This window comes from Variovorax sp. UC122_21 (assembly GCF_044056785.1).
Taxonomy (GTDB): Bacteria; Pseudomonadota; Gammaproteobacteria; order Burkholderiales; family Burkholderiaceae_C; genus Variovorax.
The window spans coordinates 6,124,371-6,180,810 of record NZ_CP172004.1; the positions used below are offsets into that span (position 1 = coordinate 6,124,371).

Below are 56,440 nucleotides of genomic sequence, written 5' to 3' on the forward strand. Positions count from 1 at the left end.
ATGCCGATGCGCATCCAGGTCAAGCTGCTGCGCGCGCTGCAGGAGCGCGAGATCGAACCCATCGGCGGCAACACCGTGATCCCGCTCGACCTGCGCGTGATCGCGGCCACCAGCCGCGACCTGCGGCAGCTGGTCGAGACCGGCCAGTTCCGCGCCGACCTCTACTACCGCCTGAGCGTGGTGCCGATCCAGATCCCGCCGCTGCGCGAGCGGCTCGAGGACCTGCCCGAGCTGGTCGATCTGTTGCTGGCCGAGCTCTGCGCCACGCTCGGCATGCGCGAGAAGGACATCGCGCCCGACGCGCTGGCGCTGCTCGCGACGTTCGGCTGGCCCGGCAATGTGCGCGAGCTGCGCAACGTGCTCGAGCGCGCCTGCGTGGTGTCCGGCGATGCATCGGAGCTGCGCGCCGAGCACATGCTGCTCAACGACGGCGCGCGGCCGGCCGCGGTAGTTGCATCCACGGCATCGGTGGCCGCGGCGCGCCACGACCTGCATGCCGCCGTGAACGAGACCGAGCAGAAGGCCCTGCTCAACGCGCTGCAGGAGACCAAGGGCAACAAGCTGCTCGCGGCCCGCCTGCTCGGCATCAGCCGCTCGACGCTCTACAACAAGCTCAAGCAGATGGCCCTCGAGCGCTAGCGGCTTCGCGCGCGCTCAGCCGCCGCGGAACTGCCCGCGCAGGAAGTTGCGGTGCCGCGCGATGTGCCCAGCTGCGCGGGCGCGATGGTGCCGCCCAGGTCGTTCTCGTCCGCGCCGTTGAGCACCGCGTTCGCATGCGCGAGCGCGCGCGCCACGATCTCCTGTTCGCTCACGCCGAGCTGCGCGCCCAGGTCCAGCGCCACGCGCCGCATCGCGCGCTGCGACAGCATCCACATCGCGCCGAGGCGGTCCCACGCAAGCGCGGACTCGCCGGCCTTCTCGTGCTCGGCGAGGATGTCCTTGAGCGGCTTGGCGAGCAGTTCGTCCATCGCCTCGAGCCGCTCGCTCAGCGCGGCATTGCGCTCGGCCAGCTGCTCGGGCGTGGGCCCCGGCTCCGCCGCCTTGGGCGCGGGCGGCGGCGGTGGCACGAAGCCGGCCACGTCGGCATCGGCGGGAACGATCTGGAGTTGGTCTTGCAGGCTCATGATTTCTTTCCGTGGCCGTTGTCTGTGGTGGAGGTCTTGCGGCTCGTCATCGCCGTCGCGCGCAGCCCGGGCAGGTCGAGCACGCGCAGGCCGCCGTACTCGACGCGGATCAGGCCCTGCGCCGACAGCCCGTTGAGCGCCTCGTTCACGCGCTGGCGCGACAGTCCCACGAGGTAGGCGAGTTCCTGCTGCGTGATGCGCAGGACCTCGCCCACGCCCGGATACAGCACGGGGTTGAACAGCGAGACCAGGTTGCGCGCCACGCGCGCGTCGGGGTTGTTGAGGCGGTCGATCTCGAGCGCGGCGATGAACTGGCCCAGGCGCTCGTTGAGCTGGTTCATCACGAAGCGGTTGAAGCCGATCGAATGGTCGAGCAGCCAGTGGAAGCTCTCGATCGGCAGGCCCGCGACGAGGCTGCGCCGCAGTGCCTGGATGTTGTAGCGGTAGGGCTCGCGCTTCATCACCGTGCCCTCGCCGAACCAGCCGCCGGGCGGCACGCCGGTGTAGGTGACCGAGCCGCCGTCGGCGTTGTCGTTGCTCATCTTGAGCAGGCCCTCGACCACGCCGAACCAGTAGGTGGGCGAACGCCCACGCGGCACACGAGATCGCCGACCTCGGCCTCGCCGACCACCAGCGCGGCCTCGGCACGGCGGCGCTCGGGCGCGGTGAGCGTGAGCAGCCAGGGGATGCCGTCGAGCTCGGCGGCATTGGGCGGACGCACGCGGTCCTTGATCGAACTGCCCGCGGCGAGGGGGAGGTTGAGCGAGGGGCTGCCGGTCGGCATCGGGAAACTCCGGGGAGTAGTGTCCCTAGGATTGTCGTTGGAACGACAACTGGACGTCAAAGTGCGGCCCTACGATCCGCGCACCGTGCAAACAAACGCCCTCACCTTTCCCCGCCTGCTGCTTGCGCATGCGCAAGCGCAGCCCGAGTCGCCCGCGGTGCGGGAGAAGGACCTCGGCATCTGGCAGACCTGGACCTGGCGCGCCGTGGCGCAGGAAGTGCGCGAGATCGCGTGCGGCCTCGCGAGCCTGGGCTTCCAATCCTTCGACAACCTCGCGATCGTCGGCGCCAACCGGCCGCATCTCTACATGGCGGTGGTCGCGGCGCAGAGCCTGCGCGGCGTGCCGGTGCCGCTGTACCAGGACGCGGTGGCCAACGAGATGGTGTTCATGCTCGACGACGCGGCCATCGACTTCGTGGTGGTCGAGGACCAGGAGCAGGTCGACAAGCTGCTCGAGTGCCGCGACCTGCAGGCCGAGCGCGTGGCGCGCGGCGAGGGCCGCCAGGGCATCCGCCACATCGTCTACGACGATCCGAAGGGCCTGCGCCACTACGACCAGCCCGGCCTGATCAGCTACGACCGCCTGCGCGAACTCGGCCGCGCCTACGACCAGGCGCACCCCGGCGTGTTCGACGCCGCGGTGGCCAGCGGCGAGGCCACCGACGTGGGCGTGATCCTCTACACCTCGGGTACCACCGGCCGCCCCAAGGGCGTGTGCCAGACGCATGCGAGCTTCATCGCGGCGGGCCGCGGCGGCGTCGAGACCGACCGGCTCGGCCCCGGCGACAACATCATGAGCTACCTGCCGATGGCCTGGGTCGGCGACCACCTGTTCTCGGTGGCGCAGTGGCTGGTGGGCGGCTTCACGCTCAACTGCCCCGAGTCGGCCGCCACGGTGATGAACGACATGCGCGAGATCGGCCCGAGCTACTACTTCGGCCCGCCGCGCACCTTCGAGGGCCTGCTCACCGCGGTGTCGATCCGCATGGAGGACGCGGCGGCGCCGAAGCGCTGGCTCTATGCGAAGTTCATGGCGCTCGCGCAGCGCGTGGGTGCCGACATCCTCAATGGCCAGCCGGTGGGCGCCGGCGACCGGCTGCTGTACGGCCTGGGCAACCTGCTGGTGTACGGCCCGCTGCGCAACGTGCTGGGCATGAGCCGCATCCGCGTGGCCTACACCGCGGGCGCGGCGATCGGGCCCGACCTGTTCCGCTTCTACCGCTCGATCGGCGTCAACCTCAAACAGTTCTACGGCCAGACCGAGACCTGCGCCTACGTCTGCCTGCAGCAGGACGGCAAGGTCAAGCTGCAGACCGTGGGCACGGCCGCGCCGGGCATCGAACTCAAGATCGCCGACGACGGCGAGGTGCTGGTGCGCGGCGTCTCGGTGCTCAAGGAGTACTACAAGCGCCCCGACGCCACGGCCGAGGTGCTCGATGCCAACGGCTACTTCCACACCGGCGACGCCGGCGTGCTCGACAGCGAGGGCCACCTGCGCATCATCGATCGCGCGAAGGACGTGGGCCGGCTCGCGGGCGGCGCGATGTTCGCGCCCGACTACATCGAGAACAAGCTCAAGTTCTTCCGCAGATCAAGGAAGCCGTGTGCTTCGGCCATGCGCGCGAGGAAGTCTGCGCCTTCATCAACATCGACTTCGAGGCCGTGGGCAACTGGGCCGAGCGCCGCGGCCTGGCCTACGGCGGCTACGTCGACCTGGCCGGCAAGCCCGAGGTGCTGGCACTGATCGCCGAGTGCCTCGGCAAGGTCAATGCCGACCTGGCGGCCGAGGCCGGCATGGGCGAGACGCAGATCGCGCGCTTCCTGGTGCTGCACAAGGAGCTCGATCCCGACGACGACGAGCTGACCCGCACGCGCAAGGTGCGCCGCGGCTTCATCGCCGAGAAATACGCGGTGCTGGTCGAGGCGCTGTACGCCGGCAAGACCGAGCAGTTCATCGAGACCCAGGTGAAGTTCGAGGACGGCCGCACGGGCACCGTGAGCGCGACCCTGAAGATCGTCGAGGCGAAGCGCTTCGCCGGCATGGCAAAGGCGGCCTGACATGGCAAGAAAAACCGGCGACGTCATCCTGGACGTGCAGAACATCTCCCTGAGCTTCGGCGGCGTGAAGGCGCTGACGGACATCAGCTTCAACGTGCGCGAGCACGAGGTGCGGGCCATCATCGGCCCCAACGGCGCGGGCAAGAGCTCGATGCTCAACTGCATCAACGGCGTGTACTGGCCCCAGCAGGGCTCGATCACCTTCCGCGGCCAGACCTTCAAGCACATGAACTCGCGCCAGGTGGCCGAGATGGGCGTGGCGCGCACCTTCCAGAACCTCGCGCTGTTCAAGGGCATGAGCGTGCTCGACAACATCATGACGGGGCGCAACCTCAAGATGAAGAGCGGCCTGCTCGCGCAGGCGCTGCGCTGGGGCCCGGCCGAGCGCGAGGAACTCAAGCAGCGCGAGTTCGTCGAGCACATCGTCGACTTCCTCGAGATCCAGGCGCACCGCAAGACGCCGGTGGGCCGCCTGCCCTACGGCCTGCAGAAGCGCGTGGACCTGGGCCGCGCGCTCGCGATGGAGCCGCAGGTGCTGCTGCTCGACGAACCGATGGCCGGCATGAACGTGGAGGAGAAGCAGGACATGAGCCGCTTCATCCTCGACGTGAACGACGAGTTCGGCACCACCATCGTGCTGATCGAGCACGACATGGGCGTGGTGATGGACATCTCCGACCGCGTGGTGGTGCTCGACTACGGCAAGAAGATCGGCGACGGCACGCCCGACGAAGTGCGCAACAACGAAGACGTGATCCGGGCGTACCTGGGCGTGGAGCATTGATATGTGCCCCCACGCTCATCACTTTGTGTATTCACTGCCCCCCAAGGGGGCGCAAGCCTCCCTTGGGGCGGCCCTACGGGAGGCTTGAATGGGCTTTTTCCTAGAAACCCTCTTCGGCGGCCTGATGGTCGGCATGCTCTATTCGCTGATAGCGATCGGCTTCGTGCTGATCTACAAGGCCTCGGGCGTGTTCAATTTCGCGCAGGGCGCGATGGTGCTGTTCGCGGCGCTCGCGATGGCGCGCTTCGCCGAATGGATCCCGCGGTTGCTGGGCTTCCAGAGCCTGATCCTCGCGAACATCCTGGCCTTCGTCGCCGCGATGGCGGTCATGGTGGTGGTGGCCTGGCTGATCGAGCGCCTCGCGCTCAGCAAGCTGGTGAACCAGGAAGGCATCACGCTCTTGATGGCCACGCTGGGCATCGCCTACTTCCTCGACGGCCTGGGCCAGACGCTGTTCGGCAACGACATCTACAAGATCGACGTGGGCATGCCGAAGGAACCGCTGATGGTGCTCGAGAGCACCTTCCAGGGCGGCCTGCTGCTGAGCCAGGAGGACCTGATCGCGGCGCTGGTGGCGGCCGCGCTGGTGGTGGTGCTCGCGATCTTCTTCCAGAAGACCGCCACCGGCCGCGCGCTGCGCGCCGTGGCCGACGACCACCAGGCGGCGCAGTCGATCGGCATCCCGCTCAACCGCATCTGGGTGATCGTGTGGTCGGTGGCCGGCTTCTCGGCGCTGGTGGCCGGGATCATCTGGGGCTCCAAGCTCGGCGTGCAGTTCTCGCTCTCGCTGGTGGCGCTCAAGGCACTGCCGGTGGTGATCCTCGGCGGCCTGACCTCGATCCCCGGCGCGATCATCGGCGGCCTTTTGATCGGCGTGGGCGAGAAGCTCTCGGAGATCTACCTCGGGCCGATGCTCGGCGGCGGCATCGAGATCTGGTTCGCCTATGTGCTGGCGCTCGTGTTCCTGCTGGTGCGGCCGCAGGGGTTGTTCGGCGAAAAGATCATTGATCGCGTATGAAATACGCGATCAATGAGCTTTCGGTGGAGGCTAACTTGCGAAGCAAGTTAAGCGAAGCGGGCCATAACCAAAAGATCATTGATCGGGTCTGAGAGATGTTTTACAGAGAAAACGGCCAGTTCAAGTCGACCTACCGGGCCGACCAGCAGATCTTTCCGATCGTGCAGGACCGCGTGGCGATCCTGGCACTGCTCGCGGTGGCCTTCGTCGCGGTGCCGCTCGGCGTCTCCGACTACTGGATGCGCGCCATCCTCACGCCCTTCCTGATCCTGTCGCTCGCGGCCATCGGACTCAACGTGCTGGTGGGCTACTGCGGCCAGATCTCGCTGGGCACCGGCGCCTTCATGGCGGTGGGCGCCTACGCGGCCTACAACTTTCACGTGCGCATCGACGGCATGCCGCTGATCGCCTCGCTGCTGCTGGGCGGCCTGTGCGCCACGGTGATCGGCGTGCTGTTCGGCATCCCGAGCCTGCGCATCAAGGGGCTGTACCTCGCGGTCGCCACGCTGGCGGCGCAGTTCTTCACCGACTGGGCCTTCCTGCGCATCCAGTGGTTCACCAACAACTCGTCGTCGGGTTCGGTCAGCGTGGCGGGCCTCAACGTGTTCGGCATCCCGATCGAGTCGCCGGTGCAGAAGTACCTGTTCTGCCTCGCGCTGGTGGTGATCTTCGCGCTGCTCGCGAAGAACCTGGTGCGCAGCGCGATCGGCCGCGAGTGGATGGCGATGCGCGACATGGACGTGGCGGCCGCGGTGATCGGCATCCGCCCGGTCTACGCCAAGCTCACGGCCTTCGCGGTCAGCAGCTTCATCGTCGGCGTGGCCGGCGCGCTGTGGGGCTTCGTGCACCTCGGCGCCTGGGAGCCGGCGGCCTTCAGCATCGACCGCTCGTTCCAGCTGCTGTTCATGGTGATCATCGGCGGCCTCGGCTCGATCATGGGCAGCTTCTTCGGCGCCGCCTTCATCGTGCTGCTGCCGCTGCTGCTGAACCAGCTGCCGGGCTGGCTCGGCTTCTCGATCTCGACCGCGCTGGCCTCGCACCTCGAATACATGATCTTCGGCGCGCTCATCGTGTTCTTCCTGATCGTGGAGCCGCACGGCCTCGCGCGGCTGTGGTCCACGGCCAAGGAGAAGCTGCGCCTCTGGCCCTTCCCCCATTGAGCTTTCCAGGTTTTTTTCGGCGTTGACAACCCGGCACCGTGGTGCCCCCAAAAGGAGACAGGCATGAAACTGAAATCGCTCGCTCTGACCGCCGCCCTGGTGGCCGGCACCCTCGGCACCGCGCTGGCGCCCTCGCTCGCACAGGCACAGGCCAAGGAGCAGTTCTTCCCGCTGCTGGTCTATCGCACCGGCCCCTACGCGCCCAACGGCACGCCCTGGGCCAACGGCAAGCAGGACTACATCAAGCTGGTCAATGCGCAAGGCGGTATCAACGGCGTGAAGATCGCCTACGAGGAATGCGAGACCGGCTACGCCACCGACAAGGGCGTGGAATGCTACGAGCGCCTCAAGGGCCGCCCGGGCGTCGCGCTGTTCGACCCGCAGGCCACCGGCATCACCTTCGCGCTGACCGACAAGGTGCCGACCGACAAGATCCCGCTGATCACGCTGGGCTACGGCCTCGCGGCCTCGCAGGACGGCGGCGTGTTCAAGTGGAACTTCCCGCTGATGGGCAGCTACTGGACCGCGGCCGACATCCTGATCCAGCACATCGGCAAGAAGGAAGGCGGCCTCGACAAGCTCAAGGGCAAGAAGATCGCGCTGGTCTATCACGACTCGCCGTTCGGCAAGGAACCGATCCCGCTGCTGCAGGAACGCGCGAAGCAGAACGGCTTCGAGCTCTCGCTGATCCCCGTGACCGCGCCCGGCGTGGAACAGAAGTCGGCCTGGCTGCAGGTGCGCCAGCAGCGTCCCGACTTCGTGCTGCTGTGGGGCTGGGGCGTGATGAACTCCACCGCGCTCAAGGAGGCCGTGGCCACGGGCTACCCGCGCGAGAAGATGTACGGCGTGTGGTGGGCCGGCGCCGAGCCCGACGTGAAGGACGTGGGCGCGAACGCCAAGGGCTACAACGCGCTGGCGCTCAACACCTCGGGCACGCAGCCCAAGGTGATCCAGGACATCCTCAAGCAGGTGCACGAGAAGGGCCAGGGCACGGGTCCGAAGGACGAGGTGGGCTCCGTCCTCTACACGCGCGGCGTGATCATCCAGATGCTGTCGGTCGAAGCCGTGCGCCGCGCGCAGGAGCGCTTCGGCAAGGGCAAGGTCATGACGGGCGAGCAGGTGCGCTGGGGCTTCGAGAACCTGGCGCTCGACCAGAAGAAGCTCGACGCGCTGGGCTTCTCGGGCGTGATGCGTCCAGTGAGCACGTCGTGCCAGGACCACATCGGCTCGACCTGGGCCCGTGTCCACACCTGGAACGGCGCGCAGTGGGGCGGCATGTCGGACTGGTACCAGGCCGACGAGCAGATCATCAAGCCGATGGCGAAGGCCGCGGCCGACAAGTACGCGACCGAGAAGAAGCTCACGCGCCGCGACGCGGCCGACTGCCAGAGCTGACGCTCCGGCAGGGTGCCAGGGACTGACGGCACCCTCCCCCTACCCCCTCCCGCAAGGCGCAAGGGGGCCTGCCTCCCCTTCACGGGAGGCGATATCCGCAAAGGCATCGCTTCGTAGATGCATGTCTTTGCGGATGTCCGAAAGAACACCATGAGCCAACCCAACATCCTTCTCGACGTCAACGGCATCGAGGTCATCTACAACCACGTGATCCTGGTGCTCAAGGGCGTGTCGCTGAGCGTGCCCGAGGGCGGGATCGTGGCGCTGCTGGGCGGCAACGGCGCGGGCAAGACGACGACGCTGCGCGCGGTGAGCAACCTGCTCGCGGGCGAGCGCGGCGCGGTCACCAAGGGCACGATCGAATTGCGCGGCGAGCGCATCGAGGCGCTGTCGCCGGCCGAGCTGGTCAAGCGCGGGCTGATCCAGGTGATGGAAGGCCGCCACTGCTTCGCGCACCTGACCATCGAGGAGAACCTGATGACGGGCGCCTACACGCGCACCGACGGCAAGGCCGCGGTGCAGCAGACGCTCGAGAAGGTCTATGCCTACTTCCCGCGCCTGAAGACGCGGCGCACCTCGCAGGCGGCCTACACCTCGGGCGGCGAGCAGCAGATGTGCGCGATCGGCCGCGCACTGATGGCCAACCCGACGATGGTGCTGCTCGACGAGCCCTCGATGGGCCTGGCGCCGCAGATCGTGGAGGAGGTGTTCGAGATCGTGAAGGACCTCAACACCAAGGAACGCGTGACCTTCCTGCTGGCCGAGCAGAACACCAACATGGCGCTGCGCTACGCCGACTACGGCTACATCCTCGAGAACGGCCGCATCGTGATGGACGGCGCGGCGCAGAGTCTGCGCGAGAACGAGGACGTGAAGGAGTTCTACCTCGGCGTGGGTGGGGCGGATCGCAAGAGCTTCCGGGATGTGAAGAGCTACAAGCGGCGCAAGAGGTGGCTGGCTTGATGTGCTTGCACGCCTTGTATGGATGGGGGCGGACTCACGCCGATGGGGTACTCCCCTCCGCGAATGTCCCCCGCCCTTCGGGCTCCTCCTTTATTTCGCTGCGGGGAGTACCCCATCGACGTGAGCCGGGACGCGACGGTCGTTGTGCTGCCGGCACCACCGCAGCGCCTCCCGTGCACAGGGTATCGGGTGCTTCCCGCAGCGAAATCAAGGAGGAGGCCGAAGGCCGGGGGACATTCGCGGAGGGAAGTACCCGATGCCCTGTGCACGCGCCCCGAACGTCCCTCCCGAAACAAGCCAGCGGAAAAACGAACTGAACAGATGAAGGGTACGGACATGACCGACCACTACGACGCACTAGAGATCCGCGACCCTGCCGAACGCGAACGCGACCTGCTGGCCGCGCTGCCCCGACAGATCACCCAGGCCCAGACCGCCGCGCCCGCCCTCTCGAAGATCCTCGACGGCATCCAGGCCGCCGACGTCACCACGCGCGAGGCCCTCGCGAAGCTGCCGGTCACGCGCAAGTCGGAACTGCTCGAACTGCAGAAGCAAGGCCGCGAGAACGATCCCTTCGGCGGCTTCTCGGCCATTGCGCGCGGCACCCGCATGCCGCGCGTGTTCGCGAGCCCCGGCACCATCTACGAACCCGAGGGCGAGGCGCGCGACTACTGGCGCACCGCGCGCGCGCTGCATGCCGCGGGCTTTCGCAGCGGCGAGCTGATCCACAACAGCTTCAGCTATCACATGACACCGGCCGGCTCCATCATGGAGAGCGGCGCGCGCGCCGTCGGTTGTACCGTGTTCGCGGGCGGCACCGGCCAGACCGAACAGCAGCTCGAGGCCATGGTCGACCTCAAGCCCGAAGGCTATGCCGGCACCCCGAGCTTCCTCAAGATCCTGCTCGAGAAGGCCGAGGAGAAGGGCCAGAAGCTGCCCTGGCTCACCAAGGCCCTGGTCTCGGGCGAGGCCTTTCCGCCGAGCCTGCACGACTGGATCGCCGCGCGCGGCGTGAAGGGCACCCAGTGCTACGCCACCGCCGACCTCGGCCTCATCGCCTACGAGACCAGCGCGCGCGAAGGCCTGGTGCTCGACGAGGGCGTGCTGGTCGAGATCGTGCGGCCCGGCACCGGCGACCCCGTGCCCGACGGCGAGGTCGGCGAGATCGTCGTGACCACCTTCAACCCCGACTATCCGCTGGTGCGCTTCGGCACCGGCGACCTCTCGGCCGTGCTCGCGGGCACTTGCCCCACCGGCCGCACCAACAAGCGCATCAAGGGCTGGCTCGGCCGCGCCGACCAGACCACCAAGGTGCGCGGCATGTTCGTGCATCCCTCGCAGGTGGCCGACATCGTGCGGCGCTTTCCCGAGATCCAGCGCGCACGGCTCGTCGTGTCGGGCGAGATGGGCGACGACCAGATGAACTTCCGGCTCGAATGCGCGGGCGCCCCCGAAGGCCTGGTGGTGCGCATCGCCGAGGCCGTGCGCGAAGTGACCAAGCTGCGCGGCACCATCGAGCTGGTGGCGCCCGGCAGTCTGCCGAACGACGGCAAGGTGATCGAGGACGCGCGCAGCTACAAGTAGCGACGGTACAGCCGGCGCGTCATGGCACGCGCCAGCAGCACCGTGAGCGCCGCATAGAGCGCGATCAGCACCACCATGAAGCCGGCCATCGCGCCGACACCCTGCAGCGCCTTGATCGTGCCCACCGCGAGCGCGAACCACAGGAACGCGAAGACGATGCAGCCGAGCTGCACCAGCACGAAGCTCAGCACCGCGGCCGACACCGCGCGGAACGGGCGCACCGGCCACAGGCCCGGACGCGTGCCCAGCCAGCCGCCCCAGACCGCGAGCGCGCAGACCACGACCGGCGGCAGGGCCCAGGTCAGCAGCAGCGCCCAGGGCCCGCCATCCTGCGAAGCACCGGCCCAGCGCGCCACGGCGAGCGCGCTCCAGACCTGCAGCGACGCGAACAGCGCGCCCACCAGCAGCGCCACCGCCGCGCGCGGCGAGGCACCGGCCGGTACCGTCGAGACTTCATCGGGCGCGCGCGCATCGAGCGCCTCGGCGGCCGCCGAGCGGCTGCGGCGCAGCGCGAAGCGGGCCGCGAGCCACAGCCCCAGCACGAGCACCCCCCAGTTGCACCAGCGACTGCAGCAGCGCCGCCAGCCCCAGGCTCAGGCGCGGCATGGCCTCGGCATAGCGGCCGCCCGGCATGAACATCAGCTGCAGCTCGTAGAACAGCGGCGTGAGCGCGAGGTGGTTGAGCACCAGCACCAGCAGCCAGGCACCGCCGAAACGCAGCCGCGCACCGCCCGATAGCGCCACCCGCGGCACACCGAGCCGTTCGAGCGCCTGGCGGCCATGGCTCCAGGCCAGCCCGCCGATCAAGGCCCACGACATCGCCGTGCTCGCGACCAGCAGGATCCACACGCCGGCCTGCGCATAGGCGCGGCGGATCTGCGCCGCATCGTCGGTGCCCGGCAGCAGCAGCATCGCCAGGTTGATCGCGAGCAGCACGGCATCGAGGCCGACCGCGATCAGCGCGAAGTCGCGCGGCAGGCGCAGCGCGCGGGCATGGGCGGGGTCGGCGGTCGTCATCGGTCGGTACGTCGTGTCGCTGGAAATGGCAGTCGACACGAGCGTATCGGAGGACGGCGGGACCGCCGTGTAGGCTCAGTGCGCGAGTGCGGGCTCCCGCGCGGCGGGTTCGGGGCCCACGTAGACCGACTGCGGCCGGATCAGCCGCCCCTTCTGCACCTGCTCGCGCGCATGCGCGAGCCAGCCCGCGGTGCGACCGGCCGCGAACACGCAGGTGAAGCTCTCGCGGCCGAAGCCCAGCGCCTCGAGCAGCAGCGCCGTGTAGAACTCGACGTTGGTCTCGAGCGGCCGGTCGGGCTTCTTCTCGCGCAGGATCGCGAGCGCGGCCTGCTCCGCGGCCTCGGCCAGCGCGAAGCGCGCGGCATCGACCCCGCCCTCGGCGCTGAGCCGCTTCAGCGCGCCCTTGAGCGCATCGGCGCGCGGATCGCGCACGCGGTAGATGCGGTGGCCGAAGCCCATCAGGCGCTGGCCCTCGGCCACGGCAGCCTCGAGCCAGGCGCGCGCGCGATCCGCGCTGCCGATGGCGTCGAGCGCATCGAGCACCGGCCCGGGCGCGCCGCCATGCAGCGGCCCCTTGAGCGCGCTGATGCCCGCGAGCACCGCCGAGGCCAGGCCCGCGCCCGTGGAGGCCACCACGCGCGCCGCGAAGGTCGAGGCATTGAGGCCGTGGTCGCAGACGGTGACGAGGTAGGTGTCGAGCGCCGCCGCCTGCGCGGCCGTGGGCGCGCGGCCATGCAGCATGCGCAGCATGTCGGCCGCGTGGCCCAGGCCTTCGTCGGGCGCGAGTGCCGGCACGCCGAGCCGCCAGCGCATCACGGCGCCGGTGTAGACCGCCGGGCCCGCCAGCAGGCGCAGCGCGGTCGCGAGGTCATCGCCGTCGGGCAGCCGCGCGAGCAGCGCGCGCACCGCCTCGATCGCCGGCAGCCGGCGCAGCTGCGCCTCGTCGCCGGGCTGCAGCCGTTCGAAGGCCTCGCGCCGCGCGCGCCCCAGCGCGACGCGCAGGCTGGCGGCATCGGGCGCGCGTTCGAAGAAGCCCTCGAACAGCGCGGCCGCCACGTCCTCGAACTGCCAGCGCCGCGCAATCTCGTCGAGCGTGTGGCCCCGGATCACCAGCCGGCCCGCCGCGCCATCCACCTCCGACAGCACGGTGTGCGCCGCCACCACGCCTTCGAGTCCATCGTCGTTCATCGTTTCATGCTCCATCTGTGTTCACGATGCGGACGATTCTGGCGCCGCTAACATTGACGTCAATCTTGATCCATTCCATCAACATGACCCGCTCCTCGCCCTGGCTTCCCGCCGCCGAAGCGCTCGCCCTGATGCAGGTGCGGCCCCAGACCCTCTATGCCGGCGTGAGCCGCGGCCGCATCCGCGCCAAGCCCGATGCCGCCGACCCGCGGCGCAGCCTCTACCACCGCGACGACGTGCAGCGGCTCGCGGCGCGCGCGCAGGGGCGGCGCAGCAGCGAGGCGGTGGCGAGCGAGGCGATCCAGTGGGGCGAGCCGGTGCTGCCCTCGGCCGTGTCGACCGTGGCCGGCGGACGGCTCTGGTACCGCGGGCAGGACGCCTGCGCGCTGTCGATCGAGGCCACGCTCGAGGACGTGGCGGGCCTGCTGTGGGAGTGCGCGCCGCCGCGCCTTTCTTCCGATGAAGCCACCGCGCGCGACGGCATGCCGCCGCTGCAGGCGGGTCTGCGCGCGCTCGCCATGCGCGCGGCGGTCGACCCGCCCTCGCGCGGCCGCTCGCCGCAGGCCCTGCGCGCCGAGGCCGCCGAGGTGGTGGGCACGCTGGCCGATGCGCTGATCGGCAAGGTGCCCGCGAATGCCGCCACGCAGCCGCTGCATGCGCGCCTCGCCGCGGCCTGGCGCCGGCCGCGCGCCGCTGCGCAACTGCGCCGTGCGCTGGTGCTGCTGGCCGACCACGAGCTCAATGCCTCGACCTTCGCGGCGCGCGTGACGGCCTCCACCGGCGCCTCGATCGCGGCCTGCCTGCTGACCGGCCTTGCAACGCTGACCGGCCCGCTGCATGGCGGCGCGGCGCGCGCGGTGCAGGCGCTGGTGCGGCAGGCCGAGCAATCGGGCGCCGACGCGGCCGCGCGCGAGTGGCTCGCGCACGACCGGCCGCTTGCGGCCTTCGGCCATCCGCTCTATCCGGCCGGCGACGTGCGCTGTGCCGCGCTGCTCGAAGGCATCGAACTGCCGCCGGCTTTCGCGGACCTGCGCGAGGCCGGCGAACGCCTGGTGGGCGAGCCCGTCAACATCGACTTCGCGCTGGCCACGCTCGCGGCCGTGCACAGGTTGCCGGCCGATGCGCCGCTGGTGCTGTTCGCGCTCGCGCGCAGCGTGGGCTGGACCGCGCACGTGCTCGAGCAGGCGGCCACGGGGCACCTGATACGGCCAAGGGCGCGCTACACGGGGCCGGCGGTCTCAATCGACTGAAGCCCCTCGACCCGTTCACGCTGAGCCTGTCGAAGCGCCGCGCGAGGCTTCGACCCTTCGACATGCTCAGGACAGGCCGGGCTCAGGCCGAACGGTATTTGTCGGACTCAGTGATGCTGCAGCGCCGCCTCATTCGCCAGCTCGAACAACCGCACCATCTCGCGATTGAAGGCCGGCAGGTCGTCGGGCTTGCGGCTGGTCACGAGCTCGTGGTCGACCACGACCTCCCGGTCGCTCCACTTCGCGCCCGCGTTGCGCAGGTCGGCGCGCAGCGAGGGCCACGAGGTCATGCGCCGGTCCTTCACGCCGCCGGCATCGATCAGGGTCCAGGGTCCGTGGCAGATCGCCGCGATCGGCTTGCCCGCGTCGACGAAGGCGCGCACGAACGCGACCGCCTTCTCGTCGATGCGCAGCGCATCGGGATTGACGACGCCGCCGGGCAGCAGCAGCGCATCGAAGTCGTCGGGGTTCGCGGTCTTGAGCGGCACGTCGACCTCGAAGGTGTCGGCCGGGTCGTGATGGTTCCAGCCGCGCACGCTGCCGTCGAGCGGCGAGACGACCTGCGTCTTCGCGCCCGCGGTCTCCAGCGCCTTGCGCGGCTCGGTCATCTCGACCTGCTCGAAGCCGTCCGACACGAGGATCGCGACCGTCATTCCGTCCAGTGAAGAGGTGGTGATGGTGGGCATGGTGAATCACTCCTTGGTTGGGTTTCTCGAGGCAATGAAACTTCACCCTAGGCCCGTGCCACGCCTGCCGCATCGGCCGGCGCCGGCCACCGTTGTCGGACAGTTCGACGGCCGGCAACCTCCGCTTACTTGTCGAGACCGGCGAGACAAACGTACTTGACCTCGAGGAAGTCGTCGAGCCCGTACTTCGAGCCCTCGCGCCCCAGCCCCGACTGCTTGACGCCGCCGAACGGCGCCTCGGCGGTCGACACCAGGCCGGTGTTGACGCCGACGATGCCCGACTCCAGCGACTCGGCCACGCGCATGATGCGGCCGATGTCGCGGCTGTAGAAGTACGCGGCGAGGCCGAACTCGGTGTCGTTGGCCGCGGCGACGGCCTCCTCCTCGGTGTCGAAGGCGAAGATCGGCGCCAGCGGGCCGAAGGTCTCCTCGCGCGCGAACAGCATGTCGGCGGTGGCGCCGCCGATCACGGTGGGTTCGTAGAACAGGCCGCCGAGTGCATGGCGCTTGCCGCCGGCCAGCACCTGGCCGCCCTTGGCCACGGCGTCGGCCACGTGCTCCTCGATCTTCTCGACCGCCTTGGCGTCGATCAGCGGGCCCTGATTGACGCCGGCCTCGGTGCCGTCGCCGACCTTGAGCGCCTGGACCTTGGCCACCAGCTTCTGGGTGAAGGCCTCGAGCACGCCGCGCTGCACGTAGAGGCGGTTGGCGCAGACGCAGGTCTGGCCGGTGTTGCGGTACTTCGAGACCATCGCGCCCTCGACGGCCGCGTCGATGTCGGCATCGTCGAACACGATGAAGGGCGCGTTGCCGCCGAGCTCGAGCGAGAGCTTCTTGATGGTGTCGGCCGACTGCTTCATCAGCGTGCGGCCGACCTCGGTGGAGCCGGTGAAGGTGAGCTTGCGCACGATCGGGCTGCGCGTCATCTCGCCGCCGATCTTGCTGGCCGAACCGGTGAGCACCGACAGCAGGCCCTTGGGCACGCCCGCGCGCTCGGCCAGTTCGGCGAAGGCCAGCGCCGAGTACGGCGTCTGCGTGGCGGGCTTGACCACCATCGCGCAACCCGCGGCCAGCGCGGGGCCGGCCTTGCGCGTGAGCATGGCGGCCGGGAAGTTCCAGGGCGTGATCGCGGCCGTCACGCCCACGGGCTGCTTGAGCGCGAGGATGCGGCGATCGGCCTGCGGCGCGGGAATGGTGTCGCCGTAGACGCGGCGCGCCTCCTCGGCGAACCACTCGATGAACGAGGCGGCGTAGGCGATCTCGCCGCGGCTCTCGGCCAGCGGCTTGCCCTGCTCGGTGGTCATGATCAGCGCGAGGTCGTCGACGTTGGCCAGCATCAGGTCGTTGAGCTTGCGCAGGATCGCCGAGCGCTCCTTGGCGGGCAGCCGGGCCCAGCCCTTCTGGGCCTTCTCGGCGGCCGCGATGGCGCGCTCGGTCTCGGCCGTGCCGCACATCGGCACGGTGCCGATGGTCTCGCCGCTGGCGGGGTTGGTCACGGCGACGGTGGTGCCGTCGTCGGCATCGATCCAGGCGCCGGCAACATAGGCCTGCTGGCGCAGCAGGGTCGGGTCTTTGAGTCGAAGGGCGGGCATCGGGCAGGGTCTCCGGGTCGTCGTTGCTGAAAGGGGAAACGACGAGGGGACCACGCCCGGGCCCGGGCCGCAAGCCGCGCGCGCCAAATCCGCGCGTGCGGCTCGGGTTTGCAGGCCTACCTGCAGCTCGCGGGCAGGGCCTTCTCGGCCAGGCCCTCGCCGGCGCCGCAGGTCCAGCGCAGGCCGTCGCCCGAGGGCGCGGGCTCCATCAGCAGCGTGCCACGCGCGGTCTGCACCTCGACCACCATGGTGTCGCTGTCGAGCCGCAGCGCGGTGCCGTCGGGCAGGGTCTCGCGCACGCCCGCGGCCTCGAGGCTCTCGGGGATCTCCTCCTTCTCGCGGTAGTACTCGGCGAGCGCGAGCCGCACCGGCGCGCCGCTGGCCCAGGCCTGCGCGACCACCGCGCGCGACTGGTAGTCCTGGTAGGCGGGAATCGCCACCGCGGCCAGGATGCCGATCACGGCCACCGTCACCAGGATGCCGAGCGCGCCGCCACCGGCACGCCCCGCGTAGGGCACGAACAGGCCCAGCAAATAGGCCGCGGGGTTGCGCTCGGGCAGCCGCGCGGCCGGATCGATGGCGCGCGCCACGCGCTTGGTGAGCCAGGGATAGCCGCCGACCACTTCGTGGAACGAGCCCCAGAAGCCGGCGTTGGCGCGCGACTGCGCCGCGTAAGCGTTCATGTCGACGTTGCGCCACTGGTGCGCGCCGGCGGCCAGCGCGAGCAGCGCGCGCGGCGCGGAATCGAGCTGCTCGCAGCAGGCGGCGCCGTGCAGGTCGCAGGTGTATTCCTTGGCGCGCGCATAGGCCGCGCCCAGCAGCGGCAGCCACAGCACCGGCGCGCGCCAGAAATGGCCCGTGAGGTGCTTGCGCCGGATGTGGCCGAGCTCGTGGCCGATGTAGAAGTTGATGCCGTCGGGCTGCGGCTCCATGGCGTCGACCACGTCCGACAGCAGGATCACGAAGTCGCGGCCGAGGAAGCGGGTGGCGAAGGCGTTGAACATGCCGTCGCCGTGCAGCAGGTAGGCCTCGGGCGGCGTGGCGATGCCGAGCCGGGCGCAGCAGGCCTCGAAGCGCGCATGCAGCTCGGGCAACTGGGTCGGCGAGAGCTTCACGCCGGTGCCCTTGATCCAGGCGATCAGCGCCGAGTGCGCGAAGCAGTAGCCGATGAAACCCATCAGCAGGTAGAGCAGCAGGAAGCCGAACGTGCCCACCAGGAGGGCCAGCCAGACCAGCAGGCCGAGCACGAGCGTGATCGCGCCGAGCGTGCGCTCGCGCGGATAGACCAGAGGATCCATGTGTGTTTTCCCTTCTTTTGTCGCGGCCCGTCGGGCCGCACCGTCGTTGCGGCATGCGCGCCCCCCATGGCGCGTCTCCCAGGGAAACATCATGCCCGAGCCGCGCGGCGCGACGGTGGCGCTCCTCCTTCCGCAGGAGCCGCGGCCGGCCGCGCCGTGTGGACTAGGGCTTGTGGGGATTCGTCAGCGCATGGTCAGCCTTTAAGATCGCGCCCGCTTTCAATTTCCCTTCATTTCTTTTTCCTCTTCCGGGGGTCCTCTCCATGAAAAAACTGCTAGCCCTGACGGCGATCGCCGCTGTTGCCATCGGCGCCCACGCCCAGGACTACCCGAGCGGCAAGCCCATCAGCATCGTGGTGCCCTTCGCCGCCGGCGGCCCGACCGACCGCGTCGCGCGCGACCTGGCCGAGGCGCTGCGCAAGCCGCTCGGCGGCGCCAGCGTGGTGATCGACAACGTGCCCGGCGCGGGCAGCTCGATCGGCGCGGCCAAGGTGGCGCGCGCGGCACCGGACGGCTACACGCTGCTGCTCAACCACATCGCGATGTCGACCATCCCGACGCTGGTGCGCAACGTGCCGTTCAAGGTCGAGAGCGACTTCGAGTACCTGGGCATCATCAACGACGTGCCCATGACGCTGATCGCCAAGCCCAGCCTGCCGGCCAACAACTACAAGGAACTGACCGACTGGATCGGCGCCAACAAGGGCAAGATCAACCTCGGCAACGCGGGCGTGGGCTCGGCCTCGCACCTGTGCGGCCTGCTCTACCAGAGCGCGATGAAGACCGAGATGACGCCTGTGCCCTACAAGGGAACGGCCCCCGCCATCACCGACCTGATCGGCGGCCAGATCGACCTCTTGTGCGACCAGACCACCAACACCTCGCCGCAGATCGAGGGCAAGAAGGTCAAGGCCTATGCCGTGACCACGCCCAAGCGCCTGACGGTGCCGCTGCTCAAGGACCTGCCCACGCTGCAGGAGTCGGGCCTGAAGGACTTCCAGGTCACGATCTGGCACGGCCTGTACGCGCCCAAGGGCACGCCGGCGCCGGTGCTCAAGAAGATCAACGACGCGCTGAAGGTCGCGCTCAAGGACCCCGACTTCCTGAAGAAGGAAGAAGCGCTGGGTGCCGTGGTCGCGGTCGACGGCCGCATCGAGCCCGATGGCCACAAGAAGTTCGTGCAGGCCGAGATCGCCAAGTGGAGCCCGATCATCAAGGCCGCCGGCGTCTACGCCGACTGAGCACCGATCGCTTCGCATCGAAAGAAAAGCCGCCTGGCCCTTCGCGGGGCCAGGCGGCTTTTTCATGGGCGCTCGCGCGCGCTCAGGGCTGGGTCACGGTCCAGAGCTCGAAGCTGCGGCGCTGGTCGACCAGCCGCGGCGTGCGCGCGGTGAACACGAAGTTGCTGATCGAGGTGCCCTGCGCGTACTGGCGGTTGCTGCCGGTGCCCGGCGCGCAGTGGGTGTCCTGGGCGCCCGAGGGCTGGCAGTAGGCGATGACCTTGCGCAGGTTGGAGCGCAGCGTCACGCTCTCGCTGTAGCGCGCGGTGCCGCCTGGCGAGCGGCCGAAGATGCCCAGCGAGATCGGCGCGTAGGCACCGGAGGGCACGCTCCAGCCGTCGGTGTTGCCGGCGGCGCTGAAGTCCACGTTGTTCGACGAGGGGTCGTTGGGATCGATGGCCGGGAACACCAGGCCGCGGCCGGTGTTGCGGGTCTCCTCGAGCAGTTCGGCGCGCAGCGCCGGCGTGAGCTCGACCAGCGCGGCGGCGCGCGCCTCGGCGATCGTCGGCACGCGCGAGAAGGTGCGCGCGTACTGGACCACGTTGGGCCGCTCGCTGTTGGCATGGAAGAACTCGAGGCGCCACACGGCCTGGTCGGGCAGCGCGGCGAGCTGCGCGTCGGTGAAGGCCGGCGCGGCGAACAGGTTGCCGCTGTCGATGTCGGACGGGCTGCCGGCCTGCGCGGCATCGCGGTACTGCGCCGCCATGCGCCACACCGGCGAGGCCAGCGGTGCACCGCTGGCCGTGCCGTCGGCCGTGAGCACCAGCGAGGTCACGTTGCCGTTGGGCACCAGCACCAGCGCGCGGCCCGGCAGCGCGGTCGAGGTCGCCACCACCTTCGAGAACAGCGGGCTGCCTTCGGCGTCGCGCCGGTTGTCGACGCTGATGGTGTAGCCGACCGAATGGAACACCAGGTTCTGGTGCTTGAGGAAGTCCTTCATGTCCAGGTGCGGCCGCACGCTGGCACGGTAGGCGTTCTCGTTGCCGACCAGCTTGAGCGCGCCGTCGACGATGCGTGCGTTGAAGACGTCGTTGTCGGTGTTGCCGAGCACGTCGGTCCAGCGGTAGGTGAGCGCGATGTCGCCGTTGGCGTAGAAGTACTCGAAGTTGCCGCGGTCGTGCTTGAGGTTGGTCGGGCCGGCGCGGAACAGGCTCTCGAAGGAACGGCGCGCGCCGCTCTCGACGCGGCCGATGCGCGCGCCGAACGAGACGAAGTTGGCCGGGTCGTCGCCGACGAACAGCGTGCGGCAGGCCGGCGCGACCACGTTCGAGGCGTCGCCGTAGGCATTGCCGTCGCCGTTGAGGGTGCTGTTCACGCGCTGCGCGAGCGGCACCGCATAGCAGGCGTTGAGGCGCTCGAGCAGCGCCTGCACCATCTGCGGCGTGGGCGGCGGCTGCACGGCCTCGGCGGGGATCGCGGGCAGGGGCGCGATCTGCGCGTCGCCGCTGCGGAACACCAGCGACACCGGCGCGCTGTCGTCGCCGGCGGGCAGCGACTTGACGGTGATCTCGATGCTGGCGGCGCTGCCGTCGGGGCGCACCGAGACGCTCAGGGTATCGAGCACGCGGTCCTGGCCGGTGCCGTCGGCGCGGAAGGCGCCGCCGATCGGATCGATGGTGGTGCCCAGCGCGCTCAGCAGCGGCTGCAGCGCATCGAGCAGCTGCTTGACCTGCGCGCCGATGGTGCTTGCCGTGACCGTGCCGGCATTCGCCTGCACCGCCTCGAGCAGCTTCGCGGGATCGCCGCCGGGCGCGAGCCGCGACACCACCACGGTGGTCAGCGGCGTGACGTTGGCGGTGCCGGTGGCGCTGCTGGCGGTGGTGCTGTAGAGCACGAGGTCGTCGCGCACCGCCTGGATCACGAGCGGCGCCTTGGTGCCGGCCGGCAGCGTGCAGCTGTAGCTGCCGTCGTCTACCGTGCGAACCTCGCAGACCTTGGCGCCGGTCCGGTCGAACACGGTGAGCGTGGCGCCCGCGAAGGGCGCGCCGGTGGCGGCCGTGCCGCTGAGCGTGGTGCCGGCCGCGGGCGGCGGCGTGGTGTCGCCGCCGGAAGAGGCCGGCGGGATGAAGGGGAAGCCGCCTCCACCCCCGCCACCGCCGCCGCAGGCGGCGAGCAGCGCGAGGGTCATCGCGGACAGGGCCAGGGGAATTCTTCTTGCGCTACGGGGCATGGTCGAGCTCCTCACTCTTCGTTGTGTCGGGGGTTGGGACGGGTCGTCTCCGCGAATCGGAGGCTGCGGAAACGATATCTTTCGTTTGCGGAACTCCGAATGGTGCAAATGCACCATTCCCAGCGCGCGTCCCTCCCCCGAACGAGTGATGGCGCCATCGGCGGCGCTTTCGCAAGATCGGGACCGATGAGTACTCCCGGGTTACAGAACTTCAGCGACCTGTTGTTGCGGCTCTACCGCCACGCGCACGAACTCCCGATCGACGAGTTCCAGGACGCCGCGCTGCGTCTCATCAAGCCGGTGCTGCCCTTCGACTCCTGCATGTGGGGCACGGCCTCGCGCGGCACGGCCGGCATCGACATCCACACGCTGCACCTGCACAACCAGTCGATCGAGATGATCGAGAGCTACGAGCGCGTGAAGCACCTCGACACCGCGGCCGCCGAGGTGGCGCGCCGTCCGCGCACCACGCTGGCCTTCAACGCCGACATGTGGTTCTCGTCCAGGCACCAGGGCGCGCTGCGCGAGCACGGCCGGCGCCACGAACAGGCCAACTTCTTCATCACCTCGGACGTGAATGCCGCAACCGGGCTGGTGCACTGGATCACGCTGTTCCGCGCCGATGCCGAGGCCCATGGCACGCCCGAGGAGACGCAGCTGCTGTCGGCGCTGGCGCCGCATGCGATGCAGGCGCTGTCGCTCAACCGCATCGTGCACCTCGACCGCCTCGACGCCCCGCTGGGCAGCGCGCCCGGCGGCTCGGCCATCGGCGACCTGCACGGCGTGCTCTATCACGCCGACAGCGCCTTCGAGGAACTGCTGCGCCGCGAATGGCCGGGCTGGCACGGCCGCACGCTGCCCGGCGCGATGCTCGAGGCCTTCCTGCACGGCAGCCCGCGCTACCTGGGCCGCGCCATCGTCGCGAGCCACCACGTCGAGCAGCGGCTGCTGTTCCTCAAGGGCCGCGCGCGCTGCCGCGCCGACGACCTGACGCCGCGCGAGCACACCATCGCGCAGCTGCTGGCGCGCGGCAACACGCACAAGGAGATCGCGGCCATGCTGCACCGCGCGCCGGCCACGGTGCGCAACCACATCCAGTCGATCTACGAGAAGCTCGAGGTCGGGAACGTGGCGGGGTTGATCCAGGAGCTGGGACGCGCGGGAGGGTGAGTGTTCGGTACGAGGTGCATCCACGGCCCGTGACGGGCTCACGCCGACGGGGTACTCCCCTCCGCGAATGTCCCCCGCCTTCGGCTCCTCCTTGATTTCGCTGCGGGGAGTACCCCATCGACGTGAGCCGGGACGCAATCGTTGTTGAACCGTCCGCACCACCGCTGCGCCTCCGTGCACAGGGTATCGGGTGCTTCCCGCAGCGAAATCAAGGAGGAGGCCGAAGGCCGGGGGACATTCGCGGAGGGAAGTACCCGATGCCCTGTGCACGCGCCCCGAACAAAAGCCCCCGACAACCGAAGCCCCCTTACTTCGGACGAATCGCGTCCGCCGTCCCCTGGATGAAGGCCTTGATGCTCTCGATGTCGTCGGCCGAGAGCTTGCCCGTGAAGTCGGGCATGCCGCGCGCCATTGCCGGGCCCTTGAGCACGAACTTGTCGAGGTTCTCGATGTAGGCGGAATCGAGGTAGCCGAGGTTCGGGATGTTGCCGCCGCGGTCCACGCCCGGCACGCCGTGGCAGAAGACGCAGTTGCTGACGTAGAGCATGGTGCCGGCCTGGACCTTGGCGGGGTCGTACTTCACGCCCTGCACCAGCTTGCTCATGCGGTACTGCACGAAGTCCGGCATCTTGGCCGTGCCGCCGACCGCGAAGGTGTAGACGGTGCCCGGGCCCTGGCGCTCGGTGGCGCGCTGCGCGAGGCCGTAGACGCCGCCCCAGCCCACGGCCACCGACACGTACTGCTTGCCGTCGACCATGTAGGTGGCGGGCGCGGCGACCACGCCGGTGCCGGTGGGGGTCTCCCAGAGCTTGTCGCCGTTGCGCGCGTCGTAGGCCACGAGCCGGCCGTCGGCCGTGCCCTGGAACACCAGGTTGCCCGCGGTGGTAAGGGTGCCGCCGTTCCAGGGCGACGCATAGTCCACGCCCCAGGCCTCCTTCTGCTTGACCGGGTCCCAGGCCACGAGGCGGCCGAAGGGCTTGCTGGTGGGCGGCTCGACGTTGGCGAACTTGCCGGTGTTCCAGCCCAGCGCGGCATGCGGGCGGCCCGGTGCGTTCTGGTCGAACTTCCAGTCCTTGTCGTCCATCAGGTTCAGCGGCACGTGCTGCGCGGGCAGGTAGGCCAGGCCGGTCTGCGGATTGAAGGACATCGGGTGCCAGTTGTGCGCGCCGAAGGGGCCGGGGATGCTGTCGCCGGGCTTCTCGTTCTGGCGCGCCGCGGCGATCTCGATCGGGCGGCCGTTCTTGTCGTAGCCCGTGGCCCAGTTGACCTCGACGAAGTTCTTCGCCGAGATGAACTTGCCGTTGGTGCGGTCGATGACGAAGAAGAAGCCGTTCTTCGGCGCATGCAGCACCACCTTGCGCTGCTTGCCGTCGACCTTGATGTTGGCCAGGATCATCGGCTGCGTGGAGGTGTAGTCCCAGTTGTCGCCGGGCGTCTCCTGGTAGTGCCAGACGTACTTGCCGGTGTCGGGATTGAGCGCGACCACCGAGCCCAGGTAGAGGTTGTCGCCGCCCTTGGGGCTGCGCGCCTTGTGGGCCCAGGGCGAGCCGTTGCCGGTGCCGATGTACATCAGGTTGAGCTCGGGGTCGAAGGCCATCGAGTCCCACACGGTGCCACCGCCGCCGGCCTCCCAGTACTTGCCGTCGGGGTCCCAGGTCTTGGCGGCGCGCGCCATGGCCTCGTTCTCGAAGGGCTTGGCCGGGTCGCCGGGCACTGTGAACCAGCGCCACTTCTGCTCGCCGCTGGCCGCGTCGTAGGCCGTGATGTAGCCGCGCACGCCGTACTCGGCGCCGCCGTTGCCGATGATCACCTTGCCCTTGAACACGCGCGGCGCGCCGGTGATGGTGTAGCTGCCCTTCTGGCCCTCGATGGTGTTCTTCTCCCAGAGCTTGCGGCCGCTGGCAGCATCGAGCGCGATCAGGCGGCCGTCGTAGGCGCCCACGTAGACCTTGCCCTCGTACAACGCAACGCCTCGGTTCACCACGTCGCAGCAGCCCCTGAAGCCTTTGGACTTGTCGACCTCGGGATCGAAGGTCCACAGCTTCTGGCCGGTGCGCGTGTCGATCGCATGCACCACGCTCCACGAGGCCGTGACGTACATGATGCCGTCGACCACCAGCGGCGTGGCCTCGACCCCGCGCGTGGACTGCAGGTCGTAGGACCAGACCAGGCCCAGCTGCTTCACGTTGCCCGCGTTGACCTGGTCGAGCTTGCTGAAGCGCGTCTCGGCGTAGTCCAGGCCGATGCTGGGCCAGTCGGGCGTCTGCTTCTGCGCCGCGTTGGCGCGGATGAAGCTGCCGTCGACGCGCTTGGCGGCGGCGGCGGCACGGTCCTGCGGCGAGGGCCCGCTGCCCTGCGCCGAGGCGATCGATGCGGCCGCGAGCAGCCACGCGGCGGCCAGCGCCCCCAGTACCGCGAGCGCGGAGGAATTCCTTCTTCTCGTCATCGTGGGTCTCCTTGTGCCCAGAGAATCGTCCGGGCGGCGCGCGCGTTCACCTTCGGGATTTCCCCGATCCGGTGCTGTTCCATTGCGGAACACATTCGATGCTGGTCCCCGGTCCCCGATCCCCCCACGGAGGCGATGGCACATGACCCTCGACAGGCTGGGCACGGCGAACGCGCCGCGCCAACTCTTCGCCACCACGCCGGCACAGCGCGTGGCGCTCGCGCGGCAGCAGTTCTTCGAAGAAGGCGTGCGGCCCTCGGGTCTCGTCGGCGAGGCGGTGCTGCAGTCGTGGATGCGCTGCAGCCGCACCCACAGCGACCGCCAGCGCATCGTGCCCTTCGACCCCGTGACGCCGAGTCGGCTGCATGCCACGCTGGCGCGCAACCGCGAGCTGCTCGAGGTGGCGCGCCAGGAGCTCGCGACCATGGAGCATTCGCTCGCGGGCACCGACTGCCGCGTGATCCTCACCGACCGCGACGGCGTGGTGGTGCATGTCACGCAGGAGTCCGCGCCCGCGCACCAGCCGGTGCTGCGCAAGACCGCGCGCGTGGGCGTGAACATCTCCGAGCGCATGGTGGGCACCACCGCGCCCGGCATCGTCGCGAGCACCGGGCTGGCCTGCACGGTCGACGGCGCCGAGCACTACTTCGACGTGCTGCGCGAGATGCAGTGCGCCGCGGCGCCGATCCGCGGTGTCGACGGGCGGCTCGCGGGCGTGCTCGACCTCACGGTGGAGGCGCAGCGCTTCGGCTTCGATGCCGCCTCGATGGTGGCGCTCTATGCGACCACGATCGAGAACCGCCTGCTGCAGGCGCAGTCGCGCGAGCAGCTGATCCTGCGCTTCCAGGCCAGCCCCACGCTGCTGGGCACGCCGCTCGAGGGGCTGGCCGGCATCGCCGCCGACGGCACCATCGCCTGGCTCAACGGCGCGGGCGCGCGGCTGATCGGCCACCTGCCCGAGCATGCCGACGAGCGCGGCGTCGAATGCCTGCTGGGGCACGACCTCGCGAGCCTGCTGCGGCTGGGCCGGCGCGAGTCGGCGCAGCCGCTGCGGCTGGCCAGCGGGCTCGGCGTGTGGGTGCAGGCGCAATTGCAGGGTGCGAACGGCATCGACTTCCGGCATGCGGTGGCGCTGCCGCAGCGTGTCGAGGTGCCGGCGCCGGCGCAGGAGCCGGTGCAGCAGGAGGACGCAACAGTGTTGCAGTCCGCTGATGCGCCGGCCATGCCGCAGGCCGGCACGCTGCGCGAGCACAGCCGCAAGCTGATCGAGGAGACGCTGGCCGCGCACGGCGGCAACGTGTCGCAGGCGGCGCGGCAATTGCGCGTGTCGCGCGGCACGCTGTACCGGCGGCTGCGCGGCTGGGAGCAAGGGGCCGACGAGCCGGGAGAAAGCTAGCTCACTCGCCCTCGCGGCCCGAGCCCGCCTCCACCGGCTGCGATTCGAGCAGCACGCAGATCGCGCGCACCTGCTGCTCGATGATCTTCGCCACCTCGGCGCGCCGCGCCGGCCCCATGCGGCTGGAGATCGCGGCCACGCTCACGGCCGCGATCGGGTTGTCGGGCGGAAAGGCGACGCCGATGGCCGCCGCGCCCGGCGTGGCCGCGCTGTCGAGGAAGGAGTGGCCCTGCGCGCGCGTCTGCGCGATGGCCTCGCGCAGGAAGCCCGGCGCGAAGGCGGCGCCGAACTTCGCATAGCGCGCCTCGTTGGAGGCCACGATCAGCTCGGCTTCGGCCTCGGGCAGCGCGCTGAGGATCGCGAGGCCGCCCGCGCCCACGCCCATCGGCCGGCGGATGCCGACGTCGAGCGTCAGCGCCTTGATCGGATAGGCACCGAGCGCGCGGCTGGTGCAGATCGATTCGGGGCCGCGCCGCTCGCTGAGGTAGACCGTGTCCTGCGTCAGTTCGGCGATGGTGCGCAGCGCCGGCTCGCAGAGTTCGCTCAGGTGGTAGCGCGGCTGGGCCAGCATGCCGAGCTCGTGCAGCAGCGGACCCAGGTGGTACTTGCGCGTGAGCAGGTCGCGCACCAGCAGGCCCTCGACCTCGAGCCGCTGCAGCATGCGAAAGCAGGTCGACATCGGCAGGCCGCTGAGGCTCACGACGTCGGCGATGCGCATGCCGCGCCGCCCGCGCGAGGCCACCACGCGCAGCATGCCCACCACGCGCTCGATGCTCTGCGTGCCCGAGCGCGCGCCGCCGGCGGTCGGTGGCGAATCGGTCTTGGCGGCGGCGGTTCGGCGTTTAGTTTCCACGATGCGGCAGTAATTCGGGTTGCTCCCCAATGGGGAAGAAGTCGGCTCGACTGTAATCGGTTCATTGAAACCCAATGACTGCCACATCGTGGAAGTCGAAAGCCGAACAAGATGCCCCAGACGATGACCGAGAAGATCCTGGCCCGCGCCGCCGGCAGGCCGCGCGTGGCGCCCGGCGAGGAGATCACCGCGCGGCCCGATTTCGTGATCGCCTACGACTTCCCGGGCTACACCGACGTGTTCTTCAAGGAGACGCGCGAGGACTTCGGCATCGAGAAGGTCTCGAGCCCCGAGCGCTTCGTGCTGTTCATCGACCACATGGTGCCGGCCACCGCGCCGAAGGAAGAGGAGCTGCACAAGATCACCCGCGCCTGGGGCAAGGAACAGGGCGTGCCGGTGCACGAGCGCGAGGGCATCGGCCACCAGGTCGCGGCCGAGCTCGGCTACGCCACGCCGGGCGCCTTCGCCGTGCACTTCGACGGCCACGTGAGCCAGCTCGGCGCCTTCGGCACCTTCGCCTTCGGCGCGCGCAAGGGCGTGCTCGAGTCCTTCGTGACCGAGACGCTGACCCTGACCGTGCCCGCGACCGTGAAGGTCGAGCTCACGGGCACGCTGCAGCCCGGCGTGATGGCGCGCGACGTGTTCCACCACATGGTGCGCGTGATGGGCCCGGCCTCCTGCCGCTTCAAGGTGGTGGAACTCTGCGGCCCGGTGATCGACGCCATGAGCATCGAGGGCCGCCAGACGCTCTGCGGCCAGGCCATGTTCCTGGGCGCGACCACGATGCTGATCGCGCCCGATGCGAAGACCCTGGACTATGTGCGGGGCCGCTCGAAGATCGCGCTCGACCCGGTCTATCCCGATGCCGATGCGAGCTACGACAGCGTGGTGACGATCGACGTCTCGACGCTGGAGCCCATCGTCGTGATTCCGCCGAGCCCCGCCAACACGCGCGACCTCAAGGACTACACCGGCGTGGAGGTGCACACCGGCTACCTGGGCTCGTGCGCCAGCGGCCGGCTCGAGGACCTGCGCATCGCGGCCGAGGTGCTGCGCGGGCGCCGCATCCAGCCAGGCTTCCAGCTGCACGTGGTGCCGACCTCCAAGGCCATCATGGCGGCGGCCGCGCGCGAGGGGCTGATCGAGGTGCTGGTCGAGGCCGGCGCCTTCATCAGCTCGCCGAGCTGCGACTACTGCTTCGGCCGCATCGCCACCATGAGCGACGGCCAGCGCGCCGTGTCCACCGGCACGCTCAACACGCCCGGGCGCATGGGCAGCGTGGATTCGGAGATCTATATCTGCAACGCGGCCGTGGTCGCGGCCTCGGCGCTCGAGGGCCGCATCGCCGATCCGCGGCCCTACCTGGCGGCGGCGCGCGAAGGAGTCGCGGCATGAGCCTCGTGAACCTGCGCGGCCGCGCGGCCTGGGTCTTCGAGGAAGACGACTACGACATCGACCTGATCGTCGGCGTGCGCAACATCAAGATCACCGACGTGAAGGAACTGGCCGCGCTGGCCATGGCCGACTACCTGCCCGGCTTCGCGGCCGGCGTACAGAAGGGCGATCTGCTGATCGGCGGCCACAACTTCGGCTACGGCCATCCGCACTATCCGGCCATGCGCGCCATGCGGCACCTGGGCATCGCGGCGGTGATCGCCGAATCCTTCTCGCCGGGCTTCTTCCGCGGCGAAACCAGCATGGGCTTTCCGCTCGTGAGCTGCCCGGGCATCCGCGCGGCCACGGCGCGCGGCGACGAGCTGACGGTCGACTGGGACACGAACGAAGTGAGGAACCTGCGCTCGGGCCAGACCTTGATGCTGCAGCCCTTCTCCGAATCCGAGCGCGGCATGCTCGACGCGGGCGGACTCATTCCCTACCTGAAGCGCCGCGTGGTCGCCGCGAGCTGAACCCTTCTTCCTTTCCCTTGCAGTGAGTTCATGGCGCAGCGCCCATGTCGGGTCGCCACGCCCTTTTTCTGGAGACACACGATGACTTCATCCCGCCAGGCCCTGCGCCAGCGCATCACCCACGGCCCGACGCTCTGGTTCGGCGGCGCGCAGGACGCGCTGTCGGCCCTGCTGGTCGACCAGTCCGAGTTCGACGGCATCTTCAGCACCGGCTTCGGCGTTTCCGCGGCGCTGCTGGGCCAGCCCGACATGGAGCTCTACACGCTGAGCGAGAACGTCGCCACCGTGAACCGCATGGCGAACGTGGTGCGCAAGCCGATCTTCGTCGACGCCGACACCGGCTACGGCAGCGTGCTCAACGTGGGCCGGGCCGTGCGCGAGTTCGAGAAGGCCGGCGCCGCGGCGCTGCAGCTCGAGGATCAGGTCAGCCCCAAGCGCTGCCCGGCCGCCGCGGCGCCCTCCACGCTGGTGTCGATCGACGACGCGGTGGCGCGCATCAAGGCCGCGCTCGATGCGCGCCTCGACCCCGACCTGCTGATCGTCGCGCGCACCGATGCCCAGGACCCGGGCGAGGCGCTCGAGCGCGCCGCGCGCTATGCCGAGGCCGGCGCCGACCTGATCCAGCCGATCTCGCGCACCTTCGAGCGCTACGAGCAGCTGGCGCAGCTGCGCGAGGCCTGCGGCCGGCGGCTGTCGCTGATGCTGATGGCCGGCACCTGGATGACGGCGCTGACGCGCGAGCAGATCGAGAGCGTGGCGGCCTTCGCGAGCTATCCGATCGCGGGCCTGCTGACCACGGTGCACACGGTGCAGGCCAACCTGCGCGAGCTCGCGCGCCGCCGCTCGGGCGATTTCGCCGACCTGCCCTTCGCGCAGACCTCGATGGCCGACTTCAAGCACATCATCGGCTGGCATGCGCTCGAGGAACGGCAGGCGCACTACGAGGTCCGCTGAGCCGGCCCCATCCGTTTTCCCATCAGAAGAATCAGGAGCACACGTGCGTACCCTCACCCTCATCGGCCGTGTCGTCACGGCGGGATCCCTGGCCCTGGGCCTGGGCGGCGCCGCCCTGGCGCAGGACGCGGCCTATCCGACCAAGCCGATCCGGCTGGTCGTTCCCTACCCGCCGGGCGGCGCCACCGACGTGGCCGCGCGCATGCTGGGCCCGCGCCTGCAGGAGGAGCTGGGCCAGACCGTGCTGGTCGACAACCGGCCCGGCGCGGGCGGCAACATCGCCATGGTCAACGTGGTGCAGAGCCCGCCCGACGGCTACACGCTGGCGGTGACGCTCACGGGCATGCTGTCGATCAACCCGGTCATCTACAAGAAGGCGGGCTTCCAGGCGTCGGACTTCGTGCCGGTCGCGCGCGTGTCGCTGGCGCCGCTGCTGCTGGTGGTGCCCGAGAAGTCGCCGTACAAGAACGTGCAGGAGCTGCTGGCCGCGGGCAAGAAGGCCGGCAAGGGCGGCATGCCCTACGGCTCGGCCGGCGCGGGCGGGCTCTCGCACCTGGCGTCGGAAGCCTTCAACGCCAACGCCGACGGCAACTTCACGCACGTGCCCTACAAGGGCGGCGCGCCGCTGGTGCAGGCGCTGATGGCCAACGAGGTGAGCTGGGGCCTGCTGGGCACGGGCGACGTGCGCAGCTTCATCCAGTCGGGCAAGCTCAAGGCCATCGGCCAGCTGCGCAACGGCCGCTCCGAGCTGTGGCCCGAGGTGCCGACGCTGACCGAGCAGGGCGTGCCCGGCGGCGTGGACTTCGACGTCTGGTTCGGCGTGGTCGCGCCCGCGAAGACGCCGCCCGCGGTGGTCAAGCTGCTCGGCGAGAAGATCGCCAAGATCACGGCCGAGCCGGCCTTCCGCAAGCGGCTCAACGACCTCGGCGGCGTGGCGCCCGCGACCGGCAACACGCCCGAGGCCTTTGCCGAGGTGCTCAAGCGCGAACTCGCGATCCTGCCGAAGGCGGCGCAGGACGCGGGCCTGCAACTCGATTGAGTTCCTAGCGCTTGGGCAGCGCGTAAGCGATCACGTGGTCGCCCGTGCGCGTGCCCAGCGAGCCATGGCCGCCCGCGGCCACCACCACGTACTGGCGGCCGTCGCCGCCCTCGTAGGTCATCGGCGTGGCCTGCCCGCCCGCGGGCAGGCGGCTGCGCCAGAGCTCCTTGCCGCTGTTCACGTCGTAGGCGCGCAGGTAGTAGTCGAGCGTGCCCGAGAGGAAGGCCACGCCGCCGCCCGTGAGGATCGGGCCGCCGAGGCTGGGCACGCCCATCGCGAAGGGCAGCGGCAGCGGCGAGCTGTCGCGCACGGTGCCGTTCTTGTGCTTCCAGAGGATCTGGCCGCTGCGCAGGTCGGCGGCGGCCACGTGGCCCCAGGGCGGCGCCTGGCACGGCAGGCCGAGTGCCGAGGTGAAGGGATGGAGCTTCACCGCGAAGGGCGCGCCGAAGTTCTCGTTGAGCGCGGGCAGGCTGCCCTCGGGCGGCTTGCCGCCCTGCACGTAGAGCGTGCTGTCGTCGGCGCGCGGGACCAGCGTGGAGACGAAGGCCAGCGAGGCCGGCGTGGCGAACGCGATCTGGCGCTGCGGATCGACCGCCACGCCGCCCCAGTTGAAGACGCCGAAGTTGCCCGGGTAGATCAGCGAGCCCTGCGTCGACGGCGGCGTGAAGCGGCCCTCGTAGCGCAGCCGGTGGAAGGCGATGCGGCAGGCGAGCTGGTCGAACACGGTGGCGCCCCACATGTCGGCCGGCCGCAGCGCGGGCGGGTCGAAGGACAGGCCCGACACCGGCTGCGTCGGCGCGGTGCGGTCGCCCTGCGCGGCGCCCTGCGGCGCGGCCTGCTCGCGCACCGGCACCACGGGCTGGCCGGTGCGGCGGTCGAGCACGAACAGCTCGCCCTGCTTGGTCGGCTGCACCAGCGCCGGCACGCGCACGCTGCCCACGCGCAGGTCGACCAGGCTGGGCTGCGCGGGCACGTCGTAGTCCCAGAGGTCGTGGTGCACGGTCTGGAAATGCCAGCGCACGCGGCCGGTCGCGAGGTCGAGCGCGACCACTGAGGAGGCATAGCGCTCGGCGCCCTCGGTGCGCGCTGCCGCCCCACTGGTCGGGCGGCTGGTTGCCCATGGGCACGTAGACCATGCCGAGCTTCTCGTCCACGCTCGAGATCGACCAGCTGTTGGGGGAGTTGACGGAATAGGTCCGGCCCGGGCCGATCGGCGCGGTGTCCTCGGGCCGGCCCGAATCCCAGTTCCACACCAGCGCGCCGGTCTCGATGTCGAAGGCGCGGATCACGCCCGAGGTCTCCTGCGTCGAGACGTTGTCGAGCACGGTGCCGCCCACCACGATCAGCGAGCGCGTGACGACCACCGGCGAGGTCGCGTAGTACGAGCCCGGCTTCACGTTGGGCATGTTCTTCCACAGGTCGATCTGGCCGCTGCCGCCGCCGAAGCGCATGCAGGGCTTGCCGCTCTCGGGGTCGAGCGCGAGCACGCGGCCGTCGGCCGTGGGCATGAACAGCTTGGCGGCGCAGGCGCCATCGGCCGAGAGGTTGGGCGACGGCGCCGCGGCCGGCGGCGGCTGGTACGAGAGGCCGCGGCAGGTGAGATGCTGCAGCGCGAGCGAGGGCGCGATCTTCGGCGTGTGGCGCCAGAGCTCCTGGCCCGTGGTGGCATTCAGCGCCACCACCGACTGGTGCGGCGTGCAGAGGAACAGCCGCTCGCCGACCTTCAGCGGCGTGACCTCGAAGGTGGTCTCCTCGGGATCGCCGGGCTGGCCGCGCACGTCGCCGGTGCGGTAGTGCCAGGCCTCCTGGAGCTGCGACACGTTGACCGGCGTGATCTGGCCCAGCGTCGAATAGCGCTGGCCCATGGCGGTGCCGCCGTAGGCCGTCCAGTCGGCGCCGGCGGGCGGCAGCGCCTCGCTGGTGAAGGGCGGATCGGCCTGCGGCGCGATGCCCTCGAGGCGCTCGTCGCCGCGCACCCACGACAGCACGGCCGCCACCGCGAAGGCCGCGAGCACCAGGCTCAGCGCACGGCGCGAGGCCACGACACCGGCGCCATCGCGCCGCGCGAGCGCACGCGCGACCCAGGGCGTGAGCAGCAGCAGGCCGAGCAGGAAGAACAGATCGCCGCGCGCGGCCATCGGCCACCATGCGAGCCCCACCTCCCACAGCGCCCAGGCCAGCGTGAACGCGACCACCAGCGCATAGACCATCAGGCCGCGCCCGCCGCCGCGCGGCAGCAGCGCCGCGGTGGCAATGAGGCCCAGGCCCGCGAGCAGGTAGTACCAGGAGCCGCCGAGCGCGATCAGCCAGCCGCCCGCCACGACGAGGCCCAGGCCGGCCAGTCCGATCAGCAGCGCGAGGACGAGAAGCAGCGCGCTGGCGCGGGGACGGGTGGACGAGGGCATGGCGGGGACTCCGGAACGGCGGGCAAGCGCCCACCGTAGTCCCGCGCGCGCCCTGCCGGCGTAGGCGGTTCGCGCATGTGCCTCCCGGCGCGGCGCGGCAGATGGCGCGCACGGGCACCAAGGTATGAAGCACGCGGGCGCGGCGTGGACGAAGGTACTCGCGCGCTCAGGCCCGCGCGCTCAGACCCGCGCGCTCAGACCCGCGCGCTCAGACCCGCGCGCGCATGGGCCAGCGCCGCCCGCGCGCGCCGCGCCCGCGCATCGGGCTGCAGCGGCCGCAGGTACTCGTGCAGCGCGAGCGCGGCCGCGCCCACGGCGGGAGCCAGCGCGTCGTAGCGCGCGGTGCGCAGCTCGGGCGCGGGCATGCCGGCGCCGTCGGCATGGTGCTTGACGCTCGCGAACGCGGCCTGCGCGAAGCCGCGGTGCTCGGCGCAGGACTTGCCGCCGAGCACGATGGCGCGCGGATTGAAGGTGACCCAGAGGTTCTGCAGCAGCACGCCGAACAGCGCGGCGGCGCGCTGCATGTCCACGCCCTCGCGCGCCAGCACGCGGGCGCCGAAGAAGGCCTCGGCGCAGCCGCGCCGGCCGCACGAGCACGGCGGGCCGTCGAGCGCGAGGATGGTGTGGCCGATCTCGCCGGCCATGCCCTGGGCGCCGGTGAACAGGCGGTCGTTGAGCACCACGCCAGCGCCCACGCCGACGTCGCAGTTGACGAAGATCAGCGGGTCCTCGCCCTCGCCCGCGGCGAACTCGTACTCCCCGAGCGCGGCGGCATCGGCATCGTTCTGCAGCTGCACCGTCACGCCCGTGAGGCCGGCCGCGGCCAGCGCGTCCTCGAGCAGCGGCAGCAGGCGCACGTTGCGCCAGCCGAGGTTGGGGCGCGAAGCGGACCTCGCCGGTGCAGTCGTCGACCGCGCCCGGCACGCACACGCCGATGCTCGACAGCCGCAGCCCGCGCTCGGCCAGCCGGCGGTGCGCGGCCGCGGCCATGCGCGCGACCTGCGCGCAGGTGCCGGCCGGCGCACTGTCGGCCAGCGCCTGCTCGTCGGAATGCAGCACCTCGCCCTGCAGCGAGACGCAGGCCAGCCGCGCCGTGTCGACCGCGATCTCGATGCCCATGAGCGCGCGCACGCCGACATTGATCTGCAGCGGGGTCGAGGGCCGCCCGAGCCCGTCGGCCACCGCGGCGCCCGATTCGCTGAGCCAGCCCTCGTCGAGCAGCTCGCGCACCAAGAGGCTCACGGTCGACTTGGTGAGGCCGCTCTCGCTCGCGAGCCCGCGCGCGCGACAGCCCCGGCCGCGCGCGCAGGAGCCGCAGCAGCACGCTGCGGTTCATGCGCTTGAGCAGTTGCTGGTCGCCGATGGTCTTCATGCGCGGGAGCCGGGTGGAGAAGCCTCAGGCCGCGGCCACCGCCGTCGCCGCGTGCGGCGCCTGCTCGCGGCCCTCGGGCCGCTTGCCCGCGATGATCATGCCGAGCACCTCGTCCTCGGTGACGTCGGCGGTGCGGTAGGTGCCGACCAGCTTGCCGTTCTTCATCACCGCGAGCCGGTCGCTCAGCGAGAACACGTCGGGCATGTCGTGGGTGATCAGGAAGATGCCCACGCCGTCGTCCTTGAGCTGCTTCACGAGTCGGCCGACCATCGCCGCTTCTTCGGGGCCGAGCGCGGCGCAGGGCTCGTCCATGATCAGGATGCGCGCGTTGAAGTAGAGCGCGCGCGAGATCGCCACCACCTGGCGCTGGCCGCCCGAGAGGCGGCGCACCGGGATGCGGATGTTGGTGAAGTTCTTGTTCAGGCGCTGGAACACCTTGCGCGCCTGCACTTCCATGAAGTGGTCGTCGAGCGTGTTCCAGGCCGTCATCTTCTCGCGGCCCAGGAACAGGTTGGCCACCGCGTCGAGGTTGTCGGCCAGCGCCAGCGTCTGGTAGATGGTCTCGATGCCCTGCGCCTGCGCCTCGGCCGGGGTGCGGATGTTGACCCTGTCGCCCGCGATGCGCACCTCGCCCGAGTCGATCGGGTAGGCGCCCGCGAGCATCTTCATCAGCGTGGACTTGCCGGCGCCGTTGTGGCCCAGCAGCGCTACCACCTCGCCCGGATAGAGGTTGACGCTCACGCCGTCGACCGCCTTCACGCCGCCGAAGGCCTTGCGGATCTCCTGCAGTTCGACCAGCGGCCGGGTCTTGTCGATCTCGGCCATCTTCAGTTCTCCCCGAATTTGCGGCGATAGAGCACGTCGAACACCACGGCCACGATCAGCACCTGGCCGATGATCACCATGCGCTTGCCGATCGGCACGTCGAGCAGCAGCATGCCGCTGTCGAGCGACTGCATGATCAGCGCGCCCAGCACCGAGCCGAAGATCGAGCCGCTGCCACCGGCCAGCGCGGTGCCGCCGATGACGGCCGCGGCGATCACGTAGAGCTCCATGCCGGTGCCCAGCGAATTGGTGCCGGCGTTCAGCCGGGCGATCGAGACGATGGCCGCGATGGTCACCAGCACCGCCAGCAGCGCGAACAGCATCAGCGTGACGCGCTTGACCGGAATGCCCACCAGCGTCGCCGCGTCGGGATTGCCGCCCATCGCGAAGACGTAGCGGCCGAAGCGCGTGCGGTGCACGATGAACGACAGCACGATCGCCACCACGGCCCAGATCAGCACCGGGATCGGGATGCCCTGCGGCGCGTCCTTCGAGTCGATCTTGTAGTGGTTCATCACGGCCGCGAACAGCAGCACCACGGCCGCCGGCACCGCGGTCAGCAGCAGCTCGATCCACAGCGGCTCGTTGGGCATCTCGTGGCGCGTGCGCGCGCGGCGCTTCTGCACCATGCGCGCGAACAGCACCACCGCCACCAGCCCCGCGATCGCCCAGCTGGCCGCGACGCCGATGCCGCCGTCGTAGCCGCCGCCCAGGCGCTGGAAGAACTCGTCGTTGACCGGCTGGGTCTTGCCGTCGGCCACCAGGAAGGCCGCGCCGCGGAACGACATCAGGCCGCCGAGCGTGACCACGAACGAGGGCACGCCGAGCACCGCCGTGAGCCAGCCCTGGTAGATGGCCACCAGCAGCGCCACCGCGAGCCCCGCGAGGCAGGCCGTGGGCCAGGACCAGCCCGAGGTGTATTGCAGGTAGGCGATCAGCACGCCCACGAAGCCCATCACCGAGCCCACCGACAGGTCGATGTGGCGCGCCACGATGATCAGCACCATCACGGTCGAGACGATGCCGACCACGGCCGTCTGCTGGGCCACGTTGTAGAGGTTCTCGGGCGTGAGGAACACGCCGCCCGACATCAGGTTGAAGCCGATCGCCAGCGCCACCAGCAGCACGCACATCAGCACGAGCCGCAGGTCGACGCCGCTGCGCCGCCACCAGCCGGGGGTTGGATTGCTCATGGGAAGACTCCCTCGGAGAGAAGGGGATGGGCGGCCGCGCCCGGGGCCGGCCCGTGGAAGGAGGAGGCGCAGCGCGCTGCGCCCCGGTCTGCCGTTTACTTGCAGGCCGCCGGCGCGTTCGCGCCCGAGACGCCCTTGCAGAGCTCGTCCTTCTTGATCCAGCCGGCCTTGACGACCACGTCGAGGTTGTCGCGCGTGACCGGCACCGGCGTCAGCAGGCGCGAGGACAGCGAGACCTTCTTCGGGCCCGAGTTCCAGGTGCCGGCCTTCTCCACCGGCTTGCCCTGCGCCAGCGCCAGCGCGGCGCTCGCGGCCTCGCGGCCGAGCTCGCGCGAGTCCTTGAAGATGGTGGCGGTCTGCGTGCCCAGCGCGATGCGGTTGAGCGCCGCGAAGTCGGCGTCCTGGCCCGACACCGGCACGCCGCGCAGGCCCTTGGCCGTGAGCGCGGCCACCGCGCCGCCGGCCGTGCCGTCGTTGGCGGCCACCACGGCGTCGACCTTGTTGCCGTTCTTGGTGAGGATCTGCTCCATGTTCTTCTGCGCCACCTCGGGCTTCCAGCCCTCGGTGTACTCGTCGCCGACGATCTTGATGTCGCCCTTCTTGATCGACTCGGCCAGCACTTCCTGCTGGCCCGCGCGCAGGAAGTCGGCGTTCGGGTCGGCCGGCGAGCCCTTGATGATCACGTAGTTGCCCTTGGGCTTGACCTTGAGCACCTCGCGCGCCTCCATGCGGCCGACCTCGACGTTGTCGAAGGTGATGTAGAACACGCCGGGCGCCTCGATCAGGCGGTCGTAGGCCACCACGGGCACCTTCTGGCGCGTGGCCTTGTTCACCGCGGGCAGGATCGCGTCCTTGTCCATCGCCAGCACGATCAGCGCCTTCGCGCCCTTGGCCATCAGGCCCTCGATGTCGCCGAGCTGCTTCTCGGGCGAGCCGCCCGCATCGGCACTGATGTACTTGGCGCCGAGCTTCTCGAGCTGCGCCTTGATCGCGGCCTCGTCGGTCTTCCAGCGTTCTTCCTGGAAGTTGGACCAGCTCACGCCGACCACGGTCTGGGCCATGGCGCCCACGGCCGTCAGACCGAAAGCCATGGCGGCCAGGGTGTGTTTCAGTTGCATCGATGTCTCTCCAGTGTTGAGTCGCCCGGTGCAGGCGGCCTGTGCTTCGGGACCGGCGCGAGAAGGCCGGAACCCGCCCCATGCCACGCCTGTGGTTCGCCGCGGACTCGATTGAGAACCTTGGCGCTACTTAGTTTGGCTGGCGAACTAACTATCCCATCGCAGGCGCGGCGGGGGCATCGGGGAATTCCCCGAGCAGACCGGACGGACGGGGAAAAGGAGGCGCCCCGGCTCAGGGCGCGGGTGCGTTCGCCGGCGCGGGGGCCGGCCAGGCGACCTCGCTGGCCACGCGCGGCTTGCCCATGGGCGCGCCGGCCTTGCCGATGCGCACGGCCGCCATGTCGGCCTCGCTCGGGTACTGGTCCGAGAGCCAGTAGTCGAACACGCGGCGCGCGATCGGCGCGGCGGCGCCGGCGCCCCAGCCGGCGTTCTCGACGATCACGGCGAGCGCGATCTTGGGATCGTTGACCGGCGCGAAGGCCATGAACAGCGCGTGGTCGCGCTGGTGCTCCTCGAGCGCGCGCGCGTTGTACTTGGTGTTCTGCGCCTGCGTCACGGCCTGCGCCGTGCCGGTCTTGCCGGCCGCCTGGTAGCCCGCGCCCGCGAACACGCTGCGCGCGGTGCCGCTGGTGACCACGCTGGTCAGGCCCTCGCGGATGACGGCGATGTTGGCCGCCGTGAGGCCCAGGTTCACGCCCGGCGGCTGCGGCAGCGGCACCACCTGGCCGCTGACGGTGTCGCGCGTGGCGAGCGCGAGGTGCGGCTTGTGCTTGATGCCGCCGTTGGCCACGATCGCGGTGGCCTGCGCGAGCTGCAGCATGGTGAAGGTGTTGTAGCCCTGGCCGATGCCCAGCGAGATGGTCTCGCCCGCGTACCACTTCTTCTGCTCGGGCCGCTTGTAGGTGTTGCGCTTCCACTCGGTGCTCGGCAGCACGCCGCGCACCTCGCCGCCGAGGTCGATGCCGGTGATCTGGCCGAAGCCCAGCGGCTTCATGAAGTCGTGGATCAGGTCCACGCCCATCTCGTTGGCCAGCGAGTAGTAGTAGATGTTGCTCGACAGCTGGATCGAGCGGCGCATGTCGACGCCGCCCAAGTTGCCCTCGGGGCTGCCGAAGCGGTGGCCGCCGAAGTTGAAGTAGCCGGGGTCGTTGACCACCACGCTGGCGCCGCGCTTGCCGGTCTGCAGCGCGGCCAGCGCCATGAAGGGCTTGTAGGTGGAGCCGGGCGGGTAGGTGCCGCGCAGCGCGCGGTTGAGCAGCGGCTTGTCGATCGACTCGGTCAGCGCCTGCCAGCTCTCGGTGTCGATGCCCTCGACGAACAGGTTGGGGTCGAAGGTGGGCTTGCTCACGAAGGCCAGCACCTCGCCGGTCTTGGGGTCGATGGCCACCAGCGCACCGCGCCGGTCGCCGTACATCTCCTCGACCAGCTTCTGCAACTTGATGTCGATCGACAGCATGACGGTGTTGCCCGGCGTGGCCGGATGGCTCGCGAGCCGGCGCACCGCGCGGCCGCCGGCCGAGGTCTCCATCTGCTCGACGCCGGTCTGGCCGTGCAGCGTCTTCTCGTAGCTCTGCTCGATGCCGAGCTTGCCGATGTAGTCGGTGCCCTTGTAGTTGGCCTGCTCTTCCTCGTCCCAGTCCTCCATCGCGATCTTCTCGCGCTGGTTGATGCGGCCGATGTAGCCGAGCACGTGCGAGCCGAGCTCGCCCTGCGGATAGTTGCGGAACAGCCGCGCCTTGATCTCCACCCCCGGAAAGCGGTAGCGCTGGGCCGCGAAGCGCGCGACCTCCTCGTCGCTCAGGCGGGTGCGGATCGGGATCGAGTCGAAGCTGCGCGAGTCCTCGCGCAGGCGCTTGAAGCGGCGCCGGTCGCGCGGCGAGACCTCGACCACCTGCGTGAGGTCGTCGATGGTCTGCTCGACGTCGCCCACCTTCGAGGGCGTGATCTCGAGCGTGTAGGCCGAGTAGTTGGAGGCCAGGATGATGCCGTTGCGGTCGAGGATCAGCCCGCGGTTGGGCACCACCGGCACCACCGCCGTGCGGTTGCTCTCGGCCTGCTCGGCCAGGTCCTCGTGGCGCGTGACCTGCAGGTAGATCAGCCGCGACGACAGCAGCCCGAAGGCGAACAGCACCGTGAGGCCGATCACGATCACGCGGCGCTTGAAGCGCGCGAGGTCGGCGGCGACGTTGCGGATTTCGGTCATGGGCGGCGAACGGTCAATGGATGAGCTTAGGCTTCATGCGGTGCCGAGGCAACCGGCACGAAGTCCACCGTGGCGCCGAGCGCGCGCAGGCTGCGCAGGTCGGCCTCCAGATGAGTTTGGAAACCGCTGCACAGTTCCAGCGGCAGTGCCTCGAGCAGCGCGAGCGCGCGTGCCGGCGCGACACCGAGCAGCCGCACCACGCATTGCGCGACCTCGACGCGGCGCGGCCCCGCGTCGCGCAGCAGCAGCGCGCCGCGCGTCCAGTGCGCGGGGTCGACCGGCGCGGACGACCCTTCGTCCTCGTCGGGCGCGTCCATCGCCTCGGCGAGGTTGGCGCGGATCTCGCGCCAGGGCTCGCCTTCGGTGCCGGGTTCGCGCTCGATGCGCGCGAGCATCGCGCCCGGGTCGTCGCCCAGCGCCGCCAGCGCGCGCAGCAGCGCACCGAAGCCCTCGATCGACGCGGCCACGGGCGACGGCGTCCAGCGGCCGGCCGAGGCCGGCGCCCACCAGACCGGATAGCCCGCGTCGGCCTCGCGCAGATCGATGAAGTAGGGATCGCGAAAGTAGTTGGCCGCCACCGCGAGCCAGGCGGGATGCCACTGGCCCGGCGCCTCGCCGCTCAGGTCCTCGCCGGTGTGGCCGTGCGAGCGGTAGCCGACCTGGAAGGCCTCGATGCCGCCGGGCTCGGGATACCACTGCGGCAGCCCGAGGTCGCCGACCACGAGGGCGGCATCCACGAAGGCCCGCACGGACGGCGGCAGGGAAGGCCCGGCGACGGACATGCTCACAAGGGACGGTTTTCGTCGGGCTCGGGCGTGCGTCGCTGCGGCGCCAGCAGCACGAAGGTGGCCAGCGGCCACAGCGCGGCCTCGACCGCCGGCGAGATCAGCACCGACCAGCCCGGGAACACCCCGCCGCCGAGGATGCGCGTGACGATCTCGATCAGCTGCGACAACGCGAACAGCGGCAGCACCTGCAGCGCCTGCGACAGCACCGGATACCAGAGCAGGCGGCGGTGGATGGTGATCGCGAAGAAGCCCAGCGTGGTGTAGGACAGCGCATGCTGGCCGAGCATCGAGGCCTGGTGCACGTCCATCAGCAGGCCGAAGACGAAGGCGGCGCCGATGCCCACGCGCATCGGCTGGTGCACGCCCCAGAACACGATCGCCAGCGCGAGCAGGTCGGGCATCCAGGCGGCGCGGCCGATCGGCACCATGTTGATCAGCAGGGCCACCACCAGGCTGCCCCACATGAACACGGGGCTGACGGGCAGCAACAGCTGCTGCTGGCCGGGTCGCTTGATCATCGCGCGGCCTCCGCGGGTTTCTTGGCAGCGGCGGCGGCGCCGTTCTTCTCGGATGCCTTCTCCGCGCCCTTGACGGCCGCGCCCGCCTTGCCCTCGGCCTTCTTCGGGCGCGGTGCCGGCGCGGCCGCGGCCGCCGGCGGCGGTGCCGAGGGCGCGCCCGTGGGCTGCAGCACCAGCACGTAGCGCGCGGCCGTCACGTGCGCGAGCGGCACGCAGTAGATGCGCGCGAAGGCCGAGTCGGCGCGGCGCTCGATGCGCTCGATCTTCGCCACCGGCAGGCCGGCCGGATAGATGCCGTCGACGCCGCTGGTCGACAGCAGGTCGCCCTCTTGGAGGTCGGCGTTGGCGGCCATGAAGCGCAGCTCGAGCCCGCCGCCATGCGCCGAGGCATCGCCGAAGGCCACGCTGCGCACGCCGGTGCGGGTGTTCTGCACGGGAATGGAGAGGTCGCGGTCGATCACCAGCGTGACCTCGCTCGTGAAGGGCTGAACCGCCGTCACCTGGCCGAGCACGCCCTGCGCGTCGATCACCGGCGAGCCCGGCGCCACGCCCTGGGCCAGGCCCTGGTCGATGACGATCTTGCGCGTGTAGGGGTCGGCCGCGTCGTACAGCACCTCGGCCGCGCGGCCCGGCGTCTGCTGCAGCTGGCGCAGCTCGAGCAGCGCGCGCAGCCGCGCGTTGTCCTGCGCCAGCGTGTCGGCCTGGCTCGCGCGCTCGGCCTGCAGCATCAGCGCCTTGCGCGCGTCGGCCTCGTTCTTCTGCGCGGTCTGCAGGTCCTCGAGGTAGCCGCCGGCGCCCACCACGAACTGTACGGGCTTGAGCGCCACCCATTGCACCGGGTAGAGCACGGCCGCGATGGCCTGGCGCACCGGCTGCACGATGTGGAAGCGGGCGTCGGCCACCATCAGGAAAAGCGCGAGCGTGCTGAAGAAGATCAGCTTGCTCAGCGCCGATGGCCCCTGGTTGAACAGGGGTGGCGCGGTGCGGTCGAGCGTGCCCAGGGGCATGGGATCAGGTCGGGTGCTGCGGCATCAGATGACAAAAGGCCGGCCCGCGCAAGCGGGGGCCGGCCGATGGAGGCGGCGCTGCATTCACTCGCTCGTGAAGATGCTTCCCAGCCGGTCCATGCGCTCGAGGGCGATGCCGCAGCCGCGCACCACGCAGGTCAGCGGGTCCTCGGCGACCAGCACCGGCAGGCCGGTTTCCTCGGCCAGCAGGCGATCGAGGTCGCGCAGCAGCGCGCCGCCGCCGGTGAGCATCATGCCGCGCTCGGCGATGTCGGCGCCGAGTTCGGGCGGGGTCTGCTCGAGCGCGTTCTTGACGGCCGAGACGATGTTGTTGAGCGGGTCGGTCAGGGCTTCCAGCACTTCGTTGCTGCTGATGGTGAAGCTGCGCGGCACGCCCTCGGAGAGGTTGCGGCCCTTGACTTCCATTTCCTTGACCTCGGAGCCCGGGAAGGCCGAGCCGATGCTCTTCTTGATGACCTCGGCCGTGGGCTCGCCGATCAGCATGCCGTAGTTGCGGCGGATGTAGTTGATGATGGCCTCGTCGAAGCGGTCGCCGCCGACGCGCACCGAGCCCTTGTAGACCATGCCGCCGAGGCTGATGACGCCCACCTCGGTGGTGCCGCCGCCGATGTCGACCACCATCGAGCCCGAGGCTTCGCTCACGGGCAGGCCGGCGCCGATGGCCGCGGCCATGGGTTCTTCGATCAGGTAGACCGAGGTCGCGCCCGCGGCCTCGGCCGCGTCCTTGATGGCGCGGCGCTCGACCTGGGTGGAACCGCAGGGCACGCAGATGATGATGCGCGGGCTCGGCGTGAGCAGCGTGCGCGGGTGCACCATCTTGATGAACTGCTTGATCATCTGCTCGGTGATCACGAAGTCGGCGATCACGCCGTCCTTCATCGGGCGGATGGCTTCGATGTTGCCCGGCACCTTGCCGAGCATGGCCTTGGCTTCGCGGCCGACGGCCTGGATCACCTTCTTGCCATGAGGACCGCCTTCGTGGCGGATGGCGACGACCGACGGTTCGTCCAGCACGATGCCCTTGTTGCGGGCGAAGATGAGCGTGTTGGCGGTGCCTAGGTCGATCGCGAGGTCGGTGGAGAAATACCGACGGAAAGCTCCAAACATGTGCGGAATCCTCTGGAGCACGGGCTGCGCATCGGCAGAACGTCGCTCACTCTATGGGTGTTTTGGGGGTGCTGGAAGGGTGAATTTGATCGTTTTTGCAGCAAAAGCCGGCGCGTTCGCGGGGGTTGCGGCAAAGGCGGGATAATACCCGAATCCCCTCTGAATCCCGTGTTGGCGGCCCTTGCGGCGCGCTATTTACCTCCGGTTTTTCGGCCGGTTCCACCATGTCCCTTTCCGCTTCCGATATCGTCCGCATCGCCTCCCTGGCGCGGCTGCAGCTCGCCCCCGACGAAAGCGAGCGCATGCTCAGCCAGCTCAACGGCTTTTTCGACGTGGTCGAGCGCATGCGCTCGGTCGACACCACCGGCGTCGAGCCCCTGGCCCACCCCGTGGCCGCCATCGAGGACATCGTCCTGCGCCTGCGCGAGGACGTCGTGAGCGAACCCGACAACCGCGAGGCCAACCAGCGCAGCGCCCCCGCCGTCGAAGCCGGCCTGTTCCTCGTGCCCAAGGTGATCGAATGAGCGGCGCCAAGGACCTGCACCAACTCGGGGTGGCCGCGCTCGCGAAGGCGCTGGCCGGACGCGAAGTCTCGGCCGTCGAGGCCGCGCAGCACTTTCTCGGCCGCATGAAGGCGCACCAGGCGCTCGGCAGCTTCGTCGAAGTGAACGAGGACGCCACGCTGGCCCAGGCCCGCGCGGCCGACGCGTCGATCGCGGCCGGCAACGCCCCGGCGCTGGCCGGCGTGCCGATCGCGCACAAGGACATCTTCGCCACCACCGACTTCGCCACCACCGCCGGCTCGAAGATGCTCGCGGGCTACCGCTCGCCCTTCGACGCCACCGTGGTGCGCCGCCTCGCCGAGGCCGGCACCGTCACGCTCGGCAAGCTCAGCTGCGACGAGTTCGCGATGGGCTCGGCCAACGAGAACGTGGCCGTGCCCGCCGTCGGCCACGACCAGGCCGTGCCGGTGCGCAACCCCTGGAACCTCGAGCGCATCCCGGGCGGCTCCTCGGGCGCCAGCGCGGCCGCCGTGGCCGCGCGCCTCGCGCCGGCCGCCACCGGCACCGACACCGGCGGCTCGATCCGCCAGCCGGCCTCGTTCTGCGGCGTGACCGGCATCAAGCCCACCTACGGCCGCGCCTCGCGCTACGGCATGGTGGCCTTCGCCTCCAGCCTCGACCAGGCCGGCCCGATGGCCCGCTCGGCCGAGGACTGCGCGCTGCTGCTGTCGGCCTTCTGCGGCCCCGACCTCGACCGCGACTCGACCTCGCTCGACCGCCCGGCCGAGAACTTCGGCCGCACCTTGCACGACTCGCTCGAGGGCCTGCGCATCGGCGTGCCGAAGGAGTTCTTCGGCGAGGGCGTGGCGCCCGGCGTGCGCGCCGCCATCGATGCAGCGCTGTTGCAATACGAGAAGCTCGGCGCGAAGCGCGTCGAGGTCTCGCTGCCGCGCACCGAGCTGTCGATCCCCGTCTACTACATCATTGCCGCGGCCGAGGCCTCGAGCAACCTGAGCCGCTTCGACGGCGTGAAGTTCGGCCACCGCGCCAAGGACTTCGTCGACCCGGCCAGCAAGAAAACCGCGCTCACGCAGATGTACGAGCGCACGCGCGCCGAAGGCTTCGGCGACGAGGTCAAGCGCCGCATCATGATCGGCACCTACGTGCTCTCGCACGGCTACTACGACGCCTACTACCTGCAGGCGCAGAAGGTGCGCCGCATGATCGCCGACGACTTCCAGCAGGCCTTCGCGCAGTGCGACGTGATCGCCGGCCCCGCCGCGCCGACCACCGCCTGGAAGATCGGCGAGCACGGCGACGACCCCGTGGCCGACTACCTGGCAGACATCTTCACCTTGCCGGCCTCGCTGGCCGGCCTGCCCGGCATGAGCCTGCCGGTGGGCTTCGACGGCGGCATGCCCGTGGGCCTGCAGCTGATCGGCAACTACTTCGGCGAAGCGAAGCTGCTCAACGCGGCGCACCGCTTCCAGCAGGCCACCGACTGGCACGCGCGCACGCCGGAGGGCTTCTGACATGAGCGAGACAGTGAACACCTTCGAAGCACAGCAACAGGGCCGCCCGACCGGCCCGCTGGTGCGCGGCTATGAAGTCATCATCGGCTTCGAGACCCACGCCCAGCTCTCGACCGCGAGCAAGATCTTCAGCCGCGCCTCCACGGCCTTCGGCGCCGAGCCCAACACGCAGGCCTGCGCGGTCGACCTCGCGCTGCCCGGCACCCTGCCCGTGATGAACAAGGGCGCCGTCGAACGCGCGATCCGGCTCGGCCTCGCGCTCGGCTCGCACATCGCGCCGCGCAGCGTGTTCGCGCGCAAGAACTACTTCTACCCCGACCTGCCCAAGGGCTACCAGATCAGCCAGTTCGAGATCCCGGTCGTGCAGGGCGGCTCGGTGAGCTTCTTCGTCGGCCCTTCGACAGGCTCAGGACAGGCTGAAGAGCAGAAGACCGTGCGCCTGGTGCGCGCCCACCTGGAAGAGGACGCGGGCAAGTCGCTGCACGAGGACTTCGTGGGCCAGAGCGGCATCGACCTGAACCGCGCCGGCACGCCGCTGCTCGAGATCGTGACCGAACCCGACATGCGCTCCACCGCCGAGGCCGTGGCCTATGCGAAGGAGCTGCACAAGATCGTGACCTGGATCGGCATCTGCGACGGCAACATGCAGGAAGGCAGCTTCCGCTGCGACGCCAACGTCTCGGTGCGCCGCCCCGGCGAGAAGCTCGGCACGCGCCGCGAGATCAAGAACCTGAACAGCTTCAAGTTCATGCAGCAGGCGATCGACTACGAGATCAGCTGGCAGATCGACACGCTCGAGGACGGCGGCAAGATCGAGCAGGCCACGGTGCTGTTCAATCCCGACACCGGCGAGACGCGCGCGATGCGCGCCAAGGAGGACTCGGCCGACTACCGCTACTTCCCCGATCCCGACCTGCCGCCGCTGGTGATCGCCGCCGACTGGATCGAGCGCGTGAAGGCCGAGATGCCCGAGCTGCCGCGCGTGATGGCCGAGCGCTACGTGCGCGACCATGGCCTGTCGGCCTACGACGCCGCGCAGCTCACGCAGGGCCCCGCGCTCGCGCGCTACTTCGACGACGCGGTGAAGGCCGGCGCCACGCCCAAGCTCGCGAGCAACTGGATCACCGGCGAGATCGCGCGCCGCCTCAATGCCCAGGAGATCGGCATCGAGGCCGCGCCGGTCAGCGCGGCGCAGCTCGGCCAGCTCGTGAAGCGCATCGCCGACGGCACCTTGCCGAACAACGCCGCGCGCCAGGTCTTCGAGGCGCTGTGGACCGGCGAAGGCAGCGACGTCGACGCGATCATCGAGGCCAAGGACCTGAAGCCGATGAACGACGCCGGCGCGCTCGACGCGATCCTCGACGAGGTGATCGCGAAGAATGCGAAGAACGTCGAGGAGTACCGCGGCGGCAAGGAGAAGGCGCTCAACGGCCTCGTGGGCCAGGTCATGAAGGCCAGCGGCGGCAAGGCCAACCCGGCGCAGGTCACGGAGCTGCTGAAGGCCAGGCTGGCCTGAGCCGGGGCTTCGGCCCGGCACGACGGTGAAGCGGGCCCCGCGCGGGCCGCTTCACCGTTTTTTCTTTTGGGGGATGCCGCTCAGCGCGAGGTGGTCGCGGTCTCGCCCGACCACAGCTGCTTGAGCCGCACGCGTTCCTCGTCGAAGCGCGCGTTGACGCGCTTCTTCTCGTCTTCCTGCTCGCCGATGAAGCGGTTCTGCACCGCCGCGCTCTTGGTGTTGTCGTCGAGCCGGCGCCGCAGCACGCCCGGTGCCTTGCTCGCGTCGCCCTTGTAGAACTCGAGCTCCTCGTCGATCTTCTTGCGGTCGTCGGCCAGTTCCGACAGCCGCTTCCTCGCCGCCTGGATCACCGCGTCGACCTGCACCAGCGCCTCGCCGCGCTCGCGCTCGTGGGCGGCGGCGTTCGGATAGCGGATCAGCAGCGCGCGCTCGCGCCGGCGCTCGTCGGCGATGCGCGCGGCCTGTACCGCGGCCTCGCGCGCGCGGTCCTCGCGTTCGGCCTGCTCGCGCGCCGTGTAGGTGGGCTCGAGCCGGCGCCGCGTCATGCCGCTCGGGCTCAGCTCGCGCTGCTCGCGGTCGGCGCATTCGGCGATCGGCCGGTCGGCGGTCAGGGTGCGACCCTTGGCATCGACGCACGAATAGATGCCCGCGGCGCTGGGCACCCCGGGCACGCCCTTCTGCGCCTGGGCCAGCGCCAGCGTGCAGCCGGCGGCGAGCACCGCGGCCAGCGCGGCACGGGCGTTTCCGATGGCGCGGAATCGGCTGTGGCCGGGGCGGCGCGGCAGGCGGTGCATCGGGCGTGTCCTTCAGTGGGCGCCGTAGCGCGTGCGGTAGGCGAGCACGCGCTCGCGGTGGGTGCCGAGGTCGGCGGCCGCGCCGCCCGAGAGGTAGCTCAGCAGGTCGTCGAGGGTGGCGATCGCCACCACCTGCAGGCCCAGCTGGTTGCGCACGTACTGCACGGCGCTGTGGTCCACGTCGACGCCGTTCTCGGTGGCCTTCTCCTGCCGGTCGAGCGCGATCGCCACCGCGTGCGGCACGGCGCCCGCGGCCTGGATCGCGGCGATCGACTCGCGCACCGCGGTGCCCGCGGACATCACGTCGTCGACGATCAGCACCCGGCCCTGGAGCGGCGCGCCGACCAGGTTGCCGCCCTCGCCGTGCGCCTTGGCTTCCTTGCGGTTGTAGGCGAAGGGCACGTTGCGCCCGCGCCGCGCGAGCTCGGCCGCCACTGTGGCGCCCAGCGGGATGCCCTTGTAGGCCGGGCCGAAGATCATGTCGAACTCGAGCCCGCTCTCGATCAGGCGGTCTGCATAGAATCCCGCGAGCCGCGCGATCTTGGCGCCGTCGTCGAAGAGGCCAGAATTGAAGAAATAGGGACTCATGCGGCCGGCCTTGGTCTTGAACTCGCCGAAGCGCAACACGCCCGCGTCGAGCGCGAACTGGACGAAGTCCTGCGCCACCGCACTGCTTTTCTCACCATCTACAGCCATCGGAATTCCTTGTGTTCAAACTGACCAGTCTCAATCTCAATGGCCTGCGTTCGGCCGCCACCAAGGGCGTTGCCGACTGGGTGGCCGAATTGGCGCCGGATTGTATTTGCATGCAGGAGATCCGGGTCCAGGCCAGCGACATCGAAGGCCGCTTCGAGGAGATGGCCGGCCTCAAGGGCCACTTCCATTTTGCCGAGAAGAAGGGCTACGCGGGCACCGCGATCTACACCAAACACGCGCCCAGCGAGGTGGTGGTGGGCTGGGGCGACGCCGAATTCGACGCCGAGGGCCGCTACCTCGAGCTGCGCTTCGACACCCCGAAGCGCAAGTTCTCGGTCATCAGCTGCTATTTCCCGAGCGGCAGCTCGGGCGAGGAGCGCCAGCAGGCCAAGTTCCGCTTCCTCAAGGGCTTCTTCCCGCACCTGGTGGCGCTGAAGAAGCAGCGCGAGTTCGTGCTGTGCGGCGACATCAACATCGCCCACAAGGAGATCGACCTCAAGAACTGGCGCGGCAACCAGAAGAACAGCGGCTTCCTGCCCGAGGAACGCGCCTGGATGACGAAGCTGCTCGACGCCGGCGCCGAGGGCGCGGGGCTGGTCGACGTCTACCGCATGCTCAAGCCCGACACCACCGGCGAGGCCTACACCTGGTGGAGCAACCGCGGCCAGGCCTATGCCAACAACGTGGGATGGCGGCTCGACTACCACCTCGCCACGCCGAAGACCGCCGCGCTGGCGCGCACCGAGCAGATCTTCAAGACCATCAAGTTCAGCGACCACGCGCCGATCACGGTGGAGTACGACTTCACGCTCTAGGAAATCGGGAACGGACAGCCGTACGCAGAGGACGCGAAGGTTTCGCGAAGGACGCGAAAGAGCAGCCAAAAGGGTGTGGATTGCACGCTTGTGGCGGTTGCGCCCCGAGGAGCCATGCAAGGCCGCTACCGTCGCAGATCGCGGCCCCTTTTTGAAGGTTTTCTTTCGCGCTCTTCGCGAAATCTTCGCGTCCTCTGCGTCCGACTGTGCGCTTTCAACCGCAGCATCGCCCGATCCGCCCCTCGCGGTACAGCGGCCCCAGGTCCTCCGCCAGCGCCCCCAGCGTGCGGCGCCATTGCGCATGCGAGGGGTCGGCCGCCAGCGCCGCGCGCATGCGCGCCAGCAGCTCGGCGCGCAGCACGGGCTCGTCGATGCCCAGCACGCGCCCGCCATCGACCGCGAGCCGCCCGCCGACCAGCACCTTCGCCACATGGCGGCCGCTGGCGCGCGCGAGCACCAGCTCGAGCGGATCGATGTCGTCGAACAGCGCATCGTCGTCGAGCGCCTCGAGGTCCAGCAGCACCAGGTCGGCCGGGGCGCCGGTCGCGATGCGGCCGCCCGATACCAGCGCGCCGCCCACGCTGCGCGGGCCGTGGCCGGCCGCGAAGGACCAGAGCTGGGCCGGGGTCATGGCGCGCTCGTAGCCCCAGCCGCGGTGCAGCGCATAGGCCAGGCGCATCTCGCGCAGCGCATCGTCGTCCTCGTCGAAGGCCATGCCGTCCAGCCCCATGGCCACGCGGCAGCCCTGGCGCAGCATCTCGGCCAGCGGTGCGATGCCCGACTGGAGGCCGAGGTTCGAGCTGGTGTTGACGGCGATGGTGGCGCCGCGCTCGGCGATCAGCGCGAGCTCGTCGGGCCGCGCCCAGGTGCAGTGGGCGAGCGTGAGACGCGGGCTCAAGAGGCCGATCGCATCGAGGAAGCGCACGATGCCGCCCGGATGATGGGCATCGGCCCAGTCGCGCTGGTAGCGCGTCTCGAGCAGGTGCATGTGGACCGGCCGGCCGGTGTCGGCCGAGGCGCGCGCGATGGCCTCGAGCAGCGGCGTGCCGCACCACTGGACCGCGGTCGGGCCGTACTGCACGGTGACGTGCGCGCCCAGACCCTCCTCCTCGACCATGCGCGCCACCGCGTCGACCAGCGCGAACTGGCGCGCGGGCTCGACGGGCTGCACCGCGAGGCGCCGCGCGACCGCGTCGCGGATGCCGGGGCGCAGCAGGGCCAGCACGGCGGCATCGTCGTCGTAGGCGATGCCGTGGCGGTCGCGCATGGCGACCGCGAAGCCGATGCGCACGCCGACGTCGCGCGCGGCACGCGCCACCGCCCGCGCCTCGTCGACATAGTCCATGCCACCCTGCACGCGCGTGTAGTGGACCATCAGGTTCGTCACGCCATGGCGCAGCGAGCGCGCGAACGAGGTGGCGGCGCAGAGGTACGGATCCATGCCCGGCACCGTGCCCAGGAAGGGCAGCCAGCTCTCGAGCGGCTGGCCGAAGGCGCCGAGCGTGGCGCTGCGGAAGGTGCGCGCATGGTCGTGCGCGTTGGCCAGCGCCGGCAGCGCGAGAAGCCGCGGCGCGGGGCCGGCGGCATCGCGCGGCGCGATCGCGCCGAAGCGTTCGCCCTCGAGCGCGATGCGCATGACGGCCTGCGCGGGCCGCAGGCCCGGCTCGGCCAGCAGCCAGGCGCAATCGATGGCGTCGGAATGCGGGGCGAGGCTCATGCCAGGCCTCAGCTCGCCACCGCCCGGCGCGCGGCCGCGGGCGGCAGGAAGCGCCGGTCGAACACCTCGCCGGGCGCGGGCGCGCGCGGCAACTCGAAGGCGGTGCGCAGCTGCGCGATGGCGCGGCCCATGCGCGCGTCGTCGACATCGCCGATGCCGGCCTGCGCGACCGCGGGCGTCAGCATCACGGTGCGCAGCGTGTAGAGCAGGCGCCGCTTCTCGAGCGCGGCATCGAGCAGCGGCTCGCGCTTCGCGAGCGCGGCGATGGCCGCGTCGGGGTCGGCGATGGTGTCGAGCACCGCGCGGTGGATCGCGCGCACCAGCCCGGCCACGGCCTCGGGCCTGTCGCGCTGCAGCGCGCGCGACACCATCACGCCGTTGCCGTAGAGGTCCACGCCATGGTCGGCGTAGTGGAACCAGCGGATGTCGCGGTCGGGGTCGACGCCCTGCGCCACCAGGTTCATGTAGCTCGTGACCGAGAACACGGCCGAGCCGTCGACATGGTCCTTGAGCAGCATCTGCTCCTGCAGGTTGGGCGCCATGCCGGTCCACTGCACTTTGGCGGGATCGATGCCCGCGCGCGCCGCGATCACCGGGAACATGCGCGCCGCGGCGCCGCCGGCCGGACTGCCGAGCGTGCGGCCCTCGAGGTCCTTGAGCGTCTTGATCGGTTCCGACGCCTTCACGATCAGCGCGAAGGGCGCGCGGTCGTAAAGCATGTAGACCATCACGGGCGCGTCGGCCGGCCGCGTGGCGGCGTTCTGCACGATGGCGTTCATGTCGCCGAAGGCCGCCTGGTAGGCGCCGTTCATCACCTTGGTGACGGCGGCCGCCGAGCCGTCGCCCTGGTCGATGCTCACGGCCAGCTTCTCGGCCGCGAAGTAGCCGCGGTCCTGCGCGAGGTAGTACCAGGCATGGATGCCCTGCAGCTTCCAGTCGAGCACGAACTTGATCGGCGTGGGCGCCTGCGCGAAGGCACGCGGCGCGCCGAGCGCGGCCGCCAGCGCGGGCAGTGCCGCGAGCGCGCCGCGGCGCGAGAGGGTTTGCAGCATGGGAACTCCTTGGTCTTGCGTGAAGTTCAGGCGGCCTCGAAGAGCACGTCCTGCGCGCCCTCCCACAGCACCCGCCGGCCGAGTTCGCGCAACTGCTCGAGCCCCTCGACGATGCTCAGGAAGTGGTTGCCCGCGAGCGGGCCCATGCGGCTCGAGAAGCTGCAGGCGCCATAGGCCAGGATGATCTCGGTCTCGCTGTAGCCGCCCGGATAGAACAGGATGTCGCCCACCGAGGGATGGCTGGTGTGGTTCTCGAAGCCCACGCCGAGCTGGAAGTCGCCCAGCGGCACCCAGCAGCCCTCGCCGCTCCAGCGCACGTGGATCAGCTTCTGCCTGTATGGCAAGAGCTTCGAGAACGCGGCCACGGTGAGCGGCGCGTCGGGATGGGTCTGGGCCACGAAGCGCAGGTCGCCCGCGGTGATGAGGATGCGTGTGGAAGTCATGTCGGTCTCGTCGTGGGGGAGTCAGGCCATGGCCATGTCGGTCTTGCGCTGGGCCCAGCCCGTCATGCGCCGTTCGACGAGGGCCGACACCGCATACAGCAGCACGCCCATCGCCGCGAGCAGGAACAGGCCCGCGAACACCATCGGCACGTCGAAGTTGCCGCTGGCGATCATCATCACGGTGCCGATGCCCTTGTTGGACGCCACGGTCTCGCTGAGCACCGTGCCCACGAAGGCCAACGTGATCGCGATCTTGAGCGAGGCGAACAGGTAGGGCAGCGTGCGCGGCAGGCCCACGTTCCAGAGGATGTCGCGCTTGCGCGCGCCGAGCACGCGCAGCACGTCCTCGAGCTCGGGCTCGGTGCTCGCGAGGCCGGTGGCCACGTTGACCACCACCGGGAAGATGCTGATCACCATCGAGGTCAGGATCGCGGGCACGGTGCCGGCCCCGAACCACACCACGAACAGCGGCACCACCGCCACCTTCGGAATGCTCGAGAAGCCCACCAGCAGCGGATAGGTCACGTCGTAGGCCAGCTTCGAGGAGCCGATGGCCACGCCGATCAATACGCCCGCGGCCACGCCCAGCACGAAGCCCGCGAGCGTGGTGTAGAGCGTCTGCACGGTGTGCGGCCACAAGAGCGGCATCTTCTCGAGCAGCACATGGGCGATCTGGCTCGGCCGCGGCAGCACGAGGTCGGAGATGCCGCCGGCCAGGCAGGCCAGCTCCCACAGCACGAAGAAGCCGAGCAGCGCGCCGGTCGACAACAGGCGCTGGCGCAGCACGGGGGAGATCGCGCTCATGCCGCCACCTCCGCCACCAGCGGTTCGGCCGCCGCGGCCTCGGGCACCGCGTCGCCACCGCGGCGCGCCTGCGCGATGCGCATGCGCAGCTGCTGCACCAGCGCCGCGAACTCGCTCGCATAGCTGCTCTCGAGCGTGCGCGGCCGCGCGAAGCCGACGTCGCGCGTCTCGAGGATGCGGCCCGGCCGCGCGCTCATCACGCAGATGCGGTTGGCCAGGTAGGCCGACTCGCGCAGGTCGTGCGTCACCAGCAGCACCGTGGGCCGGCGCGCGATCCACAGCGACTGCATGATGTCCCACAGCTCCTCGCGCGTGAACTGGTCGAGCGCGCCGAAGGGCTCGTCGAGCAGCAGCAGCTCGGGCTCATGCACCAGCGCGCGGCACAGCGAGGCGCGCTGCAGCATGCCGCCCGAGAGCTGCCAGGGCCGCTTGTCGCCGAAGCCCTTCAGGCCGACCTGGGCCAGCAGCGCGTCGGCGCGCTCGGCGTACTCGCCGCGTTTCTTGCGCCGGTAGTCCTGGCGAAACGGCTCGACGATCTTCAGCGGGATCATCACGTTCTCGCGGATCGTGAGCCAGGGCAGCATGGTCGGGTTCTGGAACGCGAGGCCGATGCGCAGCCGCGGCGCGGCCGAGGCATGGCTGCCCGCGGGCGTGCGCACGCCCACGGCGCCCACCTCGCGCCCGCCCGCGATCACCGCGCCGGCGCTGGGCCGCAGCAGCCCGGCCACCAGCTTGAGGATGGTCGACTTGCCGCAGCCGCTGGGGCCGACCAGCGCGACGAAGTCGCCCTTGTCGATGCCCAGCGTGGTGTGGTCCAGCGCGATGGTGCCGCCGCCGTAGCGCAGCATCACGTCCGACAGTTGGATGAAGGCTCGTTCCATGGTCGCTTTCAGGAAGAAGGAGAGGACGCGTGCGCGTCCTCGACGCGCACGATCGCGGCCACCGGACCGCCGCCCGCGGGCCCCTGGTGCTCCGCGCCGCCCGAGACATAGAGCGCGGTGTGGCCGGCCAGCGAGGCCAGCACGCCGCCGACCACCGCGCGCGCATGGCGCGTGGCGTGGATGTCGGAGTCGTTGAGCATGGTGTGGCGCTCGCCGCGCACGCGGCCGTCGGGGCTGGCCTCGGCCTTGGCGAGCAGGTTCACGAGCCGGCGCGAGACGGCCTGTGCATCGCGCTCGGCATCGAGGCCGAAGGCATCGCGCAGCAGCGCGCGCACGCTGTGGCCGTCGATCGCGTCGCGCATCACGCCATGGGCGATGCGCAGCGCCGAGGCGCTGGCGCGCGCCTCGCCGAGCACGATGACCACGTTGCCCTCGAGCTCGATGCCGGCCGAGGCCGAGGCGCGCGCCGAGTAGGCGCTCCAGTCGGCCAGCACGCTGGCGTCGCCGATATCGGCACGCGCCACCTCGCCGAGCGCGACCGCCACGCCGAGCGCCGAGGCGCCGCGCGAGTAGCCCATCGACTCGTAGCTGTCGTGCGTGACCGGCGCGGCACCGCGCGCGAGCGCGGCCGCCACCTTGGCCGAGGTCAAGAGCGGGCACTTGACCTGCACGAAGTGCACGTCGTGCGTGCCGTCGATGCCCGCGTCGCGCATCGCCGCGGCCACGGCCTCGGCGGTGGCGTCGATCTGCGCGGCGCGGCCCATCTCCTCGGGCAGGAAGTCGCGCGTGTGCGCCACGCCCACCACCAGCCGCTTCTCGCCATGCGCCGGCGCTGCCTCTTCGCGCCAGCGCCGCGCGAACACGGTGAAGTGCGGCGAGAGCACGCCCTCGGTGCCGCCCGACATCACGAGCGCCACCTGGCGGTGCACGGCCTCGGGCGTGCAGCCGAGCGCGCCCGCGAGCAGCTGGCACCAGGCCGCGGAGGCGTACTCGCGCGTGAAGTCGTTGACGCAGCCGTTGCCCTCGGTCTTGCCCATCACCGCGACGATCTCGGACGGCACGAGCTCGCCCGCCTCGATCAGTGCCCGCGCGCCGCGCAGGTCGCCGGGCCCGCTGCACGCGATGCGCCAGACGCGCACCTCCTGGATGCGAGTACCGCTCATGCCGCGTTCCAGTCGATCTCGCCCACCGGCACCGCATTCGCGGGCACGCCCGGCGGCGTCTCGAGGATCGCGCTGCTGTAGTGCTCGGTGTTGCGCGGCCTGGCCACCGGCATGCGCTGCACGCTTTTCACCGAGCGGCCCCAGCCCGCGGCCTCGGCCACCAGCCGGCCGTCGCGCATCACGAAGCGCCCGCGCAGCAGGGTGTGCAGCGGATAGCCGCGCACCGCGCGACCGTTCCACGGCGAGATCTTGCTGATGCTCTGCAGCTTGTTCTGCGACAGCACGCCCGCGCGGTTCATGTCGACGAAGGCGATGTCGGCATGCGCGCCCGGCGCGATCACGCCCTTGGTGCCGTACAGGCCCCAGGCCTTGGCCGGGTTGACCGAGCTCCAGCGCACGTAGTCCATCAGCGAGGCGCGGCCGCGGTTGACCTCGGTCAGCATCAGCGGCATCTGCGTCTCCACGCCCGGGAAGCCGCAGTCGCAGTCCCAGATGCTCTCGCGCGTCTTCTCCTCGGGCGCGTGCGGCGCGTGGTCGGTGGCGATCATGTCGAGCGTGCCGTCGAGCAGCGCGTCCCACAGCGGCTGGTTGTGGCGCGGCTCGCGGATCGGCGGGTTCAGCCGCATCACGCCGCCGAGCGTGCGCATGTGGTCGGTGTTGAGCAGCAGGTACTGCGGGCAGGTCTCGGCCGTCACGTCGACGCCGCGCGCGCGCGCCGCGCGCAGCAGGTAGAGCGAATCGGCCGCGCTGTGGTGCGCGATGTGCACGCGCGCGCCGGTCCATTCGGCCAGGGTGAGCACGCGGCCGATGGCCTCGATCTCGGCCACCGCGGGCCGCGCCGCCAGGTGCGC

General features: G+C 70.3%; 46 protein-coding genes and 4 pseudogenes (2 of these 50 only partly in view). 20 read left to right on the plus strand and 30 right to left on the minus strand.

The genetic code is table 11. The annotated features are described in order from the left end of the window. Positions 1-639 carry the 3' end of a sigma-54 interaction domain-containing protein gene (locus tag ACHMXE_RS41610; RefSeq protein WP_395349319.1) on the plus strand. The gene continues 795 nt to the left of window position 1, outside the view, so 639 of the gene's 1,434 nt are visible here — the last part of the coding sequence; its start codon lies beyond the left edge, outside the window; it ends in the stop codon at positions 637-639. A gap of 15 nt (positions 640-654) precedes the next feature. Here ACHMXE_RS41610 and ACHMXE_RS41615 read toward each other — a convergent pair. Both ACHMXE_RS41615 and ACHMXE_RS41620 read right to left on the minus strand, forming a co-directional pair. Beyond that, positions 655-1,124 (minus strand): annotated as a pseudogene (locus tag ACHMXE_RS41615) (hypothetical protein). Then, positions 1,121-1,908 (minus strand): annotated as a pseudogene (locus ACHMXE_RS41620) (Crp/Fnr family transcriptional regulator). Before ACHMXE_RS41620 ends, ACHMXE_RS41615 begins: the two co-directional pseudogenes overlap by 4 nt. Before the next feature lie 85 nt (positions 1,909-1,993). Between ACHMXE_RS41620 and ACHMXE_RS41625 the strand changes: the two are divergent. The 7 genes and pseudogenes from ACHMXE_RS41625 (at position 1,994) to ACHMXE_RS41655 (ending at position 10,870) form a co-directional block, all read left to right on the plus strand. After that, a pseudogene (locus ACHMXE_RS41625) lies at positions 1,994-3,966 on the plus strand (AMP-dependent synthetase/ligase). Between the two features lies 1 nt (position 3,967). Then, complete coding sequence (locus ACHMXE_RS41630; protein WP_093344128.1) at positions 3,968-4,750, plus strand: ABC transporter ATP-binding protein; 783 nt, start codon at positions 3,968-3,970, stop codon at positions 4,748-4,750. Between the two features lie 88 nt (positions 4,751-4,838). Beyond that, a complete protein-coding gene (locus ACHMXE_RS41635; RefSeq protein WP_203203815.1) occupies positions 4,839-5,768 on the plus strand; it encodes a branched-chain amino acid ABC transporter permease in 930 nt (309 codons plus the stop codon). Positions 5,769-5,863: 95 nt separating this feature from the next. Beyond that, entirely contained in the window at positions 5,864-6,928 is a 1,065-nt protein-coding gene (locus ACHMXE_RS41640; protein ID WP_203203814.1) for a branched-chain amino acid ABC transporter permease, read from the plus strand. A gap of 63 nt (positions 6,929-6,991) precedes the next feature. After that, the gene (locus tag ACHMXE_RS41645; RefSeq protein ID WP_395349320.1) at positions 6,992-8,323 is read left to right on the plus strand and encodes an ABC transporter substrate-binding protein; all 1,332 of its coding nucleotides are present in this window, start codon (positions 6,992-6,994) and stop codon (positions 8,321-8,323) included. Positions 8,324-8,473: 150 nt separating this feature from the next. Then, positions 8,474-9,286, plus strand: a complete 813-nt coding sequence (locus tag ACHMXE_RS41650; RefSeq protein ID WP_093344123.1) for an ABC transporter ATP-binding protein — start codon at positions 8,474-8,476, stop codon at positions 9,284-9,286. A gap of 336 nt (positions 9,287-9,622) precedes the next feature. Next, positions 9,623-10,870, plus strand: coding sequence for a phenylacetate--CoA ligase family protein (locus ACHMXE_RS41655; RefSeq protein WP_203206049.1), 1,248 nt, complete (start codon positions 9,623-9,625; stop codon positions 10,868-10,870). Here the strand turns inward: ACHMXE_RS41655 and ACHMXE_RS41660 are convergent. The 3 genes from ACHMXE_RS41660 to ACHMXE_RS41670 all read right to left on the minus strand — a co-directional run bounded on the left by ACHMXE_RS41660 (position 10,861) and on the right by ACHMXE_RS41670 (position 13,075). Continuing rightward, positions 10,861-11,412: a hypothetical protein gene (locus tag ACHMXE_RS41660; protein ID WP_395349321.1), complete on the minus strand. Its 552-nt coding sequence runs from the start codon at positions 11,410-11,412 to the stop codon at positions 10,861-10,863. The genes ACHMXE_RS41655 and ACHMXE_RS41660 overlap by 10 nt on opposite strands. Then, entirely contained in the window at positions 11,324-11,887 is a 564-nt protein-coding gene (locus ACHMXE_RS41665) for a hypothetical protein (protein ID WP_395349322.1), read from the minus strand. The genes ACHMXE_RS41660 and ACHMXE_RS41665 overlap by 89 nt, the downstream gene beginning before the upstream one ends. A gap of 75 nt (positions 11,888-11,962) precedes the next feature. Further along, positions 11,963-13,075 (minus strand): citrate synthase/methylcitrate synthase, encoded by a 1,113-nt coding sequence (locus ACHMXE_RS41670; RefSeq protein WP_395349323.1) that lies wholly within the window; start codon positions 13,073-13,075, stop codon positions 11,963-11,965. 83 nt (positions 13,076-13,158) lie between these two features. On the opposite strand from ACHMXE_RS41670, the gene ACHMXE_RS41675 reads away from it, so the two are divergent. After that, positions 13,159-14,325 (plus strand): citrate synthase, encoded by a 1,167-nt coding sequence (locus ACHMXE_RS41675; RefSeq protein WP_395349324.1) that lies wholly within the window; start codon positions 13,159-13,161, stop codon positions 14,323-14,325. 107 nt (positions 14,326-14,432) lie between these two features. Here the strand turns inward: ACHMXE_RS41675 and ACHMXE_RS41680 are convergent, their stop codons facing one another. From ACHMXE_RS41680 to ACHMXE_RS41690, 3 genes are all read right to left on the minus strand, one after another. Continuing rightward, complete coding sequence (locus ACHMXE_RS41680; RefSeq protein WP_395349325.1) at positions 14,433-15,011, minus strand: type 1 glutamine amidotransferase domain-containing protein; 579 nt, start codon at positions 15,009-15,011, stop codon at positions 14,433-14,435. Between the two features lie 125 nt (positions 15,012-15,136). Next, positions 15,137-16,603, minus strand: coding sequence for an NAD-dependent succinate-semialdehyde dehydrogenase (locus tag ACHMXE_RS41685; protein ID WP_203203808.1), 1,467 nt, complete (start codon positions 16,601-16,603; stop codon positions 15,137-15,139). Between the two features lie 116 nt (positions 16,604-16,719). Next, on the minus strand, positions 16,720-17,901 hold the full coding sequence (locus tag ACHMXE_RS41690) for a M48 family metalloprotease (protein WP_395349326.1): 1,182 nt from the start codon (positions 17,899-17,901) through the stop codon (positions 16,720-16,722). Positions 17,902-18,164: 263 nt separating this feature from the next. On the opposite strand from ACHMXE_RS41690, the gene ACHMXE_RS41695 reads away from it, so the two are divergent. After that, a complete protein-coding gene (locus ACHMXE_RS41695; protein WP_203203806.1) occupies positions 18,165-19,142 on the plus strand; it encodes a tripartite tricarboxylate transporter substrate-binding protein in 978 nt (325 codons plus the stop codon). A gap of 82 nt (positions 19,143-19,224) precedes the next feature. On the opposite strand, the gene ACHMXE_RS41700 is transcribed toward ACHMXE_RS41695, so the two are convergent. Further along, positions 19,225-21,309: a carboxypeptidase regulatory-like domain-containing protein gene (locus ACHMXE_RS41700; RefSeq protein WP_395349327.1), complete on the minus strand. Its 2,085-nt coding sequence runs from the start codon at positions 21,307-21,309 to the stop codon at positions 19,225-19,227. Positions 21,310-21,537: 228 nt separating this feature from the next. Between ACHMXE_RS41700 and ACHMXE_RS41705 the strand changes: the two genes are divergently transcribed. Then, positions 21,538-22,521 (plus strand): response regulator transcription factor, encoded by a 984-nt coding sequence (locus ACHMXE_RS41705; protein WP_395349328.1) that lies wholly within the window; start codon positions 21,538-21,540, stop codon positions 22,519-22,521. A 307-nt stretch (positions 22,522-22,828) separates the two neighbouring features. Here ACHMXE_RS41705 and ACHMXE_RS41710 read toward each other — a convergent pair whose 3' ends face one another. Then, positions 22,829-24,967, minus strand: a complete 2,139-nt coding sequence (locus tag ACHMXE_RS41710; RefSeq protein ID WP_395349329.1) for a PQQ-dependent dehydrogenase, methanol/ethanol family — start codon at positions 24,965-24,967, stop codon at positions 22,829-22,831. 142 nt (positions 24,968-25,109) lie between these two features. On the opposite strand from ACHMXE_RS41710, the gene ACHMXE_RS41715 reads away from it, so the two are divergent. Further along, on the plus strand, positions 25,110-26,363 hold the full coding sequence (locus ACHMXE_RS41715) for a helix-turn-helix domain-containing protein (protein WP_395349330.1): 1,254 nt from the start codon (positions 25,110-25,112) through the stop codon (positions 26,361-26,363). Between the two features lies 1 nt (position 26,364). On the opposite strand, the gene ACHMXE_RS41720 is transcribed toward ACHMXE_RS41715, so the two are convergent. Further along, positions 26,365-27,216 carry an IclR family transcriptional regulator gene (locus tag ACHMXE_RS41720; RefSeq protein WP_395349332.1) on the minus strand — a complete coding sequence of 284 codons (852 nt, stop codon included), beginning with the start codon at positions 27,214-27,216 and terminating at the stop codon, positions 26,365-26,367. A 123-nt stretch (positions 27,217-27,339) separates the two neighbouring features. Here ACHMXE_RS41720 and ACHMXE_RS41725 point away from each other — a divergent pair, with 123 nt between their 5' ends. From ACHMXE_RS41725 to ACHMXE_RS41740, 4 genes are all read left to right on the plus strand, one after another. Then, complete coding sequence (locus ACHMXE_RS41725; RefSeq protein WP_395349333.1) at positions 27,340-28,611, plus strand: aconitase family protein; 1,272 nt, start codon at positions 27,340-27,342, stop codon at positions 28,609-28,611. Continuing rightward, positions 28,608-29,123 (plus strand): 3-isopropylmalate dehydratase, encoded by a 516-nt coding sequence (locus tag ACHMXE_RS41730; protein WP_395349334.1) that lies wholly within the window; start codon positions 28,608-28,610, stop codon positions 29,121-29,123. The genes ACHMXE_RS41725 and ACHMXE_RS41730 overlap by 4 nt, the downstream gene beginning before the upstream one ends. 81 nt (positions 29,124-29,204) lie before the next feature. Continuing rightward, positions 29,205-30,077 carry an oxaloacetate decarboxylase gene (locus ACHMXE_RS41735; RefSeq protein WP_203203798.1) on the plus strand — a complete coding sequence of 291 codons (873 nt, stop codon included), beginning with the start codon at positions 29,205-29,207 and terminating at the stop codon, positions 30,075-30,077. Between the two features lie 43 nt (positions 30,078-30,120). After that, positions 30,121-31,116 (plus strand): tripartite tricarboxylate transporter substrate binding protein, encoded by a 996-nt coding sequence (locus ACHMXE_RS41740; RefSeq protein WP_203203797.1) that lies wholly within the window; start codon positions 30,121-30,123, stop codon positions 31,114-31,116. A 4-nt stretch (positions 31,117-31,120) separates the two neighbouring features. Here ACHMXE_RS41740 and ACHMXE_RS41745 read toward each other — a convergent pair. From ACHMXE_RS41745 to ACHMXE_RS41790, 10 genes and pseudogenes are all read right to left on the minus strand, one after another. Further along, a pseudogene (locus ACHMXE_RS41745) lies at positions 31,121-33,521 on the minus strand (membrane-bound PQQ-dependent dehydrogenase, glucose/quinate/shikimate family). 194 nt (positions 33,522-33,715) lie between these two features. Then, positions 33,716-34,378, minus strand: coding sequence for an ROK family protein (locus tag ACHMXE_RS41750; RefSeq protein ID WP_395349335.1), 663 nt, complete (start codon positions 34,376-34,378; stop codon positions 33,716-33,718). Between the two features lie 539 nt (positions 34,379-34,917). Then, positions 34,918-35,718 carry an ATP-binding cassette domain-containing protein gene (locus ACHMXE_RS41755; RefSeq protein ID WP_395349336.1) on the minus strand — a complete coding sequence of 267 codons (801 nt, stop codon included), beginning with the start codon at positions 35,716-35,718 and terminating at the stop codon, positions 34,918-34,920. A 2-nt stretch (positions 35,719-35,720) separates the two neighbouring features. Further along, on the minus strand, positions 35,721-36,911 hold the full coding sequence (locus ACHMXE_RS41760) for a sugar ABC transporter permease (RefSeq protein ID WP_395349337.1): 1,191 nt from the start codon (positions 36,909-36,911) through the stop codon (positions 35,721-35,723). 95 nt (positions 36,912-37,006) lie between these two features. Beyond that, a complete protein-coding gene (gene xylF, locus ACHMXE_RS41765) occupies positions 37,007-38,029 on the minus strand; it encodes a D-xylose ABC transporter substrate-binding protein (protein ID WP_209540488.1) in 1,023 nt (340 codons plus the stop codon). A gap of 232 nt (positions 38,030-38,261) precedes the next feature. Beyond that, positions 38,262-40,232: a penicillin-binding protein 2 gene (gene mrdA, locus ACHMXE_RS41770; protein WP_093344095.1), complete on the minus strand. Its 1,971-nt coding sequence runs from the start codon at positions 40,230-40,232 to the stop codon at positions 38,262-38,264. 26 nt (positions 40,233-40,258) lie between these two features. Then, on the minus strand, positions 40,259-40,981 hold the full coding sequence (locus tag ACHMXE_RS41775; protein WP_395349338.1) for a hypothetical protein: 723 nt from the start codon (positions 40,979-40,981) through the stop codon (positions 40,259-40,261). Positions 40,982-41,016: 35 nt separating this feature from the next. Beyond that, entirely contained in the window at positions 41,017-41,538 is a 522-nt protein-coding gene (mreD, locus tag ACHMXE_RS41780) for a rod shape-determining protein MreD (RefSeq protein ID WP_093344091.1), read from the minus strand. Next, complete coding sequence (mreC, locus tag ACHMXE_RS41785) at positions 41,535-42,545, minus strand: rod shape-determining protein MreC (RefSeq protein WP_203203790.1); 1,011 nt, start codon at positions 42,543-42,545, stop codon at positions 41,535-41,537. The genes mreD and mreC overlap by 4 nt, the downstream gene beginning before the upstream one ends. An 84-nt stretch (positions 42,546-42,629) precedes the next feature. Continuing rightward, on the minus strand, positions 42,630-43,673 hold the full coding sequence (locus ACHMXE_RS41790) for a rod shape-determining protein (RefSeq protein WP_057591261.1): 1,044 nt from the start codon (positions 43,671-43,673) through the stop codon (positions 42,630-42,632). A gap of 224 nt (positions 43,674-43,897) precedes the next feature. Here ACHMXE_RS41790 and gatC point away from each other — a divergent pair, with 224 nt between their 5' ends. Genes gatC through gatB form a run of 3 tightly spaced genes read left to right on the plus strand, consistent with a single transcriptional unit; the run spans position 43,898 to position 47,224 of the window. Further along, positions 43,898-44,197, plus strand: coding sequence for an Asp-tRNA(Asn)/Glu-tRNA(Gln) amidotransferase subunit GatC (gene gatC, locus ACHMXE_RS41795; protein ID WP_203203789.1), 300 nt, complete (start codon positions 43,898-43,900; stop codon positions 44,195-44,197). Beyond that, positions 44,194-45,708: an Asp-tRNA(Asn)/Glu-tRNA(Gln) amidotransferase subunit GatA gene (gene gatA, locus ACHMXE_RS41800; protein WP_395349340.1), complete on the plus strand. Its 1,515-nt coding sequence runs from the start codon at positions 44,194-44,196 to the stop codon at positions 45,706-45,708. The genes gatC and gatA overlap by 4 nt, the downstream gene beginning before the upstream one ends. Position 45,709: 1 nt before the next feature. Beyond that, on the plus strand, positions 45,710-47,224 hold the full coding sequence (gene gatB / locus ACHMXE_RS41805) for an Asp-tRNA(Asn)/Glu-tRNA(Gln) amidotransferase subunit GatB (RefSeq protein WP_395349341.1): 1,515 nt from the start codon (positions 45,710-45,712) through the stop codon (positions 47,222-47,224). A gap of 80 nt (positions 47,225-47,304) precedes the next feature. Here gatB and ACHMXE_RS41810 read toward each other — a convergent pair whose 3' ends face one another. Beyond that, entirely contained in the window at positions 47,305-48,018 is a 714-nt protein-coding gene (locus ACHMXE_RS41810) for a DUF4124 domain-containing protein (RefSeq protein ID WP_209540482.1), read from the minus strand. A 12-nt stretch (positions 48,019-48,030) separates the two neighbouring features. Then, entirely contained in the window at positions 48,031-48,714 is a 684-nt protein-coding gene (gene pyrE / locus ACHMXE_RS41815) for an orotate phosphoribosyltransferase (protein ID WP_296774656.1), read from the minus strand. A gap of 11 nt (positions 48,715-48,725) precedes the next feature. Here pyrE and ACHMXE_RS41820 point away from each other — a divergent pair, with 11 nt between their 5' ends. Next, positions 48,726-49,529: an exodeoxyribonuclease III gene (locus ACHMXE_RS41820; RefSeq protein ID WP_395349342.1), complete on the plus strand. Its 804-nt coding sequence runs from the start codon at positions 48,726-48,728 to the stop codon at positions 49,527-49,529. A gap of 214 nt (positions 49,530-49,743) precedes the next feature. Here ACHMXE_RS41820 and ACHMXE_RS41825 read toward each other — a convergent pair whose 3' ends face one another. The 7 genes in view from ACHMXE_RS41825 to allB are tightly spaced (at most 26 nt apart) and all read right to left on the minus strand, a layout consistent with a single transcriptional unit that may run on beyond the window. Next, positions 49,744-51,246 (minus strand): amidohydrolase family protein, encoded by a 1,503-nt coding sequence (locus ACHMXE_RS41825; protein WP_395349343.1) that lies wholly within the window; start codon positions 51,244-51,246, stop codon positions 49,744-49,746. Positions 51,247-51,254: 8 nt separating this feature from the next. Continuing rightward, positions 51,255-52,298, minus strand: coding sequence for an ABC transporter substrate-binding protein (locus tag ACHMXE_RS41830; RefSeq protein ID WP_395349344.1), 1,044 nt, complete (start codon positions 52,296-52,298; stop codon positions 51,255-51,257). A 26-nt stretch (positions 52,299-52,324) separates the two neighbouring features. After that, positions 52,325-52,741 carry a DUF3830 family protein gene (locus ACHMXE_RS41835; RefSeq protein WP_395349345.1) on the minus strand — a complete coding sequence of 139 codons (417 nt, stop codon included), beginning with the start codon at positions 52,739-52,741 and terminating at the stop codon, positions 52,325-52,327. A 21-nt stretch (positions 52,742-52,762) separates the two neighbouring features. After that, positions 52,763-53,545, minus strand: a complete 783-nt coding sequence (locus ACHMXE_RS41840; RefSeq protein WP_395349346.1) for an ABC transporter permease — start codon at positions 53,543-53,545, stop codon at positions 52,763-52,765. Then, positions 53,542-54,426, minus strand: a complete 885-nt coding sequence (locus ACHMXE_RS41845) for an ABC transporter ATP-binding protein (protein ID WP_395349347.1) — start codon at positions 54,424-54,426, stop codon at positions 53,542-53,544. Before ACHMXE_RS41845 ends, ACHMXE_RS41840 begins: the two co-directional genes overlap by 4 nt. A gap of 8 nt (positions 54,427-54,434) precedes the next feature. Then, positions 54,435-55,589 carry a ring-opening amidohydrolase gene (locus ACHMXE_RS41850; protein ID WP_395349348.1) on the minus strand — a complete coding sequence of 385 codons (1,155 nt, stop codon included), beginning with the start codon at positions 55,587-55,589 and terminating at the stop codon, positions 54,435-54,437. Then, a protein-coding gene (gene allB / locus ACHMXE_RS41855) for an allantoinase AllB (protein WP_395349349.1) crosses the window boundary here: on the minus strand, positions 55,586-56,440 show its 3' portion. 615 nt of this gene lie beyond the right edge of the window; 855 of the gene's 1,470 nt are visible here — the last part of the coding sequence; its start codon lies off the right edge, out of view — the gene reads right to left on this strand; the stop codon is at positions 55,586-55,588. Before allB ends, ACHMXE_RS41850 begins: the two co-directional genes overlap by 4 nt.

Coding starts and splice junctions, on each gene's coding strand:
- ACHMXE_RS41630 (WP_093344128.1), top strand. CDS start 3,968: ATGGCAAGAAAAACCGGCGACGTCATCCTGGACGTGCAGAACATCTCC.
- ACHMXE_RS41635 (WP_203203815.1), top strand. CDS start 4,839: ATGGGCTTTTTCCTAGAAACCCTCTTCGGCGGCCTGATGGTCGGCATG.
- ACHMXE_RS41640 (WP_203203814.1), top strand. CDS start 5,864: ATGTTTTACAGAGAAAACGGCCAGTTCAAGTCGACCTACCGGGCCGAC.
- ACHMXE_RS41645 (WP_395349320.1), top strand. CDS start 6,992: ATGAAACTGAAATCGCTCGCTCTGACCGCCGCCCTGGTGGCCGGCACC.
- ACHMXE_RS41650 (WP_093344123.1), top strand. CDS start 8,474: ATGAGCCAACCCAACATCCTTCTCGACGTCAACGGCATCGAGGTCATC.
- ACHMXE_RS41655 (WP_203206049.1), top strand. CDS start 9,623: ATGACCGACCACTACGACGCACTAGAGATCCGCGACCCTGCCGAACGC.
- ACHMXE_RS41665 (WP_395349322.1), bottom strand. CDS start 11,887: ATGACGACCGCCGACCCCGCCCATGCCCGCGCGCTGCGCCTGCCGCGC.
- ACHMXE_RS41670 (WP_395349323.1), bottom strand. CDS start 13,075: ATGAACGACGATGGACTCGAAGGCGTGGTGGCGGCGCACACCGTGCTG.
- ACHMXE_RS41675 (WP_395349324.1), top strand. CDS start 13,159: ATGACCCGCTCCTCGCCCTGGCTTCCCGCCGCCGAAGCGCTCGCCCTG.
- ACHMXE_RS41680 (WP_395349325.1), bottom strand. CDS start 15,011: ATGCCCACCATCACCACCTCTTCACTGGACGGAATGACGGTCGCGATC.
- ACHMXE_RS41685 (WP_203203808.1), bottom strand. CDS start 16,603: ATGCCCGCCCTTCGACTCAAAGACCCGACCCTGCTGCGCCAGCAGGCC.
- ACHMXE_RS41690 (WP_395349326.1), bottom strand. CDS start 17,901: ATGGATCCTCTGGTCTATCCGCGCGAGCGCACGCTCGGCGCGATCACG.
- ACHMXE_RS41695 (WP_203203806.1), top strand. CDS start 18,165: ATGAAAAAACTGCTAGCCCTGACGGCGATCGCCGCTGTTGCCATCGGC.
- ACHMXE_RS41700 (WP_395349327.1), bottom strand. CDS start 21,309: ATGACCCTCGCGCTGCTCGCCGCCTGCGGCGGCGGTGGCGGGGGTGGA.
- ACHMXE_RS41705 (WP_395349328.1), top strand. CDS start 21,538: ATGAGTACTCCCGGGTTACAGAACTTCAGCGACCTGTTGTTGCGGCTC.
- ACHMXE_RS41710 (WP_395349329.1), bottom strand. CDS start 24,967: ATGACGAGAAGAAGGAATTCCTCCGCGCTCGCGGTACTGGGGGCGCTG.
- ACHMXE_RS41715 (WP_395349330.1), top strand. CDS start 25,110: ATGACCCTCGACAGGCTGGGCACGGCGAACGCGCCGCGCCAACTCTTC.
- ACHMXE_RS41725 (WP_395349333.1), top strand. CDS start 27,340: ATGACCGAGAAGATCCTGGCCCGCGCCGCCGGCAGGCCGCGCGTGGCG.
- ACHMXE_RS41730 (WP_395349334.1), top strand. CDS start 28,608: ATGAGCCTCGTGAACCTGCGCGGCCGCGCGGCCTGGGTCTTCGAGGAA.
- ACHMXE_RS41735 (WP_203203798.1), top strand. CDS start 29,205: ATGACTTCATCCCGCCAGGCCCTGCGCCAGCGCATCACCCACGGCCCG.
- ACHMXE_RS41755 (WP_395349336.1), bottom strand. CDS start 35,718: ATGGCCGAGATCGACAAGACCCGGCCGCTGGTCGAACTGCAGGAGATC.
- ACHMXE_RS41760 (WP_395349337.1), bottom strand. CDS start 36,911: ATGAGCAATCCAACCCCCGGCTGGTGGCGGCGCAGCGGCGTCGACCTG.
- xylF (WP_209540488.1), bottom strand. CDS start 38,029: ATGCAACTGAAACACACCCTGGCCGCCATGGCTTTCGGTCTGACGGCC.
- mrdA (WP_093344095.1), bottom strand. CDS start 40,232: ATGACCGAAATCCGCAACGTCGCCGCCGACCTCGCGCGCTTCAAGCGC.
- mreD (WP_093344091.1), bottom strand. CDS start 41,538: ATGATCAAGCGACCCGGCCAGCAGCAGCTGTTGCTGCCCGTCAGCCCC.
- mreC (WP_203203790.1), bottom strand. CDS start 42,545: ATGCCCCTGGGCACGCTCGACCGCACCGCGCCACCCCTGTTCAACCAG.
- ACHMXE_RS41790 (WP_057591261.1), bottom strand. CDS start 43,673: ATGTTTGGAGCTTTCCGTCGGTATTTCTCCACCGACCTCGCGATCGAC.
- gatC (WP_203203789.1), top strand. CDS start 43,898: ATGTCCCTTTCCGCTTCCGATATCGTCCGCATCGCCTCCCTGGCGCGG.
- gatA (WP_395349340.1), top strand. CDS start 44,194: ATGAGCGGCGCCAAGGACCTGCACCAACTCGGGGTGGCCGCGCTCGCG.
- gatB (WP_395349341.1), top strand. CDS start 45,710: ATGAGCGAGACAGTGAACACCTTCGAAGCACAGCAACAGGGCCGCCCG.
- ACHMXE_RS41810 (WP_209540482.1), bottom strand. CDS start 48,018: ATGCACCGCCTGCCGCGCCGCCCCGGCCACAGCCGATTCCGCGCCATC.
- pyrE (WP_296774656.1), bottom strand. CDS start 48,714: ATGGCTGTAGATGGTGAGAAAAGCAGTGCGGTGGCGCAGGACTTCGTC.
- ACHMXE_RS41825 (WP_395349343.1), bottom strand. CDS start 51,246: ATGAGCCTCGCCCCGCATTCCGACGCCATCGATTGCGCCTGGCTGCTG.
- ACHMXE_RS41830 (WP_395349344.1), bottom strand. CDS start 52,298: ATGCTGCAAACCCTCTCGCGCCGCGGCGCGCTCGCGGCACTGCCCGCG.
- ACHMXE_RS41835 (WP_395349345.1), bottom strand. CDS start 52,741: ATGACTTCCACACGCATCCTCATCACCGCGGGCGACCTGCGCTTCGTG.
- ACHMXE_RS41840 (WP_395349346.1), bottom strand. CDS start 53,545: ATGAGCGCGATCTCCCCCGTGCTGCGCCAGCGCCTGTTGTCGACCGGC.
- ACHMXE_RS41845 (WP_395349347.1), bottom strand. CDS start 54,426: ATGGAACGAGCCTTCATCCAACTGTCGGACGTGATGCTGCGCTACGGC.
- ACHMXE_RS41850 (WP_395349348.1), bottom strand. CDS start 55,589: ATGAGCGGTACTCGCATCCAGGAGGTGCGCGTCTGGCGCATCGCGTGC.